53 protein-coding genes (1 of these 53 only partly in view) are annotated in these 57,671 nt (G+C 54.3%); 31 read left to right on the top strand and 22 right to left on the bottom strand.

Going from position 1 to position 57,671, the window contains the following annotated elements; genetic code table 11:
* Positions 1–584: 584 nt before the first annotated feature.
* The 9 genes from hybO to JWF83_RS19065 all read left to right on the top strand — a co-directional run bounded on the left by hybO (position 585) and on the right by JWF83_RS19065 (position 7,871).
* Entirely contained in the window at positions 585–1,718 is a 1,134-nt protein-coding gene (gene hybO / locus JWF83_RS19105) for a hydrogenase 2 small subunit (protein WP_413651992.1), read from the top strand.
* Positions 1,719–1,721: 3 nt separating this feature from the next.
* Positions 1,722–2,753, top strand: coding sequence for a hydrogenase 2 operon protein HybA (hybA, locus tag JWF83_RS19100; protein WP_413651991.1), 1,032 nt, complete (start codon positions 1,722–1,724; stop codon positions 2,751–2,753).
* Complete coding sequence (hybB, locus tag JWF83_RS19095; protein WP_413651990.1) at positions 2,740–3,939, top strand: Ni/Fe-hydrogenase cytochrome b subunit; 1,200 nt, start codon at positions 2,740–2,742, stop codon at positions 3,937–3,939. The genes hybA and hybB overlap by 14 nt, the downstream gene beginning before the upstream one ends.
* Positions 3,917–5,623: a hydrogenase 2 large subunit gene (gene hybC, locus JWF83_RS19090; RefSeq protein ID WP_413651989.1), complete on the top strand. Its 1,707-nt coding sequence runs from the start codon at positions 3,917–3,919 to the stop codon at positions 5,621–5,623. The genes hybB and hybC overlap by 23 nt, the downstream gene beginning before the upstream one ends.
* 16 nt (positions 5,624–5,639) lie before the next feature.
* A complete protein-coding gene (locus tag JWF83_RS19085) occupies positions 5,640–6,191 on the top strand; it encodes a HyaD/HybD family hydrogenase maturation endopeptidase (RefSeq protein WP_413651988.1) in 552 nt (183 codons plus the stop codon).
* The gene (hybE, locus tag JWF83_RS19080; RefSeq protein WP_413651987.1) at positions 6,188–6,718 is read left to right on the top strand and encodes a hydrogenase-2 assembly chaperone; all 531 of its coding nucleotides are present in this window, start codon (positions 6,188–6,190) and stop codon (positions 6,716–6,718) included. The genes JWF83_RS19085 and hybE overlap by 4 nt, the downstream gene beginning before the upstream one ends.
* Position 6,719: 1 nt before the next feature.
* A complete protein-coding gene (gene hypA / locus JWF83_RS19075; RefSeq protein ID WP_413651986.1) occupies positions 6,720–7,061 on the top strand; it encodes a hydrogenase maturation nickel metallochaperone HypA in 342 nt (113 codons plus the stop codon).
* Between the two features lie 31 nt (positions 7,062–7,092).
* Entirely contained in the window at positions 7,093–7,371 is a 279-nt protein-coding gene (gene hybG / locus JWF83_RS19070; protein ID WP_413651985.1) for a hydrogenase maturation factor HybG, read from the top strand.
* A 158-nt stretch (positions 7,372–7,529) separates the two neighbouring features.
* Positions 7,530–7,871: an RcnB family protein gene (locus tag JWF83_RS19065; protein ID WP_413651984.1), complete on the top strand. Its 342-nt coding sequence runs from the start codon at positions 7,530–7,532 to the stop codon at positions 7,869–7,871.
* Between the two features lie 86 nt (positions 7,872–7,957).
* Here the strand turns inward: JWF83_RS19065 and JWF83_RS19060 are convergent, their stop codons facing one another.
* From JWF83_RS19060 to JWF83_RS19050, 3 genes are read right to left on the bottom strand one after another with little or no spacing between them, the layout of a single operon-like run.
* The gene (locus JWF83_RS19060) at positions 7,958–9,043 is read right to left on the bottom strand and encodes a 2-methylaconitate cis-trans isomerase PrpF family protein (protein ID WP_413651983.1); all 1,086 of its coding nucleotides are present in this window, start codon (positions 9,041–9,043) and stop codon (positions 7,958–7,960) included.
* Between the two features lie 11 nt (positions 9,044–9,054).
* The gene (locus JWF83_RS19055) at positions 9,055–9,765 is read right to left on the bottom strand and encodes a 4-carboxy-4-hydroxy-2-oxoadipate aldolase/oxaloacetate decarboxylase (RefSeq protein ID WP_413651982.1); all 711 of its coding nucleotides are present in this window, start codon (positions 9,763–9,765) and stop codon (positions 9,055–9,057) included.
* On the bottom strand, positions 9,762–10,502 hold the full coding sequence (locus JWF83_RS19050; protein ID WP_413651981.1) for a PIG-L deacetylase family protein: 741 nt from the start codon (positions 10,500–10,502) through the stop codon (positions 9,762–9,764). The genes JWF83_RS19055 and JWF83_RS19050 overlap by 4 nt, the downstream gene beginning before the upstream one ends.
* Before the next feature lie 130 nt (positions 10,503–10,632).
* Between JWF83_RS19050 and JWF83_RS19045 the strand changes: the two genes are divergently transcribed.
* From JWF83_RS19045 to JWF83_RS19035, 3 genes are all read left to right on the top strand, one after another.
* Positions 10,633–11,853 (top strand): LysR family transcriptional regulator, encoded by a 1,221-nt coding sequence (locus tag JWF83_RS19045; protein ID WP_413651980.1) that lies wholly within the window; start codon positions 10,633–10,635, stop codon positions 11,851–11,853.
* Between the two features lie 352 nt (positions 11,854–12,205).
* Positions 12,206–13,039 (top strand): fumarylacetoacetate hydrolase family protein, encoded by an 834-nt coding sequence (locus tag JWF83_RS19040; protein ID WP_413651979.1) that lies wholly within the window; start codon positions 12,206–12,208, stop codon positions 13,037–13,039.
* A gap of 63 nt (positions 13,040–13,102) precedes the next feature.
* Positions 13,103–14,413 carry an MFS transporter gene (locus JWF83_RS19035; protein ID WP_413651978.1) on the top strand — a complete coding sequence of 437 codons (1,311 nt, stop codon included), beginning with the start codon at positions 13,103–13,105 and terminating at the stop codon, positions 14,411–14,413.
* 129 nt (positions 14,414–14,542) lie between these two features.
* Here JWF83_RS19035 and JWF83_RS19030 read toward each other — a convergent pair whose 3' ends face one another.
* A complete protein-coding gene (locus JWF83_RS19030) occupies positions 14,543–15,694 on the bottom strand; it encodes a Gfo/Idh/MocA family protein (protein WP_413651977.1) in 1,152 nt (383 codons plus the stop codon).
* A 303-nt stretch (positions 15,695–15,997) separates the two neighbouring features.
* On the opposite strand from JWF83_RS19030, the gene JWF83_RS19025 reads away from it, so the two are divergent.
* Positions 15,998–16,864 carry a BadF/BadG/BcrA/BcrD ATPase family protein gene (locus tag JWF83_RS19025; RefSeq protein WP_413651976.1) on the top strand — a complete coding sequence of 289 codons (867 nt, stop codon included), beginning with the start codon at positions 15,998–16,000 and terminating at the stop codon, positions 16,862–16,864.
* A gap of 66 nt (positions 16,865–16,930) precedes the next feature.
* Entirely contained in the window at positions 16,931–18,097 is a 1,167-nt protein-coding gene (locus tag JWF83_RS19020) for an ROK family protein (protein WP_413651975.1), read from the top strand.
* A 68-nt stretch (positions 18,098–18,165) separates the two neighbouring features.
* Here the strand turns inward: JWF83_RS19020 and JWF83_RS19015 are convergent, their stop codons facing one another.
* On the bottom strand, positions 18,166–19,257 hold the full coding sequence (locus JWF83_RS19015) for an ABC transporter ATP-binding protein (RefSeq protein WP_413651974.1): 1,092 nt from the start codon (positions 19,255–19,257) through the stop codon (positions 18,166–18,168).
* A gap of 11 nt (positions 19,258–19,268) precedes the next feature.
* A complete protein-coding gene (locus JWF83_RS19010; protein ID WP_413651973.1) occupies positions 19,269–19,874 on the bottom strand; it encodes a GNAT family N-acetyltransferase in 606 nt (201 codons plus the stop codon).
* A gap of 561 nt (positions 19,875–20,435) precedes the next feature.
* On the opposite strand from JWF83_RS19010, the gene JWF83_RS19005 reads away from it, so the two are divergent.
* The 5 genes from JWF83_RS19005 to JWF83_RS18985 all read left to right on the top strand — a co-directional run bounded on the left by JWF83_RS19005 (position 20,436) and on the right by JWF83_RS18985 (position 26,624).
* Positions 20,436–21,770, top strand: coding sequence for an extracellular solute-binding protein (locus JWF83_RS19005; RefSeq protein WP_413651972.1), 1,335 nt, complete (start codon positions 20,436–20,438; stop codon positions 21,768–21,770).
* Between the two features lie 25 nt (positions 21,771–21,795).
* Positions 21,796–22,668, top strand: a complete 873-nt coding sequence (locus tag JWF83_RS19000) for a carbohydrate ABC transporter permease (protein ID WP_413651971.1) — start codon at positions 21,796–21,798, stop codon at positions 22,666–22,668.
* Complete coding sequence (locus tag JWF83_RS18995) at positions 22,668–23,483, top strand: carbohydrate ABC transporter permease (protein WP_413651970.1); 816 nt, start codon at positions 22,668–22,670, stop codon at positions 23,481–23,483. The genes JWF83_RS19000 and JWF83_RS18995 overlap by 1 nt, the downstream gene beginning before the upstream one ends.
* A gap of 1 nt (position 23,484) precedes the next feature.
* Positions 23,485–24,825, top strand: a complete 1,341-nt coding sequence (locus JWF83_RS18990; protein WP_413651969.1) for a glycoside hydrolase family 28 protein — start codon at positions 23,485–23,487, stop codon at positions 24,823–24,825.
* A 140-nt stretch (positions 24,826–24,965) separates the two neighbouring features.
* Positions 24,966–26,624: a methyl-accepting chemotaxis protein gene (locus JWF83_RS18985; protein WP_413651968.1), complete on the top strand. Its 1,659-nt coding sequence runs from the start codon at positions 24,966–24,968 to the stop codon at positions 26,622–26,624.
* Positions 26,625–26,688: 64 nt separating this feature from the next.
* Here the strand turns inward: JWF83_RS18985 and mltB are convergent, their stop codons facing one another.
* Positions 26,689–27,780, bottom strand: coding sequence for a lytic murein transglycosylase B (gene mltB / locus JWF83_RS18980; RefSeq protein WP_413651967.1), 1,092 nt, complete (start codon positions 27,778–27,780; stop codon positions 26,689–26,691).
* Between the two features lie 206 nt (positions 27,781–27,986).
* Between mltB and JWF83_RS18975 the strand changes: the two genes are divergently transcribed.
* The gene (locus JWF83_RS18975; protein ID WP_413651966.1) at positions 27,987–28,418 is read left to right on the top strand and encodes an N-acetyltransferase family protein; all 432 of its coding nucleotides are present in this window, start codon (positions 27,987–27,989) and stop codon (positions 28,416–28,418) included.
* A gap of 146 nt (positions 28,419–28,564) precedes the next feature.
* Here JWF83_RS18975 and apbC read toward each other — a convergent pair whose 3' ends face one another.
* Entirely contained in the window at positions 28,565–29,677 is a 1,113-nt protein-coding gene (apbC, locus tag JWF83_RS18970) for an iron-sulfur cluster carrier protein ApbC (protein WP_413651965.1), read from the bottom strand.
* Between the two features lie 215 nt (positions 29,678–29,892).
* Between apbC and metG the strand changes: the two genes are divergently transcribed.
* The 6 genes from metG to sanA all read left to right on the top strand — a co-directional run bounded on the left by metG (position 29,893) and on the right by sanA (position 36,961).
* Positions 29,893–31,923 carry a methionine--tRNA ligase gene (metG, locus tag JWF83_RS18965; protein ID WP_413651964.1) on the top strand — a complete coding sequence of 677 codons (2,031 nt, stop codon included), beginning with the start codon at positions 29,893–29,895 and terminating at the stop codon, positions 31,921–31,923.
* 140 nt (positions 31,924–32,063) lie between these two features.
* The gene (locus tag JWF83_RS18960; protein ID WP_413651963.1) at positions 32,064–32,456 is read left to right on the top strand and encodes a CidA/LrgA family protein; all 393 of its coding nucleotides are present in this window, start codon (positions 32,064–32,066) and stop codon (positions 32,454–32,456) included.
* Positions 32,449–33,141, top strand: a complete 693-nt coding sequence (locus tag JWF83_RS18955) for a CidB/LrgB family autolysis modulator (RefSeq protein WP_413651962.1) — start codon at positions 32,449–32,451, stop codon at positions 33,139–33,141. Before JWF83_RS18960 ends, JWF83_RS18955 begins: the two co-directional genes overlap by 8 nt.
* A gap of 129 nt (positions 33,142–33,270) precedes the next feature.
* Positions 33,271–34,161: a cytidine deaminase gene (gene cdd / locus JWF83_RS18950; protein WP_413651961.1), complete on the top strand. Its 891-nt coding sequence runs from the start codon at positions 33,271–33,273 to the stop codon at positions 34,159–34,161.
* Between the two features lie 243 nt (positions 34,162–34,404).
* Positions 34,405–36,102 (top strand): NAD-dependent malic enzyme, encoded by a 1,698-nt coding sequence (locus tag JWF83_RS18945; RefSeq protein ID WP_413651960.1) that lies wholly within the window; start codon positions 34,405–34,407, stop codon positions 36,100–36,102.
* 136 nt (positions 36,103–36,238) lie between these two features.
* A complete protein-coding gene (gene sanA / locus JWF83_RS18940) occupies positions 36,239–36,961 on the top strand; it encodes an outer membrane permeability protein SanA (protein WP_413651959.1) in 723 nt (240 codons plus the stop codon).
* A 66-nt stretch (positions 36,962–37,027) separates the two neighbouring features.
* On the opposite strand, the gene mglC is transcribed toward sanA, so the two are convergent.
* The 7 genes from mglC to JWF83_RS18905 all read right to left on the bottom strand — a co-directional run bounded on the left by mglC (position 37,028) and on the right by JWF83_RS18905 (position 45,399).
* Complete coding sequence (gene mglC / locus JWF83_RS18935) at positions 37,028–38,038, bottom strand: galactose/methyl galactoside ABC transporter permease MglC (RefSeq protein ID WP_413651958.1); 1,011 nt, start codon at positions 38,036–38,038, stop codon at positions 37,028–37,030.
* A gap of 19 nt (positions 38,039–38,057) precedes the next feature.
* Complete coding sequence (gene mglA / locus JWF83_RS18930) at positions 38,058–39,578, bottom strand: galactose/methyl galactoside ABC transporter ATP-binding protein MglA (protein WP_413651957.1); 1,521 nt, start codon at positions 39,576–39,578, stop codon at positions 38,058–38,060.
* 134 nt (positions 39,579–39,712) lie between these two features.
* Entirely contained in the window at positions 39,713–40,708 is a 996-nt protein-coding gene (gene mglB / locus JWF83_RS18925; RefSeq protein WP_413651956.1) for a galactose/glucose ABC transporter substrate-binding protein MglB, read from the bottom strand.
* Between the two features lie 325 nt (positions 40,709–41,033).
* Complete coding sequence (gene galS / locus JWF83_RS18920) at positions 41,034–42,074, bottom strand: HTH-type transcriptional regulator GalS (protein WP_413651955.1); 1,041 nt, start codon at positions 42,072–42,074, stop codon at positions 41,034–41,036.
* A gap of 159 nt (positions 42,075–42,233) precedes the next feature.
* Positions 42,234–43,394, bottom strand: a complete 1,161-nt coding sequence (gene yeiB / locus JWF83_RS18915; RefSeq protein ID WP_413651954.1) for a DUF418 domain-containing protein YeiB — start codon at positions 43,392–43,394, stop codon at positions 42,234–42,236.
* Positions 43,395–43,469: 75 nt separating this feature from the next.
* Positions 43,470–44,135, bottom strand: a complete 666-nt coding sequence (gene folE, locus JWF83_RS18910) for a GTP cyclohydrolase I FolE (protein WP_413652140.1) — start codon at positions 44,133–44,135, stop codon at positions 43,470–43,472.
* Between the two features lie 136 nt (positions 44,136–44,271).
* Positions 44,272–45,399 (bottom strand): YbfB/YjiJ family MFS transporter, encoded by a 1,128-nt coding sequence (locus tag JWF83_RS18905; protein ID WP_413651953.1) that lies wholly within the window; start codon positions 45,397–45,399, stop codon positions 44,272–44,274.
* A gap of 149 nt (positions 45,400–45,548) precedes the next feature.
* Here JWF83_RS18905 and ptrR point away from each other — a divergent pair, with 149 nt between their 5' ends.
* The 3 genes from ptrR to fghA all read left to right on the top strand — a co-directional run bounded on the left by ptrR (position 45,549) and on the right by fghA (position 48,487).
* Positions 45,549–46,430 carry a putrescine utilization regulator PtrR gene (gene ptrR / locus JWF83_RS18900; protein ID WP_413651952.1) on the top strand — a complete coding sequence of 294 codons (882 nt, stop codon included), beginning with the start codon at positions 45,549–45,551 and terminating at the stop codon, positions 46,428–46,430.
* A gap of 77 nt (positions 46,431–46,507) precedes the next feature.
* Positions 46,508–47,632: an S-(hydroxymethyl)glutathione dehydrogenase/class III alcohol dehydrogenase gene (locus JWF83_RS18895; protein WP_413651951.1), complete on the top strand. Its 1,125-nt coding sequence runs from the start codon at positions 46,508–46,510 to the stop codon at positions 47,630–47,632.
* Positions 47,633–47,644: 12 nt separating this feature from the next.
* On the top strand, positions 47,645–48,487 hold the full coding sequence (gene fghA / locus JWF83_RS18890; protein ID WP_413651950.1) for an S-formylglutathione hydrolase: 843 nt from the start codon (positions 47,645–47,647) through the stop codon (positions 48,485–48,487).
* Between the two features lie 140 nt (positions 48,488–48,627).
* On the opposite strand, the gene JWF83_RS18885 is transcribed toward fghA, so the two are convergent.
* From JWF83_RS18885 to JWF83_RS18865, 5 genes are all read right to left on the bottom strand, one after another.
* Positions 48,628–49,419 carry an ABC transporter ATP-binding protein gene (locus JWF83_RS18885; protein ID WP_413651949.1) on the bottom strand — a complete coding sequence of 264 codons (792 nt, stop codon included), beginning with the start codon at positions 49,417–49,419 and terminating at the stop codon, positions 48,628–48,630.
* Positions 49,419–50,501, bottom strand: coding sequence for a FecCD family ABC transporter permease (locus JWF83_RS18880; RefSeq protein WP_413651948.1), 1,083 nt, complete (start codon positions 50,499–50,501; stop codon positions 49,419–49,421). Before JWF83_RS18880 ends, JWF83_RS18885 begins: the two co-directional genes overlap by 1 nt.
* Before the next feature lie 150 nt (positions 50,502–50,651).
* Entirely contained in the window at positions 50,652–52,118 is a 1,467-nt protein-coding gene (locus tag JWF83_RS18875) for an amino acid permease (protein ID WP_413651947.1), read from the bottom strand.
* A gap of 131 nt (positions 52,119–52,249) precedes the next feature.
* Positions 52,250–53,116, bottom strand: coding sequence for a DNA-binding transcriptional regulator YeiE (gene yieE, locus JWF83_RS18870; protein WP_413651946.1), 867 nt, complete (start codon positions 53,114–53,116; stop codon positions 52,250–52,252).
* A 9-nt stretch (positions 53,117–53,125) separates the two neighbouring features.
* Positions 53,126–53,485: a YkvA family protein gene (locus JWF83_RS18865; protein WP_413651945.1), complete on the bottom strand. Its 360-nt coding sequence runs from the start codon at positions 53,483–53,485 to the stop codon at positions 53,126–53,128.
* A 106-nt stretch (positions 53,486–53,591) separates the two neighbouring features.
* On the opposite strand from JWF83_RS18865, the gene JWF83_RS18860 reads away from it, so the two are divergent.
* Both JWF83_RS18860 and nfo read left to right on the top strand, forming a co-directional pair.
* Positions 53,592–54,650, top strand: a complete 1,059-nt coding sequence (locus JWF83_RS18860) for a YeiH family putative sulfate export transporter (protein WP_413652139.1) — start codon at positions 53,592–53,594, stop codon at positions 54,648–54,650.
* 90 nt (positions 54,651–54,740) lie between these two features.
* Positions 54,741–55,583 carry a deoxyribonuclease IV gene (gene nfo, locus JWF83_RS18855; RefSeq protein WP_413651944.1) on the top strand — a complete coding sequence of 281 codons (843 nt, stop codon included), beginning with the start codon at positions 54,741–54,743 and terminating at the stop codon, positions 55,581–55,583.
* Positions 55,584–55,671: 88 nt separating this feature from the next.
* Here nfo and JWF83_RS18850 read toward each other — a convergent pair whose 3' ends face one another.
* Positions 55,672–56,580, bottom strand: a complete 909-nt coding sequence (locus JWF83_RS18850; protein WP_413651943.1) for an alpha/beta hydrolase — start codon at positions 56,578–56,580, stop codon at positions 55,672–55,674.
* A gap of 75 nt (positions 56,581–56,655) precedes the next feature.
* A protein-coding gene (gene fruA / locus JWF83_RS18845) for a PTS fructose transporter subunit IIBC (protein ID WP_413651942.1) crosses the window boundary here: on the bottom strand, positions 56,656–57,671 show its 3' portion. Its footprint extends 682 nt past the window's final position; the window shows 1,016 of its 1,698 coding nt (coding positions 683–1,698); its start codon lies off the right edge, out of view; it ends in the stop codon at positions 56,656–56,658.

Genomic DNA, 57,671 nt, shown 5'->3' with positions numbered 1-57,671 from the left:
GTCGGTTCGATTACGCGAGGAAGTTGTGCCTAATTTCGTTGTTGCTATCGCGCCAGGTAAATAATTCAAAATATTTCTTCGAACGCCATGCATTGATTCTTATTAATCGTTGTGATAATTAACATTAAAACGCCATCAGGGTTAATTTAAATATTCATAATTATCAATAGATTAAAATTATATTTTTCATATATCAATTATTAACAGACCCTCAACGGCTGGCAAATGCGCGAGAATAAATAGTTATTGAGAGCGACTCTCATTTCAATAGTAAATATTGAGAAAATAAAAAAATATGCATAAATCATCACATTTATTACATCGGTAGTAATAAAACTAAAATAACCAGCCTGTTCCGCCAATATTTGATAAAGATCAAGCTTGTTAAATTAATTTCCTCCCTACTATATCCACTCTTTATTCCTTGTCGTATCAGTCATCGTTCAGGTTGCAGGTGGATTGGCTACGTTAATCTCCTCCAGTCACTTACTGTCGTAAGCGCTCTGAGGGCGTCCGGTAGTCATCCTGCTGCTCTTCACGTTCAATTTGGCAAGACTGACTCCGGATATGGGAGAATAATAAAAATGACTGGGGAAAATACCATCCTTTCCCATCATGGCATTAATCGCCGTGATTTTATGAAGCTATGTGCCGCACTTGCCGCATCAATGGGGCTGGCGAACAGCGCAGCCGCCGAGCTCGCCAGCGCCATCAGTTCGCCACAGCGCCCGCCGGTAGTGTGGATTGGCGCGCAGGAGTGCACCGGCTGTACCGAGTCGTTGTTGCGCGCAACCCACCCGACGATTGAAAACCTGTTGTTGAATACCATTTCGCTTGAGTATCACGAAGTGCTGTCAGCAGCATTTGGCGAACAGGCGGAAGAAAACAAACACCGGGCGATAAGGCAATACCAGGGGAAATATATCCTGGTGGTGGATGGATCTATTCCGCTCAAAGATGGCGGCGTGTACTGCATGATAGCCGGCAAACCGATTGTCGAGCATATTCGTGAAGTGGCGGAACACGCGGCGGTGATTATCGCCATCGGTTCCTGCTCTTCCTGGGGCGGCGTCGCGGCCGCAGGCAGCAACCCGACGGGCGCAGTAAGTCTGCAGGAAGCATTACCGGGAAAAAAAGTGATCAATATTCCCGGCTGTCCGCCGAACCCGCACAACTTTCTGGCCACTGTCGCCCATATTATTGCCTGGCAGCGACCACCAACACTGGATGCGCTGGGACGCCCTACCTTTGCCTATGGCCGTTTGATTCACGAAAACTGCGAACGCCGTCCACATTTCGACGCTGGCCGTTTTGCCAAAGAATTTGGCGATGAAGGCCATCGTCAGGGCTGGTGTCTCTATCATCTGGGATGCAAGGGGCCGGAAACCTATGGCAACTGTCCGACGCTCCAGTTTTGCGACATCGGCGGCGGTATCTGGCCGGTCGGCATCGGGCATCCCTGCTATGGCTGCAACGAGCAGGGCGTGGGCTTCAAAAAAGGTATCTCACAGCTGGCGAATGTGGCAAACCCTACCCCACGCACAGAAAAACCCGCCGTGCATGCCCGCGAGGGCGGCCAGGTTTCCGCCACTGCGGTTGGGTTAATTGGCGGCGTACTGGGCGTGGTCGGCGGCGTCAGCCTGATGGCGGTGCGGGAATTGGGCCGTCAGCAAAAACAGGGACGGCAGGATGCCGACAGCGCATCCCGGGAGGATTAAGCCGTGAACAGACGCCATTTTCTGAAGCTGGCTTCCGCCAGCGCAGTATTAGCGGGAGCACCACGGCCAGGCCATGCGGCGGCGGCCAATAAGCCGCCGATCCCCGGTTCGTTAGGAATGCTGTATGACTCGACGCTGTGCGTCGGCTGCCAGGCGTGCGTTTCCGCCTGTCAGCAGGTCAACAAACTGGCCTATAACCCGCAGAGTAAAATCTATGCCGGGGGCAGTAGTACCTGGTCCAACAACGACAAGTTAAGCCCCTACAGCAACAATATCATCCAGGTCTGGAGCACGGGCAGCGGTCAGAACAAAGATCGGGACAATAACGGTTACGCCTATATCAAAAAGCAGTGCATGCACTGTGTCGATCCTAACTGTGTGTCCGTTTGTCCGGTCGGCGCGTTGAAAAAAGATGCGAAAACCGGCGTGGTGCATTATGACGCCAGTGTCTGCACCGGTTGCCGTTATTGCATGGTGGCCTGCCCCTTCGATGTCCCCAAATACGATTACGAAAACCCGACCGGTAAGATCCATAAATGCGAGTTGTGTAATCAGCAGGGACTGGAACGTCTGGATAAAGGCGGCCTGCCCGGTTGTGTCGAAGTCTGCCCAACCGGCGCAGTGATTTTCGGCACCCGTGAAGCGCTGCTCAGCGAAGCCAGACATCGCCTGACGCTAAAAGCGGGTGATGAATATCGCTATCCACGCCAGACGCTGGCTGCCGGTGACACCAGTCTGCATACGGTGCCCCGCTACGATCGCTACGTTTATGGCGAAAAAGAAGGCGGTGGTACCCAGGTACTGGTACTGGCCAGCGTCCCCTATCAGAACCTCGATCTGCCGCAACTGGATGCGCTTGCCACCGGGGAGCGTTCCGAACATGTCCAGCACACCATCTATAAAGGGATGGTACTGCCGCTGGCGGTATTAGCCGGCCTGTCGGCGCTGGTTCATCGCCATACCCGCGACGAACGTAAAACGGATGAGAAATCTCACCCTGAACCACATCAGGAGAACCCTCGTGACGATACATAAAGCCAGTCCGCTTGGCGGGCGGCTGGCCAGCTGGCCAGTGCTGCTGCTGGCGCCGTTAGTGGTCATCTGTGCGGTATTGATTCTGCGGCGGCTGCTATTTGGCATCGGCGCGGTGGCGGCTTTAAACGGCGGCTATCCATGGGGGCTGTGGATCGCTTTTGACCTGCTGGTCGGCACCGGGTTTGCCTGTGGCGGCTGGGCACTGGCCTGGGCGGTGTATGTTTTCAATCGTGGTGAATACCACCCGCTGGTCAGGCCGGCGCTGCTGGCGAGTCTGTTCGGCTACTCGCTCGGCGGACTGTCGATCACCATTGACGTTGGCCGTTACTGGAATCTGCCGTACTTCTATATCCCCGGTTTTTTTAATACCTCCTCGGTGCTGTTTGAAACCGCAGTTTGTATGACCATTTACATTGGGGTGATGGCGCTGGAATTTTTGCCGGTGCTGTTCGAACGCCTCGGCTGGCAGGTCGCGCTGAAACGGCTTAACAAAGTGATGTTTTTTATTATTTCACTGGGCGCGCTACTGCCAACGATGCACCAGTCCTCAATGGGATCGCTGATGATTGCCGCGGGATACAAAGTGCACCCGCTCTGGCAAAGCTATGAGTTGCTGCCGCTGCTTTCGCTGCTGACGGCTTTCATTATGGGATTTTCGATCGTGACGTTTGAAGGCGCGCTGGTGCAGGCGGGATTAAGGGGACGCGGCGCCGATGAAAGGCCCTTGTTTACCCGGCTGAGCCGCATCACTGAAGTGCTGCTGGTGCTGTTCCTGGCCGTACGCTTCGGCGAAATTCTCTGGCAGCACAAAACCAGCTACCTGTTTAACGGCGATCGCTTTGCGATCATGTTCTGGTGTGAAACCGCCCTGATGGCGTTGCCGCTGTTACTGTTGCGCTTACCTGGCGCCCGCCAGGATGCACGCTATCTGTTTCTTGGCGGGCTTAGCATGCTGTCTGGCGCGGCGCTATGGCGCCTGAGTTATTCGCTGCTGGCATTCAATCCGGGCGGGGGTTACCACTACTTCCCGGCAACCCAGGAAGTGCTGATCTCCATCGGCTTTGTCGCCATTGAAGTCTGTGCATACCTGTTGTTAATACGGCTATTGCCGGTTCTTCCCGCGCTGCAAGGCGTTCATCAGCATTATCAGGCCGAGGTAGAGCATGAGCCAACGCATCACCATTGATCCTATTACTCGCATTGAAGGGCACCTGCGTATTGATTGCGAAATTGAGCACGGGAAAGTGACGAAAGCCTGGTCCTCCGGGACAATGTGGCGTGGAATGGAAGAGATCGTTAAAGGCCAGGATCCGCGCGATGCATGGATGATTGTGCAACGTATCTGTGGGGTATGTACCACCGTGCACGCGATTGCGTCGGTACGGGCGGTAGAGAATGCGCTGGAGCTGAACGTGCCGGTTAATGCACAGTACATTCGCAATCTGATTCTGGCAGCCCACAGCATTCATGACCATATCGTCCACTTTTATCAGTTATCGGCGCTGGACTGGGTGGATATCACCTCCGCCCTGCAGGCCGATCCGAACAAGGCGGAAGCACTGCTGAAAGGGGTGTCGGACTGGCCGCTGAATAGCGCCGCCGAGTTCGCCAGGGTGCAGCAAAAGATCCGGGATCTGGTTGCCAGCGGGCAAATGGGGATCTTTGCTAACGGCTATTGGGGACATCCTGCCATGGCGCTGCCGCCGGAAGTGAACCTGATCGCTGTCGCCCACTATCTGCAGGCGCTGGAGTGTCAGCGTGATGCTAACCGTATCGTAGCCATCCTCGGCGGGAAATCGCCGCACATTCAGAATCTGGCGGTAGGCGGCGTGGCAAATCCGATCAATCTGGACTCGCCAGGCGTACTGAACCTGGAGCGCCTGACGTATCTGAAGTCTTTTATCGATCGGCTGGGGGATTTTATTGAGCAGGTCTATAAAGTGGATTGCGCAGTCATCGCCGCCTGGTATCCGCAATGGCTGAGCCTCGGCAAAGGCGCCGATCACTATTTAAGCGTCCCTGAATTACCTACCGACAACCAGGGCGGCAGTTTTCTGCTGGCAGGCGGCTACCTGGAAAACGGCGATGCCGCTACCTACCGCCCGATCACCAGCCATAGCGATAAGTTTTTGATCAACGGCATCACCGAGAGCGGCAAACACGCCTGGTATCAGGATGATGAGCCGCTGGCGCCGTGGGAAGGTCTGACACGTCCCAACTATACCGGCTGGCAGGAAGACGGTAAGTATTCCTGGGTGAAAGCCCCGACCTTTTACGGCAAAACCGTTGAGGTCGGTCCGCTGGCCTGGATGCTATGTGGCCTGGCCGCCGGGCATAAACAGACGGAGACGCACTATGCGCAGGTGGCCGGGCTGTATAAAACCCTCACCGGCAAGGTGCTGGAGCAGCGAAACCTGCACTCTACTCTGGGACGTGTCATTGGTCGTACGGTGCATTGCTGTGTACTAAAGGATACCCTGGCGCAGCAGTGGCAGGCGCTGGTCACCAACATCGGCAACGGCGACCATCAGACATTTATCAAACCGGATCTGTCGCCGGACACCGAGTTCCGCGGTGTGGGCTTCGGCGAAATGCCGCGCGGCATGTTGTCGCACTGGATTGTGTTCAGAAACGGTAAGATCACTAACTATCAGGCGGTTGTCCCTTCCACCTGGACATCAGCTCCACGCAACTTTGCCGGGCAACCCGGGCCATATGAACGCTCGCTGGTCGGCACCCCGGTCGCCGATGCGCAGAAACCGCTGGAGGTGGTACGCACCATTCACTCCTTCGATCCTTGTATGTCTTGTGCCGTGCATGTGGTTGACACAGTGAACGGCGGCGAAGTGACCAGAGTGAAAGTGTTGTAGCCAATGAGGTACCGTCATGAATATTTTGCTGTTAGGGATTGGCAACCTGTTGCTCAGTGACGAAGCGGTGGGGGTACGCGTTATCGAAACATTGCAGCGGCATTACGTCTTTACGCCGCAGATCGAGATTGTCGACGGTGGCACCGCCGGGATGGAGTTACTTGAAACCATGGCCGATCGCGACCATATCATCGTCGCCGATGCGGTGCTGACCGGCAGCGAACCCGGCACAGTGACGGTACTGCGCAATGAACAGGTGCCGGCATTGTTTACGCGTAAGCTATCCCCGCACCAGTTAGGGCTGGCGGATGTGCTGATGGCGCTGCATTTGACCGATGAATTTCCTCAGCAGCTTACGCTGGTCGGAATTGAACCCCAGTCGCTGGCGCCAGCGATTGCGTTAAGCGCCTGCGTACAGCAGGCGCTGGCGCCGGCAGTGGCGCAAATTATTGCGCTGCTGCGTACCAGCGGAATTGTGGTGCGCGAGAAAACGCCGCAGGAAAATGCCGTCAGTCTGGCGGGCGACTTAGCGGCGCCGCTGGCGTTAAATATGGCGAACTGGCGATGAACGACAGCGTATCGGTGGCCTCATCCGCCCCTGACGCCACCGCAGAAGTGGCCGGGTTTAGCGTCTCGCCCGCTGGCTGGCTGGAGGCGGCATTCAGTCGCGTAGCCCGTAATCAGATGTGTGAATTACCGTTTTATCGCGCCGGCATTCAGGTTCAGGCCTGCGGTTTTACCCTGTTTGAGCAGCAGTGGGTTGGCTGTTTGCTGACGCCATGGACCCTAAGTCTGCTGGTATTGCCTGGCCCGGGACAGATATGGCGACCACAGATGCCGGGAGAGCGACTGGCGCTGCAACTGCCATGCGGTAACGTCACCTTTTTGTCTGGCGAAATCGCTGACGACAGTGGCAACGCACGGCAATACCTCTCCTGCTCGCTTATGTCGCCGCTTGATAGCAGCCTGACACCCGCGCAGGCGGTAACATTAGCGCAGCAAAGCGCACGTATGGCCTTGTCGTTGCCGGTATTAAATACCGATCATCCCACGGATCTCAGCCGTCGCGAACTGTTCCGGCGCAGGAGCGAGTAGCATGCATGAAATTTCTCTCTGCTGCAGCACGCTGGAACTGATTGAGCAATATGCGCAACGGCATGGCGCGCATACAGTCACCGCGGTATGGCTGGAAATAGGCGCCCTCTCCTGTATAGAGGAAAGCGCCTTACGTTTTTGTTTCGCCTCGGTCTGCCGGCAAACTCTGGCGGAGGGATGTCAGCTGCATCTGACCGTGCGGCCAGCAATGGCGTGGTGCTGGGAATGTAGCGCCGTGGTCGGCGTAACGCGCCACGGCGCCGGTTGTCCCCAATGCGGCAGTTATAACCTGCGTATTGATAGCGGCGACAGCCTGCAATTAAAGCAAATAGCTATTGAGTAACGGCGGTACAACCCCGCAAGGAGCTATTCTGATGTGCATAGGCATTCCCGGAAAAGTCGTGTCGGCAGGCGAGGATATTTATCAGCCGGCGATAGTCGATGTCTGTGGCGTACAGCGGGCGGTAAATATTGCGCTGGTGTGTGAAGCCGAACCGGCCGCGCTGATTGGCCGGTGGGTACTGGTACATGTGGGCTTCGCCATGAGTCTGCTTGACGAACAGGAAGCGCAGAATACGCTTTCCGCGCTGCAATCGATGCAGAGCGTGGGGCTGGATCTGGATGAAATGCGCCAGAACCCGGCGGCAGGTTGAAAACGTTTATCAGTCAGCCGGCGCAGAAAATCTTAACTTCCTGTAATTGTTAAACACACATTTGAACTTGCCTGTTGCGAAGAGTGCGGAAATGATAAGCGCCTGGGTAAGGAAATGGGCTCAACCTGAGCATAGCCCCGAATTAAAGTGGAGATTGTATGGGTAAAACCAAAATGATGTTGCTGGCAGCGTTACTGGCAACCGCCAGTTCATCATTCGCGGCGCCGCAAACCACCGTGCCGACGACCAGTGTTCCGTCATCATCATCCTATGAAGTGCAGGAATTCAGTGCGGACTTTGTCAGATACAAAATTGGCGATACCGTGCCGGCACTCTATCGCAGCGCTAAATACAATATCAAGCAGTGGCAACAACGTAATCTGCCAGCACCGGATGTCGGTAGCCACTGGACCTATATGGGGGGTAATTACGCGCTGATTACCGATGCCGAGGGTAAAATTCTTAAAGCCTATGATGGTAATATCTATTACCGTCGCTAAGTCTGCCGCGCGCCTGTGCGAGTAACCACTGCCGGCGCGATTAAGCAGCGATTGTCGGCCAGCACTAAAGTGGCCGACAACGAGACTTAAATTTCAGGCCAGACGGCGGCGGGAATCATGACATGACCGGCGAACAACAGGCGGGCAGTGCGCAATACGCGGCAACCGCGTAATTCACCGGAAAGTGATAACTCGGCGACGAGGTTAAATACCCCGGAAGGATGTTCCAGACTAACCGTAAAGTTGCCCGGCACTGCAGGCGCGGCGTCTGGTGGGGAGATAAGCGTTCCCGGTATCAGATAGGCGCTGGCGATGCTTATCGCGGCGAAGACGCCAATCGAACGATGACAATGCTGCAATGAGAAACTGCGCGTGACCATGCTCTGCGGCTTTTCAGAGACCGCCAGCAGGATGATTTTGGGGACTGAGCGCCGTATGACATCGCCCAGCCCCATCCTTGCGCCGGCCACCAGACGTATGGCTTCAATTCTTTTTAACAACCGGCTATTTTGTTCCAGTTGTTCCAGCGATTCTTTGCCTGTCAGACCGAAATCGGCGGCGCGAAGCAATACCACGGGCATGCCATTATCGATACATGTCGCGGCAACACCGTCGATCTCTTCATATTTTTGCCCTGTCGGGAAGGTACGCCCGGCGCTTATCTGCGGCACATACGGAAAAAACAGTTCAATCGCGCTGGCCGTTCCTGGTACGCCGTCGATATGGTTGTCGCCCTGATAAATCACACCTTCGCGATCGCAGGGTACATTCACGATGGTGATCTGCCCGGTATTTTCCATAAACACCCGGACTGGCGTGAGCGGCGGCGTAATATCAACCAGCCCGCGCTCAAGCGCAAAAGCCCCCACCGCCGCCAGAATATTTCCGCAGTTTTGCCCGTAATCGACAAAAGCCTGCTCAACCCTGACCTGGGCGAAGAGATAATCAATATCGCTATCCGGGCGGGTGGAACGCTGAACAATCGCGACTTTACTGGTTAAAGGATCGGCACCGCCAATACCATCAATTTGACGCGCATCGGGCGATCCCATAACCGATAAAAGAGTGGCGTCGCGTAATTCTGCAGACGCAGGCAAATCCTGACGCAGAAAACATGCAGCTTTCGACGTTCCACCTCTCATTAACAAGCACGGGATTTTTCGCTGCGCCATAGGCTGTTTTATTACTCTACATCTTCGGGATTGTCATAATAGCATAATCCTTTTTGGCGTAATTTTTCACGCATATTATAGATGTCCAGCCCGGTCTCTCCCTGCGCCAGACGTTGCCGTTTTACCTCTTCATTCTTGATACGGGCGCTGGCTTTTTCCAGCACCAATTCAGCCGCACAATGGGGAATGACCACCACGCCATCATCATCGGCAACGATGATATCTCCGGGAGTAACAAGCTGACCGCCACAAATAACCGGAACATTGACCGATCCCAGGGTTTCCTTTACGGTTCCCTGAGCGTTAATCGCCCGCGACCAGACGGTAAATCCCATTTCACGCAGTGTTTGCGTATCGCGTACACCGACATCCGCAATCAGCGTGTTAACGCCATGAGCCATCAGCGAGGTGGCGAGCAGATCGCCGAAAAAACCATCCGTGCACAGGGAAGATGGCGCCACTACCAGCACATCTCCGGGATGGCACTGTTCCACCGCAACATGGAACATCCAGTTATCACCCGGGGTGACCAGAACCGTTACCGCGTTGCCAGCAACAGAGACGGACTGCTGTATCGGTCGAATGCGGGCATCCATCAGCCCCTGGCGGTTAAAGGCTTCGTGGGTTGTGGCAACCCCTGCGGCGGCAAAACGCGCGATAATATCCGGCGCGCTGCGGGGAATATTGCGGATCACTACGCCTTTTTTATTAAGCAGATTCATGCCAGATTCTCCGTCACGCGTGGATAAACACTCTGAAAACCTTCTGCATAGCTGATGGTTTTATTGCTGGTGATACCTATATTACGTTTCGCCTGCACACCACGCTGCAAGGCAACGCGCGTATAGTACTCCCATAAATGCTCTTGCCCCTGCATACACTGAATAGCCTGATATTTTTTCTCCCAGATATCGCTAATATCCAGTAAAACATCTGGTTTCCAGTTGCATTGTTCCGGTTGATGCGGTTCAAAACAATAGACCGGCGGCGCTTCCACGACTTTTTCTCCGGGGCGATATCCTTCAGCCTGAGCAATAATTCGCGCTTCCATCGCCAGATTAAACGCCAGCGGATGATCATAGTTGTAAGGGTCATGCATAGAGTGCGTCAAAATGAAATGTGGCTGGATTCGACGACATACATCGGCAAGCCGGAATAAAACCTCTTTATCGCGCGGTAACGGATAATCACCCAAATCAAAAAATTCAATGCTGGCGCCGAGAATTTCCGCTGCCTTTTGTGCTTCCTGCTGACGGATTTCCTTGACGGTATTTTCCGTCATACTGCCTTTACGCCACAGTTTTGCCGATTCGCCGCGTTCGCCGTAAGAGAGGCAGACAATATGCATGTTGTAATGCTGTTCAACATGTAAGGCAATCGCGCCACCCGCTCGCCATACAAAATCAGCGCTGTGGGCGCTGATAACCAGTCCGCTTTGGCGGTTCATTATCTCAGACATTATTCAATTCCTCCGTTAATCACCCGCTCAGAATTGCATGGATAACGTGGCATTGAGTAATGCCAAAACTTGTCAAAGCTATGATTTTTATTTATGTTCAAAATAATAAATCACCTTCAGGACGTGGAAAATGCGTACGCAGGTTGAAGAAAAAAACCTCAATATCATGCAGATAAAGTTTTTTTGCCAAATTGCCCGGCGCGGCAGCATTTCACGCGCCGCTGATGATCTGTTCAGAACCCAGTCCGCCGTAACAAGGTCAATGCATGATCTGGAGGCTGACCTGGGAGTAACGCTTTATGAGCGGCACTATAACGGAATGGTATTGACGGAATACGGCAAACGTTTATTACCGCGCGCGCAAAACGCCATCGAAGATTTGCAGTCCGTCCCTGCCCTGCTGAGCAAACTGAAAGAACGTACCATGACCGTCCGTGAACCCACCGAGCCGGTATGGCTATTTAATACGCGGCGACTCGAGATCTTTCTGCGGTTATATAAAATGAACCACACGCAGACCGTCGCAGAACAACTGCACATCAGCCAGCCTGCGGTAAGCGCTGCGCTAAAAGTTCTGGAGAAAGGTGCGGGAATCTCATTTTTCCGCCGCACAGCGGAAGGCGTAAAACCCACGGTGGCTGCCGATATTATTTACCCGAATATCAGTCGGGCAATCAATGAGCTTGCCCATATCCGGGATGATATCGCCACATGTAACGGGCTGTTAATCGGTAATGTTCGTATTGGCGCATTACCTTTGAGCCGCTCGCAAATTCTGCCGCAGTCAATTACCGCATTTCAGGCCCGACATCCGGCAATAACGGTTCAGACCAATGAAAGCCCTTACGACTCTCTGCTCGCGGAATTACGTTCAGGAAATATTGATTTCATTGTCGGCGCACTGAGAAACCATCAACCGCATTCTGATATCTGTAGCGAAGTTCTGTTTCAGGAAGAGATCATCATTACATCACGCGCCGGACATCGCTTGCTATCATCCTGTCAGCTGCCGGACGATCTGCAAAATGCGCAATGGATTCTTCCACGTTCGCAGACCCCCGCCAGGCATATGCTGGAAACAGCGTTCGCCGCCATCGGGATTGCCCCGCCACAACCCCAGGTGGAAACCGGAGACGCCGCGATGGTCAGAGGACTGCTGCTGCATTCCGATATGCTGGCAGTGGTATCGTCCACCCAGATGGCCTACGAACTGGAAAATGGCATTCTGGCAGTGATCCCGGTGATAATGCCGAACACGCGTCGCAGCATTGGCATTACCTTGCGCTCATCCGGCCTGTTATCGCCAGCGGCGGAAGCCCTGCTCGAATTCATTCGTCGCAATACCCGCTGACAGCCTGATATAAAAAACCACTTTTTTCATAAAAACCAAAATAATTAGCCATAAAAAGGCCCCATTCGCCTGCAATAATTAATTTTTAGCCACCAGCCCGCGGAAAAGTTTAATTATGCCGTCCAAATCACGTTTTTTTATTTTAATTCGATATTCATAAATAAAAGTCATCCTTTAACATTCGACTATTTCACGCCATAAGCTGACAAAATCATCGACACCGGCGCCATATAAATTAATCAGCCATAACGGATATAAAAAAAACTCATAGCCTCTTATGATTAATTAATGTCTGCCTTAGCGGTGCACATGCTAGCATCCAGCCCTATAAACACAGAGTCTGGAGACGTGCATGAAACTGGCAAATTTCCTGTATAAGGATGAAAAGCATTATGGCATGGTGCAAAATAATCGCATTATTGATCTTTTCCCGCTCATGGGAAACAAATACATCTCATTACAGGACGTGCTGCAGCACAACGCCATAGCTGAAATTGAAGAATTTCAAAATAATAAAGAAACGATATCTTTTGATGAAGTTATTTTTCTACCCGTTATTGATACACCAGGGAAAATTTTATGCGTTGGGATGAATTATCAGGAAAAACGCAGAGAGTTCAACGAAAAAAACCAGGCGCCGACAATTTTCATTCGTTTTTCCGATTCACAGATCGGCCATAACCGTCTTATTAAAAAGCCTTTTATTTCAGCCGAATTTGATTACGAAGGCGAACTTGCCGTTATTATTGGTAAAGAATGCTACAACGTTACAGAACAGGAATCCGCCAGCTATATCGCCGGTTATAGCTGCTACATGGATGGTTCGGTAAGAGACTGGCAGCATAGCTGGTATACGGCGGGTAAAAACTGGCCGGCAACCGGGGCTTTTGGGCCATTTATGGTCACGGCAAATGAAATTCCGGATCCGCAAAACCTTACAATTAAGACCATCCTTAATGGTGATATTGTACAGAATGATAATACGTCGAATATGATTCATAAGATCCCGGAGTTAATTGCTTATATCAGTACCTTTACCCGGCTTAGCGCTGGCGACGTAATTATCACCGGATCCCCTGGAGGAGTAGGCATGAAACGGGTTCCGCAACTGTTTCTCCAAAGCGGCGATCTGGTAGAAGTGGAAATTGAACGTATCGGCCGATTAAGCAACCGGATAAGTGCTTAATCAGGATTCACTATTACTTTTCTTTATCACTATAACACTCTGCACCCTGCTATTACTTTAATAATGAATAGAATAAGGTATCCCATGAAAATTGGCTGGTATTCTGAATTATCTTCTGTCGAAAAAAGATCGTGGTTCGCAAGTCTTGGCGGCTATGTATTAGATGCGTTTGATTCAACGATCTTTTCCCTGTCAATGCCTATATTGTTATCGATTGGTTTTCTGGTGAAATCGGAAGCGGGGGTGTTAAGTTCCGTTTCGTTAATTGGTAGCGCGCTCGGCGGCTGGAGCGCGGGGCTACTGGCCGATCGTTTTGGTCGCATCAAGATCATGAAATTAACCGTTATCTGGCTGACCGTATTCACCATGCTAACCGCATTTTGCAATAGTTACTGGGAGTTTTTTGCGCTGCGTTTTTTCCAGGGGCTGGGCTATGGCGGAGAAATGATCGTCAGTGGGGTATTAATTAGTGAAGTTATTCGCTCGTCTTTACGCGGACGGGTAGCTTCAACGATTCAAAGTGGTTATGCCGTGGGCAATGCGCTATCACTGGCGGTGCTGCCGGTAGTACTGGCATATTACCCGCCGGAAAGCGCATGGCGTATTCTGTTCACCCTTGGCGTGATCCCGGCGATCATTGTCTGGTGGATTAGACAAAAAACGCCGGAGTCCTCCGTCTATCTCGGTGGCAAGAAAGATGCCGGAAAAGCAAAAAGCTCAACCATTAAAATTATTTTTGGCCACAGCTATCGCAGAATTACCATCACGGCGACCATTCTTTCGACAGGTATTTTCGGTGGCGCATATGTCATGATCACCTGGCTGCCAACCTATTTACGGCTGAGCCTTGGATTGCCTGTGACTTCAATGTCAGGGTATTTATTCGTCAATATATTGGGTTCACTGATGGGGCCTTTTATTTGCGGATACATCAGCGATAAGCTGGGACGCTGGAAGACCATCATGCTCTTTCTGCTATTACAGACCGGCGTGGTCAGTGTCTATATGTTTATGTCGGTGAATCTGAACATTACTTTGGTGCTCGGCTATTTTCTCGGTGCGCTCCAGGGCGGGTTAGCCTCGTCGACGATGCCCGCATTTTCTGAACTCTATCCAACCAGTATGCGTGGCGGCGGAGCGGGCTTTTGTGCAAGTTTCGGCCGCGGCTTCGGTTCACTGATGCCTGCCGCGGTTGGCTTTCTGACGGCGTATATCCCGTTGGGGATTGCAATGGGCTCGCTGGCCATCGCCTCATATGCCATAGCGTTTATCGCCTCTCTGACACTACCGGATGTGACCGGCGCGGATCTGAATTCAGTCAGTCAGCAAAGGCCGGTTGCGGAGAAGAACCGACAACAGCTTGAAATAAAGTAACAGCCCGCTCTGCTTTATCTCTGCACGCGTCGTGACCTGCAAGCCGTGCGCCTGTGCGAGTAACCACTGCCGGCGCGATTAAGCAGCGATTGTCGGCCAGCACTAAAGTGGCCGACAATGGCAAAACGCTTAGTGGCGACCCAATGCGGCGTCAAACTTCGCCCAACAATCGGTAAGATCCACCACACTGCCGGTTTTACGTGCCTCATCGATCTTGATAGCGGTCAGTCCGGCTTCAAGCGCGTCCAGTACCGACACTTTTAACGGTGTACCGTGCAAAAGGTGTTGCACCACCCCTTCGGCCATCAGCGCATCTGCGCCGTAATGACCATCGTAGGCGTTACCGGCATACTCCTTATTTACCGTCTGCTCACGAGTACGCGCATCATGCAGGCGGAAATAGTTACGGACAAAATCCCCTTCCGCCTGGCCATCGGTACCTATCACACAAAAGCGGCGGAACTCATCCGGCACATTGAGATTGGCGTGAAAAGCCATGGTGGCGCCACCCGCATACTCAATAATCGCCGTCTGGTAATCGACAATATCAGCATCGCTGTCAAATACCGCCTCGGTGCTCGACCAGCCGCTCGGTTTCTCATGATAAAGCTCAGAGGCGGCAGTAATCTTTCCGGTTGGCGTATGGGCCGGGGTAAAGGATTTACGCCCGCCAAAACTGGCCACCCGGCGCGGGCGCTCACCCAGCAGCCCCTGGTAGAGATCAATATCGTGGCAGCATTTTTCGAGGATATACGGCCCGGCGTAACGCTCATAACGGCGCCAGTCACGCATAAAGAAAGCGCCGTGAAATGGCGGAATATGCTCAGTGGCTTCGATCGAGGTGATTTCGCCTAACTGGCCGCTGGCTTTCGCCGCCAGCAGATCCTGATACAGCGGTGAATAGCGCAGAACCAGGCCGACAATAATTTTATCTTCACCATATTCGCCGATCAGCTGCGCCAGCTCGATACTCTGGGCCTCATTAATCACCACCGGTTTTTCGGTAAACACGGTGTAGCCCGCGGTTAACCCGGCACGAATATGCTGCAAATGCATAAAGTTGGGAGAGCCGACCATCAGTAAATCGAAGCCACCGGCAGCCAGCATCTCATCCAGCGAATCAAATGCTTTACCGGCGTCGATACCGAAGGTAGCGAGATTGGGTAAGCCTGCCGGGGCAGGATCTACGTAACCGACAATAGTGAAGTCCGGGTCTGCTTTATTAAATTCGTGCGCCACATGGGACAGACGAAATCCTAACCCGACGATGCCTACTTTCATGTTCAACCCTGCCTGCTCAAGAAATTTGTCAGAAAAGAGAGAAGTAATGCCCCGGCAGTGTCACGCGGCGCATTTGCATATTTTATCGTCACCAACTTATTACGCCAGAAAAACTAAAGTCAACAGCCAAAACCAGTGATAAAATTTAAAAACAAACAACCAATTGATTTTAATCATTTAATTTTAAAAAATTCTATTATATTTATTTGTTATTGCGATTTAAGTTTTTTTTTACGCGCTTTTCGCTCAGAATCAAAGTGGGATAGGGCTGTTGATTGATTACCGATCATCGGGAGGACGGCTTTGCGATCAGAGTATTTTATCAGCGTCGATGGCGGCGGTACGCAATGCCGGACACGGTTAACCGATAAACAAGGCCAGGTACTGGCAAGCCTGAACGGTGGTGCGGCAAATATCTATAGCGACTTTACTGGCGCCATGATCCGGGCAACCCAGCTTATCAATGACACCCTGCAACAGGCGGGGCTACCGGCGTCCGCCAGACGTCAGACCGTTGCCGTACTCGGGCTGGCAGGGGCAAATGTGCAGAGCGTTCGCCAACAGGCTCAGCAGTGGCCGCAGGATTTTGCCCACTGGCAGGTGCTGTCTGATGTGGAAATTGCCTGTCTGGGCGCCCACCGCGGCCAGCCCGGGGCGGTGCTGATTACCGGTACCGGCAGCCAGGGCGCATTCTGGGACGGATCACAATTCCGCTGCGTTGGCGGCTGGGGATTAACCCTTTCAGATCAAGGCTCCGGCGCGTTGCTGGGCAAACGCGCGCTACGCCTTGCCTTGCAGGCACATGAGGGCTTAGTCCCGTCAAGTCCGTTATTACAGGCGCTGATGGCGCACTTTGACCACTCTCCTGAGCTCCTGCTGCGCTGGGCGACAGACGCCACCCCGGCACACTGGGGGCAGTTTTCGCCACAAATATTCGACTATGCCGGCCAGCAGGATCCTCATGGTACGGCCCTGATCGACATCACCGCGCAGGAAATCAGTTTAATGGTAAATCATCTGACAGAAAACGGGCAGCATTGTGTGGCACTGATGGGGGGACTGGCTGCGGCAGTCCACCGCTGGCTGGCGCCCGCAGTTCAGCGTCAGGTGGTGCCGGCAGCAGGCGATGCCCTGACGGGTGGATTGCAACTGGCCTTCACCTGGGGATAATAGTGAACGCCATTACGGCGGCAGCAGCGTCTGCCAGCCAGTTTTCTCCTTCTGGTTCATACTCTTATGATAACTACGCCTTCTATAACAACGCGAATATTACGGCTTATTGTTGAGCTTTCCCCCATCAGCCAGTCGGATCTGAAAGTCCGCAGTGGGCTGAGTATGTCCACCGTCTCTCAGGCAACCAACCGGTTATTAACTAAAGGGGTTATTCAGGAGCTTGGCCTGCGGCGTGAGTCGATGGGCCGGCCGAAGACTCTGCTGGGGCTTAATCCCGATTACGCGACGGTCATTGGTATTCAGCTTAATGCCGAACGAAATCTGATCGTGATGACCGATCTGGCGGGAAACCTGTTGGGGGAGCAGCAAATGCCCTCCGGCGAGCTGACGCCGCGTCAGTTAAGCGATGCGCTGGCAAGATTTATCAAGTCCCTTGGCGAACGCCATGTGGGCGCGATCGGGCTGGCGCTGTCGGGGCTGGTTGACCCGCAAAGCGGCTACTGTATCCGCTCGACAGTGCTGAACTGGGACAATGTCCCGGTGGTAGAGCAACTGGAGTCACGCTTTAATATCCCGGTATTTATTGAAAATGACGCCAATGCGATGGCGCTGGCGGCGCTGGTGTTTGGCCAGCTGGGTCAGGCGCAGTCAGCGATCATTGCCACTTATGGTAAAGGGATTGGCGCCGGGATTATCCTCGACCGCCAGCTGTATCGTGGCCGTCATGGCACGGCAGGAGAGTTCGGCAACGCCCTGCTGGCGGATGGTTCCGGTCGTATACTGGAAGAGCTGGCCTCATCAAAGTCGATTTTACGCACGCTGCAGGGCGAGAATAACGCCGGGCAACCGCTGGCGAAGAATCTGCTGGCGCTCGATCAGCGCCCTTCTCCGTTCACGCTGGAGACGCTGAGAGAGGCCGGGCATCATCTGGGCATGTCGCTGGCCAACCTGGCGGTCGCCCTTGATCCGGATATTGTCTATCTGGCGATGGAGCCGCAAATGGCCTCGCGTATTTTCCTCGATCAGGTGGCGCAGAGCTTCCAGAATTATCGGCTGAAGCTTTCACCCCAGCTGACCCCGTTGCAGTTCCTTACCGAATCTAACCGTATGTGGGCGCTGGGCGCCGCCGGGCTGGCGGTCGATCGCTTAATCGATCTGTTGTCATTGGAAGCGGATGCGGAGAATGAGCAGAACGGCAAAAAACGCAATGATATCAGCCAGCTGTCGTAGTTCCCGGCACGGATCTGTTTGTAGGGGCGGCATTTATGCCGCCCGCACCGGTGGAATCGATTTTCCGTTTAACGCAGCCGCTCGCCCTGTTCGGCAAACAACAGCACCGTCGCCGGATCGATGCCAAGTATCATCGCATCATGCAGCACCACATTTTCCCCGTGGCGTACTTCGGCTACCAGCATCTCATCACGTCCCACATTCAGATAGACATAGTTGGTATGCCCCAGCTTTTCGAGAAAGGTCACCGGCGCGCTAAAACGATAAGCTTCCGGCGCCTCCTGCGGCTGACAAAAATGCTCCGGACGCACGCCAATCCACAGGGTCGTCCCTTCCGCCAGCGGCGTTTGCAATGGACACACCAGCGAGTTTAGCCCGAGATCCGCCACCCGCAGTTGCACTTCTCCCGGACGGGTTGCCACCACCTGGGCGGGCAAAAAATTGATCTTAGGCGAACCGATAAATCCGGCGACAAACATATTATCCGGATCATGATAAATGGTCAGCGGTTCCCCGACCTGCTCAATCCGTCCCTGACGCAGCACCACGATTCTGTCGGCCAGCGTCATCGCTTCCAGTTGATCGTGGGTAACATAAATCATGGTATTGCCCAGCGATTCATGGAGACGGGCAATTTCGATACGCATTTTCAGACGCAGTTCAGCATCCAGGTTGGAGAGCGGCTCATCAAACAGAAAAATGTTCGGCTCACGGATAATCGCCCGGCCAATCGCCACGCGCTGGCGCTGCCCGCCGGAGAGGGCGCGCGGCATACGGTGCAGATAGTCGGTGAGGTGTAACTTCTCCGCCAGCGCATCGACTTTACGCTTCACTTCCTCTTTCGGCTTTTTCGCCATTTCAAGGGGATAAGCAAGGTTATCGCGCACCGTCATATTGGGGTACAACGCATAAGACTGAAACACCATGGCGATCCCGCGCTCAGAAGCTGGCTGGTTAGTCATATCGGCGCCGGCGATCAGCAACTGCCCGTCACTGATCTCCTCAAGCCCGGCGATCATCCGCAATAACGTCGACTTCCCGCAGCCGGACGGCCCGACAAACACCACAAACTCACCGCTGTTGATAGTCAGATCCACGCCGTGAATCACGGTAAGCTGATCCCAGCTTTTTTTCACACTTCTCAGTTCCAGATTCGACATATCGCCCTCGGTTACAGTGACTGCCCCATGTAAATCGCATTACGGCGGAAAATATGCCGGAACCCCAACTTTTCGTAGAAAGCGCACACCTGTTCATTCTGCAAACTGACCCCCAAATGCACGCCGCTCACGCCGGCGGCACGTAACGCCGTCAGCTGATGTTCAATCAGACGTCGCCCCCAGCCGCCATGCTGGGCGAGCGGCAGCAAATTAATATGCAGGTGGGCCGGCCATGGCCCGGTAAGTTCGGCGCTGGCCCTGCCGGTAGTACGGATCTGTGACAACACTTTCATATCGAGCGCCGCCTGCGGCTGGCGATGGGCGTAACGCTGACGCAATTCCGGCCACCACTCCTGCTCCAGGGTGTTTTCAAAGGCCACCGTATCCGGCGCCGCCACCACATAGCCGACCACCTGCTCCCCCATCGCCAGTACAAAGGCAAAGTCAGGGGCGAAAATGGCATACGGCAGGACATATAACAGCCCCGGATAGTGACAATCGCTGTACAACGCGCTGGCATCTTTACCCGCATCCGCTGTTTCGAGGCAAATACGGCTCAGGGCTTCGCGATCTTCGGGTCGCGCCGGGCGGATTTCGCCATGGAGATCTGACTTCATCGGACACTCGCTCATCATTGAACAGATTTAAGCCAACTTAATTAAATCCCACTTTTTTTTCAAGAAAGAATAATTAGCCGTGATCGCGTAAAGACCAATACAGGCTTTAGCGGTCGCTGCCGGTAAGAATATGCGCTTATGGATAAGATTGCCTGGCTGGCACGAAGCGCCTGAATTGCAGGTAAATAGTCGTCACTGCCCTATCCGTCGGACTAAAAAAGTCACGAAGACATAGGATTTTACTATGATATCTTATTGAGATAATTAAAAATTATTCACAGCAACAGGATCAGCCGCCGCGATAACCATACAGGGGACAGACCACAGCTGGAAAGCAGAAATAGCAGCTTTTTATTCTACGGAGTGCGACTATTTTTGGTATTTTTGTGACCAATGTCGGGTTATTGCGTCGTTTAAAATGCTGTTTGACTTTTTTTTTTATATAAAGTAAGTGTAAAGGATGATGATAAAACGAACATCATAAATGGTTAAGTGCGGGATGTGCTTAAGGCGAATGCGCAGGGAGGCTGGTGTTGTTTGTGTCCAGGAGAGTCCTGTCCTATGTGTTATTCATATAAGATTAAGCGTAATTCCCGCACGACACGTCTTACCGCTCTGGCTCTGTTTACCGCGGCGGTGTATGTCTCTCCGGTAAGCGCAGAGACCACCACGGTTGCCGCATGGGATATTTATAACTATCCGGAACAAAGCGCGGTAATTGATAAAGCCATTAAAGACTTCAGCGCTGAGAATCCCGGCGTGCATATCAAGCGTTCGGTTCACGCCTTTGAAGACACCCGCATCCCGCTGAAGCTGGCGCTCTCATCCGGAGACGATCCGCAGGTGGCGCAGGTCAACCAGGGGGGCGGCGATATGGGCGCGCTGGTAAAAGAGAAATTACTGGTGCCGCTGGATGGCTATGCAAAAACCTATAGCTGGACCACCCGCTTCCCGGATTCGATCCTGAAGCGTAACCGCTGGTCGGAAAAGCAGACTTTTGGCGATGGTCATCTGTACGGCGTCGCCAGCCTCGGGGAAATGGTCGGGCTTTACTATAACAAGGCGGTGCTGGATAAGGCCGGGATCCCCCTGCCCAAAACCATGGCTGACTTTGAAGCCGCGCTGGAAAAGTTAAAGCAGGCCGGTACGCCAGGGCTGATGCTGGGTCTGCTGGATGGTAACGCCGGGCAGCAGATGCTGAGTACCTTATGGGAAGATCAGATCGACAGCGGCGAACGCCAGGCGCTGGATAACCTGATCTATGATGTCGGCGGCACATTTAAAGATGCAAAACTGGAAAAAGCCGCCCAGCTAATGCAGGACTGGAACCACAAAGGCTATTTTTTCCCCGGCTTCCAGGGAATTGGTCATGATGATGCCGCGACGTTATTCCAGAGTGGACAGGCGGCGTTCTTTATTAGCGGCACCTGGTATATGGGGCAATTTAAACCCAACAAAGATATTCATTTCGCCGCGCTGCCCGTCTTCCCTGGCGTAAGCAAACCGCTGATGGTGGGGGGAACCGATTTACCGTTCTCGGTGACGGTCACCGCGAAAACCAAAGCGCAGCAAGATGCCGCCGCCCGCTATATTGACTACATAGTCTCTGACAAAGTGGCCAATGAGTGGTTACAGGCCGGCTTCCTGCCCGCCAGCTCCTCCGCCAGCGCCAGGCTGCCAGCGGATAACCCGCTGCTGACCGATGTCTACAGTGTCTGGACGCGCGTCAATCAGAATGATGCTCTCGGCCATTATCTGGACTGGGCAACGCCAACCATGCTGACCACTCTTAATCAGAATGTGCAGTTGTTAATGGCGGACAAAATTACCGCGCAGCAATTGACGGAAAAAGCGGATGAAGATTACCAGAAATATCTCTCTTCATTAAAACACTAACCCCAGGTGATGTGGAAACTGCGACATGCTGAATCGCTCACGCGCAAGTAATGCACTGTATATTTTACCGGCGCTGCTTATTTATAGTGTCTTCCTGTTGTTTCCGCTGATGGCTTCGCTCGGCATCGCGTTTACCGACTGGGATGGTAGTAGCCGCCCCATGTTTATCGGGTTGCGCAATTTTGTGCAGATCTTCCTTGATGAGCAGTTCTGGACAGCTGTGGGTAACAACCTGATATTAATGCTGTTCTACACGCTATTGCCCGTGAGCTTCGGCCTGGCGCTTTGTAGTTTCCTCAGTGAGTTGCGCAGTGGGAAAGAACTGACCGTGCTGCGCGTACTCTTTTTCCTGCCCTATATTATGCCGATGGCGGTGCTGGGGGTGGTCTGGCGCTGGCTGTACAACCCGGCCTTCGGGCCAATTAACCAGTTTCTGCGCCAGATTGGTCTGCCCCACCTCGCCCTCGCCTGGCTGGGCGACTTTACCTGGGCGTTACCTGCCACCGGCATGGTGGCGGTGTGGTACTTTTTTGGTTTCTGCCTGATCTTATTTATGTCCGGCATCCAGCGGATGGACCCGTCAATTAATGAAGCGGCGGCGCTGGATGGCTCATCGCACTGGCAGAAGTTTCGTCGCATCACCCTGCCGGGGCTGCGGCCGGAAATCAAAATCGCCCTGATCCTGACGGTGATCGCCAGCCTGAAAGCCTTTGACCTGGTGTATGTGATGACCCAGGGCGGCCCGGGAACCTCAACGCTGGTAACCAATATGTATATGTATCAGCAGGGTTTCGACCTGCGACACTTTGGTTATGCCTCGGCGGTGGCGATTGTCAGCCTGCTGATTGTCTTTATGATTAACGGCGCCCTTCATTTTGCCATTCGGGAGCGCAAGTAATGACCAGAACTCCGGTATTTTCCCGTGCTCTGCTGTGGTTTCTGGCGTTACTGACCATCGCCCCGTTTGCGATGACGCTGCTGACCTCATTCAAAACCCAGCTGGAGCTGTTTCAGGGGGTATTTACCCTGCCCTCTTCGTTCAGTTTTCAGAACTATATTTCCGCCTGGCAGGATGGTCATTTCCGCATCTATTTTCTTAATTCGGTGCTGGTGGTGATTCCGGTGGTGGTGATCAGTATTCTGGTCGGCATCCTCTCCGGGTTTGGTTTCGCCTTCCTGCGCATCCCGGGTAAAGTACTGTTTAGCCTGCTGATGGCGCTCGGTATGGTATTGCCTTCAGAAGCCTTTATTATTCCGCTCTACCACGAACTGCGCTGGATGGGGCTAACCAATACCTACCTGGCGCTGATCCTGCCGCAGGTGGCGCTCTCCATCCCGTTTACTACCCTGATGGTCGCCACTGCGCTGCAACAGGTACCGCGGGAGCTGATTGAAGCGGCGGTAATGGACAATACTCCGCGCCGCCGTTTGCTGTGGAAAATCCTCGTGCCGGCCATCTGGCCGACCCTTTCCACCCTCGCGCTGCTGCTGTTTATCTGGACCTGGAACGAATTCCTGATCCCGCTGATCCTCGTTAACCAGGAAGACCTGCGCACCCTGCCGATTGGCATGATGTTTTTCCAGAATAAAAATACCATCAACATTCCGGTACTGATGGCCGGGGCGATGATCGTTATTCTGCCGCTGGTGGTGATGTTCCTGATCTTCCAGCGTAAGTTTATTAGTGGTGTCACTCAGGGAGCGGTGAAATAACATGCAGCTGACCCTCAACACGATTGCCGGCAATAGCGGCGAGCAGCCGGTAACCCGCATCCTGCAAAACGCCATCGATCGTGTCGCGACAGCCGGAGGCGGCACGCTGACTATTCCGCCAGGCCGCTACCTGACGGGCGCACTGCTGCTGCCTTCGAACTTTTGTCTGCATCTGCAGGCTGGCTGCGAACTGCTTGCCAGCCCTCACTATGCTGACTATCTGGCGGGCCAGACGCTCACCGTAGCGGAACAATCGAACCGCGCGCTGCTCTATGCTTATGGTCAGCGCAATATTACGCTGTGCGGCGCCGGCTGCATTAACGGCAATGCTGATGCCTGGTTCTCCCCGCAACGTGACGCTCAGGGCTACCGGATACCGGCGCGCGAGCGCCCGCGCATGGTGGTGCTGGAGGATTGCCAGCAGGTACGGCTGCGCGATCTGCAGCTGATCAATGCCCCAATGTGGACCGTGCATCTGGTCAGTTGCCAGCATGTCTTTATCAGCCAGCTGACGATCGATAATGATTTAACCATGGCCAATACCGATGCGCTGGATATTGATAGTTGTCAGCATGTGCATATCAGCGACAGCTATTTTAGCGCCGCCGACGATGGCATCTGCCTGAAAACCACCCGTAAACCGCAACATCTGCGCCGTCCGGCACGCAATATCACCATTAGCGGATGCGTATTACGCTCATACAGCTCAGCTTTCAAGATCGGTACCGAGACGGTGGATGATATTGAAAATGTGATAATGACCGGCTGCACCATCTTCGACAGCAACCGTGCGATTGGCCTGGTCAGCCGCGACGGCGGCGCGTTACGGCGGCTGCGCTTTAGCGATATCAGCTTTGAATGTCGCCATGTCAATCCCTGCCACTGGGGACGCGCCGATCCGATATTTATCTCCTGTCGTTTTCGCGACCCGGCAGTGATCCCTGGCAGCATCACTCAGGTCAGTTTCACTGGGCTGACGGGGATCGGCGAAGGGGCGATAAACCTGCACAGCGACCTCCCCGGCGGCATCCGCCAGGTGTCGGTCAGCCAGCTACAGTTTAGCCAGCAGCAGAGCGCCAGTGAGCAACAGGGCAGCTACGATGTCCGCCCGCCCTGTAATCCCGAGCGCCCGACCGGCAGCGGGTTGGATAACGCTTTCCTGCTGAATCCCGCCAGCGGCGAACCCTTTGGCGTTGAACGCTATCCGGGAGGGATGCCGGCGCTGTTTGCCCGGGGAGTACAGGATCTGCAACTGGCGGCGTTAACTCTCGATCGCCCTTCGCCACTGCCCGCTGGCTGGCACCCGCAGCCCGTGGTACAGCTGGACTCCACCGCAATTTAGCGCCCTGCCAGCGGCTGCAGACGCAGACGCTGGCGGCGGGTCGATTTTTATTTTCACCCTGTCCCCGGCAATACCTAAAGATTGTTCAATACCTCGTCGATAAAGGGAGATACAGATCTCCCTTCTTAAGAGCCATCGTTATGCTAAAGAACATGAAAGTTGTTTCGGCAATCATCCTTATCCTGGTGATATTCAGCGGACTGCAGCTGCTATCCGGCTCGCTGTTCCTGAAAGCTATCTATGGCGATAAAAATAACTTCGCCGCCAATAGCGTACTGTCTCATCAGCAGAGCCAGCTGGGCGATGCATGGGTGACGCTGGTCAAAACCCGGGTAACCATTAACCGTGTCGCCATCCGCATCCTGAAAAATCAAACGGATCCGGCCTCGCTGGCGGCAATCCAGAAGCTGCTGGTCACCGCCGATGAATCACTGAAAAAAGCGGCTGCGCATTATCAAAACTATAAAGCGTTACCGCTGGTCGACGGGCAGAGTGCTGAACTTGCCAGCGAGGTAGAGAAAAAATATCAGGCGATGTATGACGTCATGAGCATGTCTGGTGAATATCTGAAAGCCAATAACTATGCGGCTTACGGTAACCTTGAAGCCCAGGAGGCTCAGGACAACCTCGGCGCTATCTATGATAAATGGCGTTCACAAAACACCCTGTTGCTTGATGCCGGTATTCAGCAAAATGAAAGCGGCTTTAATGCGATGGTTGGGGTATTAGCCGTTATGGCGGTGCTGGTCATTGTACTGGCGATGGCGGTTTGGATGCTGGTGGGGCGGATATTACTGAAGCCGTTAGCCCAGTTGCAAACCCAGATCCAGAATATTGCCGGCGGCGATCTCTCGGTACAACTTGAGCTGAGCGGACGCAGTGAAATGGCCACCCTGGCGCACAGTCTGAAGGAGATGCAACAGGCGCTGATTGCCACCGTCAGCAACGTGCGCGACAGTTCCGATGCCATCTTCAGCAGCGCCAGTGAGATCTCCACCGGTAACACCGATCTCTCGGCGCGCACCGAAGAACAGGCCGCGTCGCTGGAGGAAACCGCAGCCAGTATGGAACAGTTAACCGCGACGGTGAAACAGAACGCCGACAACGCCCGTCAGGCGGCAAACCTGGCGAAATCCGCCTCGGAAACCGCCGGCAGAGGCGGCAAGGTGGTCAGCGGCGTGGTGAAAACCATGAATGATATCGCCGAAAGTTCGAAGAAAATCGCCGATATCACCAGCGTGATCGATGGTATTGCCTTCCAGACCAATATTCTGGCGCTGAACGCCGCAGTAGAGGCCGCACGCGCCGGTGAACAGGGCCGCGGCTTTGCGGTGGTGGCCGGTGAAGTTCGCAACCTGGCGCAGCGCAGCGCGCAGGCGGCAAAAGAGATTAAAGGACTGATTGATAACTCCGTAGAGCGTGTCAACATCGGTTCAGATCAGGTTGCCAGCGCCGGTGAAACCATGCAGGAGATCGTCAGCGCAGTGGTACGCGTAACGGATATTATGGGCGAAATCTCGTCTGCCTCTGACGAGCAGAGCCGCGGTATCGAACAGATTGGTCTGGCGGTACATGAAATGGATCGCGTAACCCAGCAGAACACCACCCTGGTTCAGGAATCAACGGCGGCTTCGGCCTCGCTGGAGTCCGAGGCTGGCCGACTGTCACAGGCGGTGGCGGTGTTCCGCCTGGCTAAAAATCACCAAGCCGCACCGGCGGCGGTTGCGCCGTCCGCAGCGGTCAAAACCATCAAAAAACAGCCTGCCATAGTCGATAATGGCAACTGGGAAACCTTTTGAGTTCACATTTGCCTGGCATATTGCAGGGGAGTTCGCTCCCCTGCTCGCCCGCTGGTAGTCGACGTTAGCGCGCCATCGCCACTGCCTCACCTAATTGCCAGACCGCCATCGCGTAGTGATTACTGTGGTTGTAACGGGTAATCACATAGAAATTCGGCAAGCCATACCAGTACTGATACGACGTCCCCATATCAAATTTCAACAGGCTGACCTGCTGGTCGTCCTGCAATGGCGTTTGCGGGCTGACTCCCGCGCTCATCAGCGCTGACGGGCTGTAACGCGTTTTAAAGCCGCTTTCCAGCCCCGGCGCCTGGCCATTAGCTGGAATGGCGATGGTGCGATTGCTCTGCCAGCCATGCTGTTTAAAGTAGTTCGCCACGCTGCCGATCGCATCAACCGGATCCCACAGATTGATATGACCATCGCCGTTAAAGTCCACGGCATAATCTTTAAATGATGAAGGCATAAACTGCCCGTAACCCATGGCGCCGGCAAAAGAGCCGCGCAGATCCAGCGGGTCATCCTGCTCATTACGCGCCATCAACAGAAAAGTTTCCAGCTCGGCGCTAAAGTAGTCGGCACGTCGCGGATAGGCAAAGGAGAGCGTCGCCAGCGCATCAATAATACGGGTACGGCCCATCACCCGCCCCCAGCGGGTCTCAACGCCGATAATGCCGACAATAACTTCCGGCGGCACGCCATACACCTGCTGGGCACGCACCAGCGCATCCTGATACTGATTCCAGAACACCACGCCATTCTGCACATTATCCGGCTGGATAAACTTACTGCGATAGCGGATCCATGCGCCATTCGGACCCGATGGCCCCTGCCCAACCGGCGCCTGGCGATCCATCAGCCGCAGCACGCTGTCGAGTCGTTTGGCCTGCGCCAACACATCATGCAACTGTTGCCGATCGAAACCATGCTTATTAACCATATTATCGATAAAACGTTCGGCTGCCGGATTACCGGCAAAATCCCCGCCTAATGGATGTATATTATGCGCTGGATCGAGCAGAAACCCGCCGCCGGGTGCGGGTGCGGAGGCGCCGCTAAAAGGATTGCCGGACTGCGCATCTGCCGGTGGGGTCGGTTTGCTGCTACAGGCAGCCAGTAAAGTAATCAGTGGTAATAGTGTGACGAGAGAACGCATTACAAATCCAGCTTGCCAGGTCGAAAGGAGAAGTAAGTTGTATGGTAAGCATTGCTGCGCAACGAGTAAAAAGAAATCCGGCCATTTTGCCGCTAATTTTTCTTATAGTGCGCGTAACCCGTTGGCGTCGTGCTGGCAGCGCCGCAATTCCCGTCGCTGATGATTGATGTTAGCCTGATAACTGTCTGCATCTCAGGGAGAAAATTGTGCATATCCGTCTGTTTACTGAAGCTGACCGCCCTTTTTTACGTACCCTTTTTTTAGCGGCGCGCAAGGCCAGCTGGCACTGGCTCGACAGCAGCGGCTGGCGGCTGGAAGACTTTGATCGCACCACGCTGGGAGAGACCATTCTGGTCGCTGAAGAAGATGGACACCGTCTCGGTTTTGCCGCCGTACTCAAAAATGACAACTTTCTGCACAGCCTGTTTGTCGATCCCGCAGTACAGCGGCGCGGCGTCGGCAGCGCCCTGCTGCAGGCGGTTGAGCAAAGTTTTACCTCCACCGGGGCGCTTAAATGCCTGAGCGCCAATCGCATTGCGCGGCAGTTTTATCAGCAGCACGGCTGGTCAGAGGTGGCTACCGGAGAGAGTGAACAGGGAGAGTATGTATTGATGCATTATATCGCAGGACAACGCTGACCATCGCCAGCGTTGTTGGCTAATCTCAGGCCACTTTAACCGGGCCGCGGTTAAAGTGGCATGCAGCAAAGGTGGCAACCCGGCGCGCGGGCATCACTTCACTCAACCCACAGCGCCTGGACGTCAAAACGCGCACTCATCGACAATTACAGCGCGCGAAAGGCAATATCACCGGGGATCACTTCCCCCTGCCAGTAAAGCTGAGCCGCTACCGCGCCGGCCAGCTGGCGGTAAAGGCGGGTGAAATCGCTGTCCGGGCGGCGCACTACCGTTGGCTGACCCGCATCCAGATCTTCGCGCAGAACGATATGCAGCGGTAACTGGCTGAGCAGCCGCGTGTGATAGCGCTCCACCAGCTGCTGCGCGCCGCCGCTGCCAAAAATCGCTTCATGGTGGCCGCAGTTGCTGCAGATATGAACACTCATATTCTCCACCACGCCCAGCACTGGTACATCGACCTTCTCAAACATCACGATGCCTTTGCGTGCATCGATCAGGGCGATATCCTGCGGCGTGGTGACCACAACCGCGCCGGTTACCGGCACATTTTGCGCCAGCGTCAGCTGAATATCACCGGTGCCTGGCGGCATATCGAGGATCAGATAGTCCAGTTCCGGCCACAGGGTTTCATTTAGCAACTGCATCAGCGCCTTACTGGCCATCGGTCCGCGCCATACCATGGCATTATCGTCGGTGACTAGATAACCAATCGAGTTGGTCGCCAGACCGTGCGCCATAATCGGCGCCATATGGGTGCCGTCAGGTGAAGTTGGCCGCTGATCTTCGGCGCCGAGCATGTTCGGCACCGATGGCCCGTAGATATCCGCATCCAGGATACCGACCTTCGCCCCTTCAGCGATCAGCGCCAGCGCCAGGTTCACCGCGGTGCTGGATTTACCTACCCCACCCTTGCCGGAACTCACGGCGATAATATTTTTAACGCCGTTCACCCCGGCATGGTTCTTCACCCGCTTCAGGGTGGCAATCTGATGGGTTAAGCGCCAGTCGATGGCGCCGGCGCCGGTGATACGCAGTAAATCCGCACTGCTACGCTCTTTCAGTACGTCAAACCCGCTTTGCCAGGCGAACGGCATCACCAGTTCGATATGCAGGGTATTATCCATCAGCGCCACATGGTGCAATGCTTTAAGTTTGGTCAGAGTGTGCTGCAGCGTTGGGTGTTCAAATGCGGTCAACACGCCCATGACCATAGCACGCAGCCTTTCCGGCGTGTGCTGACCTTGGGATCCTGAATTCATCCCGGCTCCTTGATAGCTTTATTGTTAGGGTCCGCAGACCTGAGCCGCTTAGCCCGGTCTCAAGGGTAAGCATACCAGATGTCGCCGTCATGGCGTGGCGCAGCCGTGGAAATTTCAGCTTTAGCGCCGGGGCGTCAAACCCTTTGTTTACGCAGGGTCGGCCTTTCGGTTAACATCTAAAGCCCTTTTTAAACCAGAAGAAAGCAAGTTCTACTATGACTCAAGTCGCGAAGAAAATTTTGGTAACGTGCGCACTGCCGTACGCCAACGGTTCTATCCATCTCGGCCACATGCTCGAGCATATCCAGGCAGATATTTGGGTCCGTTACCAGCGAATGCGCGGCAATCAGGCTTACTTCATCTGTGCGGATGACGCACACGGCACGCCAATTATGCTGAAAGCTCAGCAGATGGGCATTGCGCCAGAGCAGATGATCGCCGAAATGAGTCAGGAACATCAGACCGATTTTGCTGGCTTCAATATCAGCTATGACAATTACCACTCGACGCACAGCGACGAAAACCGTGAGCTGTCATCGCTGATCTATGGCCGTTTGAAAGAAAATGGCTTTATTAAAAACCGCACCATTTCTCAGCTGTACGATCCGGAGAAAGGCATGTTCCTGCCCGACCGTTTCGTGAAAGGTACCTGCCCGAAATGTAAATCGGCCGATCAATATGGCGATAACTGTGAAGTCTGCGGCGCAACTTACAGCCCGACCGAACTGATTGATCCGAAATCAGTGGTTTCCGGCGCGACGCCGGTGATGCGCGATTCTGAGCACTTCTTCTTTGATCTGCCGGAATTCAGCGCCATGTTGCAGGCGTGGACCCGCTCCGGCGCGTTGCAGGAACAGGTAGCGAATAAAATGCAGGAGTGGTTCGAATCGGGTCTGCAGCAGTGGGATATCTCCCGTGATGCGCCGTATTTCGGCTTTGAAATTCCTGATGCGCCGGGCAAATATTTCTACGTCTGGCTGGATGCGCCAATTGGCTACATGGGGTCATTTAAAAATCTGTGTGACAAACGTGGCGACATCGATTTTGACGCTTTCTGGAATAAAGACTCCGATGCCGACCTGTACCACTTTATCGGCAAAGATATCGTCTATTTCCACAGCCTGTTCTGGCCAGCGATGCTGGAAGGCAGCAACTTCCGTAAACCAACTAACCTGTTTGTGCATGGTTATGTCACGGTTAACGGCGCGAAAATGTCGAAATCACGCGGAACCTTTATCAAGGCCAGCACCTGGCTGCAGCATCTTGATGCCGACAGCCTGCGTTACTACTATGCGGCGAAACTCTCTTCGCGTATTGATGATATCGACCTGAACCTGGAAGATTTCGTGCAGCGCGTCAATGCCGATATCGTCAATAAAGTGGTGAATCTGGCGTCACGTAATGCCGGTTTTATCAACAAGCGTTTTGGCGGAAAACTGGCCAGTGAACTGGCGGATCCGGCGCTGTATCAAACCTTTACCGATGCCGCAGCAAGCATTGGCGAAGCCTGGAACAGCCGTGAATTCAGCCGCGCCATCCGTGAAATTATGGCGCTGGCCGATCTGGCCAACCGTTATGTTGACGAGCAGGCGCCGTGGGTAGTGGCAAAACAGGAAGGGCGCGATGCCGATCTGCAGGCGATCTGCTCCATGGGTATCAACCTGTTCCGCGTACTGATGAGCTGGCTGAAACCGGTGGTGCCATCACTGGCGGAGCGTGTTGAAGCGTTCCTCAATGTGGAACTGAGCTGGGAAGGTATCCATCAGCCGCTGCTGGATCACCAGATCGCCACCTTTAAGGCGCTGTACAGCCGGATCGAAATGGATAAAGTTAACGGCCTGATTGAAGCGTCAAAGGAAGATGCCGCCGCAGCCAAACCGGCGCTGACCGGCCCGCTGGCGGACGATCCGCTGCAGGACACCATCAGTTTCGATGATTTTGCCAAAGTCGATATGCGTATTGCGCTGATCCAGAAAGCGGAATTTGTTGAAGGTTCTGACAAGCTGCTGCGTCTGTCGCTGGATTTAGGCGGTGAGACCCGTCAGGTATTCTCCGGCATTCGTTCCGCTTATCCGGACCCGTCGCTGCTGGAAGGCCGCCTGACGGTGATGGTGGCTAACCTCGCGCCACGCAAAATGCGTTTCGGTATTTCCGAAGGGATGGTGATGGCGGCAGGTCCTGGCGGTAAAGATATCTTCCTGCTAAGCCCGGACAGCGGCGCACAACCCGGTATGCAGGTGAAATAAACCGCACTGCAGGGGCGGCCTTGCTGCTCTGCCGCCTCTGCAGTGGTTTGCACCGCCGGTAATCATGCTTATAAACTGTGATCGGTAGCACACCAGGATATTTCATCGTATGATGAAGGCTTATAAAACAGGAGCCTGTCATGCTCAGCGTACTATCTGTCTGCTGGCGTTATCTTCGTGCCTTCGCCATTATTTATCTGTGCTTATATGCCGGAATCGCTATTTCTGCCCTGCTGCCAATCACCATCCCCGGAAGTATTCTTGGCATGCTAATCCTCTTCGCCCTACTGGCATCGCAAATTCTGCCGGTGAAATGGGTCAAACCCGGCTGTCACTTGCTGATTCGCTATATGGCGTTGCTGTTTGTGCCGATTAGCGTTGGCGTTATCAACTACACCGATATTCTCAGCGCGCAGTTTGGCCCGATTGTGGTCTCATGCGTGGTCAGTACCCTGATCGTACTGCTGGTGGTCGGTTTCACTTCGCAACGCATGCATGAGAAAGCGCTGAGCAGGGAGAGCAACCATGATTGATTTCTGGTGGTCTCTACCGCTGACGCTGGCGGTTTTTTTCGCTGCACGTCGGCTGGCGGCGAAAGTTAAAATCTCACTGCTTAATCCGCTACTGGTCTCGGTGGTGGCGATTATTCCGATTCTGCTGCTGATCAATATGCCGTACGCGCGCTATTTCGCCGGCAGTGCAATACTCAATCAGCTCCTGCAACCGGCGGTAGTGGCGCTGGCGCTGCCGCTATATGAACAGATCCATCAGATCCGCGCGCGCTGGAAATCGATTATTGGCGTCTGCTTTATCGGCAGCCTCACCGCAATGATCTCCGGCACCGCTATTGCCCTGTGGATGGGGGCGACACCGGAAATCGCCGCCACGCTGCTGCCGAAATCGGTTACCACCCCGATTGCGATGGCGATATCCGCTTCGCTGCATGGCATTCCGGCGATCAGCGCCATCTGTGTGCTACTCGCCGGCTTACTCGGGGCGATATTCGGTCATATGCTATTAAATCTGTTGCAGGTACACAGCAAAGCCGCACGTGGGCTGGCGATTGGCAATGCCTCACATGCCCTTGGCACCGCGCGCTGTGTTGAGATCGATTTTCAGGAGGGAGCATTCAGCTCTCTGGCGCTGGTGATTTGCGGTATTATCACTTCGCTACTCGCCCCCTTTATTTTTCCGCTGCTGCTGAGAATGTTTGGTTAAAGCTTGCGAGAGATCGCGCAGATTCACATTAACTTTCATGGATTGCATTGATAGAGAGACTCAGATCACATATAACCGGCTGATTGCACCGTAAAATCGGTGGCCAACGACGCCAATGAGAGGCACTCAATGCATCCACGTTTTCACACCGCCTTTGCAGCCCTGACGCCTGAATTACAGGCCGCCCTTCGCCCGCTGCTGACGGCACACGACTTTAGCGCCAGCTTCAACCCGCAGCAGCTCGCCGCGATTAAACAGCAGACCGCGCTGGATGATGATGCGCTGGCGTTCGCTCTGCTGCCGCTGGCGGCAGCCTGCGCGGTTGCACCGCTTTCCAGTTTTAACGTCGGTGCCGTGGCGCGCGGACAAAGCGGCAGCTGGTATTTCGGCGCCAATATGGAGTTTGTCGCAGCCACCATGCAGCAGACCGTGCATGCCGAACAGAGTGCGGTGACCCATGCCTGGCTGAAAGGTGAAACGGCGCTGGCGGCGATAACGGTGAATTATTCTCCCTGCGGCCACTGTCGCCAGTTTATGAATGAGCTGAACAGCGGCACTGCGCTACGTATCTATTTGCCTGAACGTGAGCCGGCCACGCTGGGTGATTATCTGCCGTATGCCTTTGGCCCGCGTGATTTGGCGATTGAAACACTGCTGCTCGACCCGGTGGATCATGGCTATATTTGCCATGGTGATACGCTGGAACAGCAGGCGATTGCCGCTGCCAGCCACAGCCATGCGCCATACAGCCAGGCCCACAGCGGTGTCGCGCTGGAAACCCGCAGCGGAAACATCTTTGCCGGTCGCTATGCCGAAAATGCCGCGTTTAACCCGAGCCTGCCGCCACTGCAGGCAGCGCTGGTGCTGCTCAATATGCATGGAGATGACTGTAAGCAGATTAAACGCGCGGTGCTGGCAGAAAGTACCGGCGCTAAACTAACGCAACACCAGGCGACTGCTGCCACGCTAAAGGCACTGGGTTGCGATGATTTCCGCTCAATTTCCCTGCAAAGGGCATAGCCTTTCTTCATTTCTTTGACAAAGATCGCAGCTTTTGTTGTAACTTTATTAACAAAAGCTGTACTTCTGTACCAATTCTCTTAGGATCCTGATTCACACAATAATTCACAAGATTAAGGCGTTACTGTCGCAGTCAGATTGAATGCGGCCAGCGCGCAGAAACCGCAGCGTAGATAAGTACCTGAGGATTTCGCCACTGCCCAAGTTCAGGATGGCAAGTAAAGTAGCCTGGAGCAGATTTGCATGGAACTCGAGTACGAGAGTAAAAGACCGCTATATATTCCTTACGCCGGGCCTATTTTGTTAGAGTTTCCGCTGCTGAATAAAGGCAGCGCATTCTCTATCGAAGAACGTAATGACTTCAACCTGAACGGGCTGTTACCTGAAACCGTGGAGAGCATTGAAGAACAGGCAGAACGTGCCTGGCGTCAGTTCCAGAACTTTAAAGACAATAACAATAAACACGTCTACCTGCGCAACATCCAGGATACCAACGAAACACTCTTCTATCGTTTGCTGGACAACCATCTCGAAGAGATGATGCCAGTGATCTACACGCCGACGGTCGGCGCTGCCTGTGAGCACTTCTCTGAAATCTACCGCCGCGCGCGCGGACTGTTTATCTCCTACCCGAACCGCGCCAATATCGAAGATATGCTGCAGAATGCCACCAAACAGAACGTCAAAGTGATTGTGGTTACCGATGGCGAACGTATTCTGGGCCTGGGCGATCAGGGTATCGGCGGTATGGGCATTCCTATTGGTAAGCTGTCGCTGTACACCGCCTGTGGGGGTATCAGCCCGGCCTACACCCTGCCGGTGGTACTGGATGTCGGCACCAACAACCAGCAGCTGCTAAACGATCCGCTCTATATGGGCTGGCGCCATCCACGTATTACCGGCGCCGAGTATGATTCCTTCGTTAACGAGTTTATTCAGGCAGTGAAAAGCCGCTGGCCAGATGTGCTGCTGCAGTTTGAAGACTTTGCGCAAAAGAATGCCATGCCATTGCTGGAACGCTATCGTGATGAAGTGTGCTGCTTTAACGACGATATCCAGGGTACCGCAGCGGTCACGCTGGGGACACTGATTGCCGCCAGCCGCGCCGCCGGCAGCAAATTATGCGATCAGAATGTGGTATTCCTTGGCGCCGGTTCCGCCGGTTGTGGTATCGCCGAGCAGATTATCGCCCAGATGAAATCTGAAGGCCTGAGCGAAGAAGAAGCTCGCGCCCGGGTGTTTATGGTGGATCGTTTTGGCCTGCTGACCGACAAACTGCCAAATCTGCTCAACTTCCAGAGCAAGCTGGTGCAGAAAAGCGAACGTCTGGCCCACTGGGATATCAGCTCGGACTCACTGTCGCTGCTGGAAGTGGTACGTAATGCGAAGCCGGATATTTTGATTGGCGTATCCGGGCAGCCAGGGCTGTTTAGCGAAGAGATTATTCGCGAGATGCATAAACACTGTCCGCGTCCGATTGTCATGCCGCTGTCTAACCCCACCTCGCGGGTGGAAGCGACGCCGCAGGATATTCTGACCTGGACCGACGGCGCCGCACTGGTTGCCACCGGCAGCCCCTTCGCGCCGGTGACCTTGAAAGGGGTAACCTGGCCGATTGCGCAGTGCAACAACTCCTACATCTTCCCGGGCATTGGCCTCGGCGTAATCGCATCAGGCGCCAGCCGGGTGACCGACAGTATGTTAATGGCGGCAAGCCGTACGCTGGCCGAATGCTCGCCGCTGGCAAATGATGGCGTTGGCGCGGTACTGCCGGAAATCAAAGATATTCAGGGGGTTTCCAAGCTGATTGCGATGGCGGTCGGTAAAGCCGCGCAGCTGGCTGGCGTGGCGGTGGTCACCTCAGAAGACGTGCTGTCACGCGCTATCGCCAGAAACTTCTGGCTGCCGCAATATCGTCATTATCGCCGTACCTCGATTTAACTTCTCCGCTGCCGGGCGCAAATGTGCCCGGCACTGCTCAAAAATGCAGCGTCCAACGGCGCTTTGCTTGCTTGATCGCGGTGGGTCAAGTAGCCTTGAGTCATCCTTTACCCAGCCTGACTGAGCGCCCTGAAGCATGGTAAAACGCTTGATTTACGGTCTGATTATCATCATTGCCCTGATGGTAATGGCCGCGCTCGGCCTCGATCGCTGGATCAGCTGGAAAACCGCGCCTTATGTGTATGATGATTTAACCTCACTCCCCCATCGTCAGGTCGGGGTAGTGTTAGGTACCGCCAAGTACTACCGTACCGGGGTAATTAATCAGTACTACCTGTATCGCATGCAGGGTGCGCTTAATGCCTACAACAGCGGCAAGGTAAACTATCTGTTGCTGAGCGGCGACAATGCCCAGCAAAGCTACAACGAACCAATGACCATGCGACGCGACCTGATTGCCGCCGGGGTAGAGCCGGCGGATATCGTGCTCGACTATGCGGGTTTCCGTACGCTGGATTCGATTGTGCGCACGCGTAAGGTATTTGATACCAACGATTTTATTATCATCACCCAGCGTTTCCACTGCGAGCGTGCGCTCTTTATCGCGCTGCATATGGGCATTCAGGCGCAGTGCTATGCGGTACCGTCGCCGAAAAATATGCTTAATATTCGTTTTCGCGAGGTCGGCGCGCGGCTCGGCGCCCTTGCCGATCTCTATCTGATGAAACGTGAACCTCGTTTTCTCGGTCCGTTAGTACCGATTCCGGCATTGCAGGAAGTGCCGGAAAATACGCAAAGCTATCCGGCGGTGACCCCCGAACAGTTACTGGAATTGCAGCAGAAGCAGGAAAAGAAATAGAAATAGGGAGCCATAAATGGCTCCCTGCGGTGTTTCAGCGGCGGGATTTACTCCGCGCCTGCCTGATTATTTCTTGCGAGAATATTTCAGTGAATCCAGCGCTACGGCGAAAATAATGATGCCGCCCTTAATAATATACTGCCAGTAAGGGTTCACGCCGATATAGGTCAGACCATAGTTAATGACCGTAAAGATAATCACACCGGTCACCACGCCGGCAACGGTACCGACGCCACCGGCAAATGACACGCCGCCCACCACGCAGGCAGCAATCGCATCAAGCTCATACATAAAGCCAAGGTTGTTAGTGGCGCTGCCGATACGACCCGCTTCCAGCATCCCGCCGAAGGCATAGAACACGCCCGACAATGCGTAGATCAAAATCAGGTTAAATGGCACGTTAACGCCCGACACTTTCGCCGCTTCCGGGTTACCACCGATAGCAAAAATGTTTTTACCAAAGCGCGTTTTATTCCACAGGATCCATACGAAGACGATAGAGATCATCGCATAGAAGGTGATATAGGAGAGCTTAAAGTCACCAAACCGCAGGAAGCCCTGAGCAAAGGTGGAGAAACCGGCATCAAAACCCGCAATCGGTGACGCCCCGACAAAATCGTAATAGAGCGAGTTCACGCCGTACACGATAATCATGGTACCCAAAGTGGTAATAAATGGCGTAACCTTCAGGTAAGCAATAATAATACCGTTCAGCAGGCCAATAAAGGCACCGATAATACACACTGTCAGAATAACCAGTGGGATTGGTACAGTATCAATATTCGGGAAGACTTTATTGACGTTGTCCATCGCCTGCAACATGGTTGCCGCGACTACCGCCGCCAGACCTACCTGACGCCCGGCTGACAGGTCAGTACCCTGGGTAACAATCAACCCTGCCACGCCCAGTGCAATAATCACTCGCACCGAGGACTGCGTCAGGATATTACTTAAGTTCATTAAACTCAGGAAGGTGGGATCCTGAATAATAATAATTGCCAGCAGAACCAGCAGGACGACGTAAATCCCGCCATCTTTTAACAAGGTGAGCGCACTTTTCTTATTAACAGCTTTCATGGTAACAGCCCTTACATCATTAAAGGTGTAACGACGCTAAACGCAATATTTCGTTCTGCGTGGTGTTTTTCGTTTCGACAATGCCTGCAACCAGGCCATTACTCATTACCAAAATCCTGTCAGTAATACCCAACAGCTCCGGCATTTCGGAAGAGATAATAATAATCCCCTTCTCTTTCTTCGCCAGTTCGGCGATCAGCTGATAAATTTCAAACTTCGCCCCAACGTCAATACCACGCGTCGGTTCATCCAGCATCAGGATTTCTGGCTGCGTTAATAACCAACGACCAATAATCACTTTCTGCTGATTACCGCCGGACAGCGAACCAATCGATGTATGATGGCCCGGGGTTTTCACCCGCATCGCATCAATCACCCACTGCGTATCGCTTTTCATGCGGGTGTTATCCAGCAATCCAACCCGGTTTTTATATTTATGAATATTGGCGATCAGCGAGTTAAAGCCGATATCAAGGTAAGCATAAATGCCGGTTGAGCGGCGCTCTTCGGTGACCAGCGCAAAGCCATGATTGATGGCTTCGTTGGCACTGTCATTATGAATCGCTTTGCCATGCAGTTTAATGGTGCCGGATGATTTCTCGCGAATACCGAATAGCGTCTCGACAATATCGGTACGTTTTGCCCCAACCAGACCGGCAATCCCCAGAATCTCCCCTTTATGCAGATCGAACGAGATATCGCGAATCGAGGGCTGGCTGCGCGAGGTTAAATTACGCACCTCCAGGATCACTTCTCCCGGTACGTTGCTCTTATCCGGGAAACGCTGGCTCAGGGAACGACCGACCATCATCGCGATGATCTTATCCATATCCAGCCCTTCCAGCGGCTGGGTGGCAATCCACTGACCGTCACGTAAAATAGTAATTTCATCACACAGCTGGAAGATCTCCTCCATCTTGTGCGAGATATAGACGATGCCACAACCGCGATCTTTTAATTTGCGGATAATGGTAAACAGATGGTTTACCTCTTTTTCCGTTAATGACGAGGTCGGCTCATCCATAATGACGATTTTGGCATTATAAGAGAACGCCTTGGCAATTTCGATCATCTGCATCTGCGAAACCGAGAGTGTCGCCACTTTGTCACGCGGATCGATATCAATATCTAATTCGTCAAATATCGCTTTGGTATCGCGATACATTTTATTCTGGTCAACAAAGAAGCCTTTGCGCGGATAACGGCCCAGCCACATGTTATCCATCACCGTACGCTGCAGCACCAGGTTTAATTCCTGATGTACCATCGATACGCCGTTTTCCAGTGCCTCTTTGGCGCTGTTAAAATTGATCTCTTCACCCTGAAACAGGATGCTCCCCGAATCTTTACTATAAATGCCAAACAGACATTTTAATAATGTTGATTTCCCTGCGCCATTCTCACCCATTAACGCATGGATCGAGTGAGGCCGTACTTTTAAATTGACGTTGTCTAGTGCTTTCACCCCCGGGAATGACTTACTTACATTGGTCATTTCCAGCAGGAATTCACGCTGCGGTGTCGTATTATCACTGGCCATAATTTACCTGGCTAAAGAGTCAATCGGGCAACTGATGCTGACGGGCGGCATAAATGCCGCCCCTACGTCGGGGGATCTGCAACACTCGAGGGGGAGCGATTAATAGCGCCCACCCGATTCTGTCCCCCTCAGGTTTATTTTACGAACTGAGACAGATTTTCTTTATCTACCGGTACATAAGCAACACGCACCACTTTATTTTCCACTTTATAATCAGTGCCTTCAGCAGCTGGCTTACCGGCAGCGAGGTTTTTCGCCATCAGGAAAGTCGCGCGCGCCTGGTTTTCCGCATCATTCAGCACGGTACCGGCCATGGCGCCTGATTTCACCATTGCCAGTGCTTCTGGCAGGGCGTCAACGCCAAATACCGGGATTGAAGATTTGTTGTGCGCTTTCAGGGCTTCTACCGCGCCCATCGCCATGGCATCGTTATTGGCGATAACCACTTCAATTTTGTTACCGTTCGGGCCGGAGAGCCATGCATCCATTTTATCTTTCGCCATCGCGGTGTCCCACATGGCGGTATCTAAATGCAGCTGCTGGGTTTTCACACCATCTTTGGTCAGGGTGTCGATCACATACTTAGTACGTGCTTCGGCATCAGGATGGCCTGGTTCGCCTTTCAACAGCACAAACTGAATCTGACCATCTTTGTTCAGATCCCACGCCGGAGTGGCTTTCCAGTGTTTCTCAATCAGTTCGCCCTGCTTCACGCCAGACTCTTTCGAGTCAGTACCGACATAGTAGGCTTTATCGTAGCTTGCCAGCGCTTTCGGGTTCGGTTCTTTGTTGAAGAACACGATCGGCACATCATTGGCGCGGGCTTTTTGAATCACCACCGCTGCCGCTGCCGGATCCACCAGGTTAATTGCCAGCGCTTTCACGCCTTTCGCCATCATCACGTCAATCTGATCATTCTGGGTTGACTGACTGTTTTGCGAGTCATTCATTAACAGCTGAACATCCGGAGCTTTCTTCGCTTCTTTCTCAATATCTTTGCGCACGACGGACATAAAGTTGTCATCGTATTTATAGATGGTAACGCCGATACGGGTATCTGCTGCGTGAGCCGTTGCTCCAAACATCATACTGGCAACCAGGGCTGTGAGGGTAAAAGCCTTCTTATTCATAATATCTCCGGGTAATGGCAGGGTAGTTCAATGTCTTACCCCCTCACACCGGGGTGATCAAGGTAAGACAACAGATGATTAACATTCGGCAGGTGCAGTGTGATCAAAAAGTTACACAATACCGATGAATTGCTAATACAAAACCTGACTTCCTTGTTAACTAACGCTTCCTGAAAAGATGTTCTAAACTGTTTCACAGCGGCGATATGGACACGCGAGCAGTGAAGATTATCGCGTTACATTATGTTTCAGCCCCTGCATTGCGCTGTCATCATAGAGAGCGCGTTGTTAATTAACTGTGAATTTACTCACAGATTGGAAACGGTTACATGGGGAAATCTCTTGAATTAGTGACCGGCTCCACATTTTGCCGCACAGCCACGGAATGGCGGCGAACCAAAGTAGGCATAAAACAGTGTTGCGCCGTGTGGTCCTGCTGCCCGGAGGCCCCTTTCAGCGCCAGTTCAGTCGCCAGTTTGGCCATGGAAACAATAGGATAGCGGACGGTTGTCAGTTGCGGATCGGTGTAGCGTGACATCGGGATATCATCAAAGCCGACGATAGAGACCTGCTGAGGTACGCGAATTCCGTTATCTTTCAATGCGGTTAGCGCACCGGCAGCCATACTGTCGTTATAGGCGAACACCGCCGTCAGGTGCTGGTTGCGCCCCAGCAGCTCAACCATCGCTTGCTCGCCGCCCTGCATATCGGGCTCGCCGCTGGCGATCCACCCTTCCGGCGGCGTACAGCCCTGCTCGGCCAGCGCCTGCTGCCAGCCATCGCGGCGCTGCGCCACGTCCTCAATCGGATGACAGGAGCAGAGATAACCAATACGCGTGTGGCCCTGCTGTTGCAGCATGCGGGTGGCCATCAGTGCCCCGCTGACGTTGTCGAGACAGACGCAGCGATGGGCATAGCCCGGCACAATACGGTTAATCAGTACCATGCCGGGGATCTGATCCATAAAGTGCGCCAGTTCGTTATCTGAAAGCGTTTTCGCGTGGACAATTAAGGCGTTACAACGCTGGCGTATCAGCACCTCAATGGCATGACGTTCTTTTTCTTCCTGATGCCATGAGTTGCTGATCAGCACATGCTTGTTCATTTGCTGGGCGACGGTATCCACCGCTTTAACCAGCGCGCCAAAGAAGGGATCGGAGACATCCATCACCACCACGCCGATGGTGTCGCTGATCTGCGTAGCCAGCGCCTGAGCGTTGGCATTAGGACGGTAACCTAATGATTCGACTGCCTGTAGCACGTTCTCACGGGTTTCCGCCGTTACCGCGCTATTATTATTGAGTACGCGCGAAACGGTTGCTACAGAAACGCCAGCGAGGCGTGCAACATCGCGGATAGTAATCATGGACGCCTGGCCTTGAAAATAGTTAATCGCATCGATCTTCCCGACTTCTGAAGTTTTTCTGTCGGCTATTTTGTCAGGCGTAAACGCTGAGCAGCGTGAATCTCGTCACACAGATGAAAACGGTTACATACAATTTTGTAACCTTTGTGATAGCCGTCATTATCCGGCGCGGGAATTCTCCGGCTGGCTGCCGGCAGCAAGGGCGGTGAGCTTGCGCCACAGCCATTCCAGCGGTCCCTGACGGAAATAACGCAGCCACAAAAAGGAGAAAAGAATATTGATCGCCCATACCACCGCCACCACCGCCAGTAACTGCAGACGGTCCAGCCGCATAAACCAGCCAAAGCGGTAAAATAGCGTGGTACAAAGCAGGGTTTGCAACAGGTAGTTACTCAGCGCCATACGCCCCACACAGCTGATGGCATGGGTGAGTTTCAGCTTTGCCAGTTGCGGCCAGTAAGCAAAGCACAGCGCGGCATAGCCCAGCGCCTGTAATGGCCCGGCTAAATCACGCGGCGCCTGCAGTAGAAAGCCGGTCCAGCGAAAATCCCAGCGCAGATACCACTGCAGATAAATACTCGGGATCTGAATCACTAGCGCCAGGCCAATCAGCATCAGCGCCACGCGCCGATAGTGGCGCGCACTGAATTCCCCTCGCAGCCAGCCACTACGCATCAGCGCGCCGCCCATCATCATCGCCCCGGCCAGCTGCCAGCCATACTGCGCCCCCAGCGCCAGCAGGCTGGAAGAGAGATGATCGAGGCGCCCCTGCACGGCTTCCCAGCCGCCGCTGAGTTTCCAGAATGTCTCATATTGCAGATCGGCCACGCCCGGTAGCCAGGAGCGATTCGGTTCGCCGTTGGAGATCAGACTGAAGATCAGCAGTACTCCGACGCCCACCAGATAGAGCAGCGCACCGGTATGAAACAGCGAACGCGTCGACGGAACATCGCGGATCATGCGCCAGGCAATCAGGCCGATAATCGCGTAATCCAGCAAAATATCGCCTTCCCAAAAAAATACCGCATGGATAAAGCCGATAATCGCCAGCCACGTCAGACGCGACTGCAGCCAGCGTTTGCCGCGCGGCAGCAGCATCTGCAGTCCGGCGCCAAACAGCAGGGCAAACAGGGTCAGAAATTTAACCTGGGCAAACAGATCAAGGATCGCCCAGGTCCAGATATCGGATACCGAGGGCATGCCGTGCCAGGCAGGATTAAGATAAGCCGCGGAAGGGAGCGCAAAACCACTGATATTAAGTAACAGGATACCGAGAACGGCGAGACCACGAATAAAATCCAGCGTGATATTGCGTTGCATTAAGGTTTCCTGTTAGTAAGAATTCCCCTCCTCCAGGGCGGAAAGAGGGGCGGAATCAGAGAGCGGCGGCGCCAGTTAGCTATGGCGCACCGCGCGTAAAAACTCCTGACGCGTATTCTGGCTGGATTTAAACAGACCGCCGAGAGAGGTGGTGGTAGTGGCGCTGGTCGCATCGCGAATCCCGCGCGCTTTTACACAGTAATGCACCGCATCAATCGACACCGCCACATTGCTGGTGCCCAGCAGGGTTTGCAGCGCGACTAAAATCTGTTGCGTCAGACGTTCCTGCACTTGCGGACGTGAAGCAAAGAACTGCACGATGCGGTTGATCTTAGACAGACCAATCACCTTTTCTTTCGGAATATAGGCCACGGTCGCCTTGCCGTCGATAATGACAAAATGATGTTCGCAGGTGCTGGTCAGCGTGATATCACGCACCGTTACCATTTCATCGACCTTCATTTTGTTTTCAATCACGGTAATTTTCGGGAAATTGGCATAATCCAGACCGGAAAAAACTTCATCGACATACATTTTGGCGATGCGATGCGGCGTCTCCGCCAGGCTATCGTCTTCCAGATCGAGATTCAGCAACTGCATGATTTCCGTCATATGACCGGTGATCAGACGCTTGCGCGTTTCGTCATCCATTTCACGCGCTGGCGAACGTAATGGGGTTTCCAGTCCACGCGCGAGCAGCGCTTCATGAACCAGGGCGGCTTCCTGACTTAACGTAGCCATATTGATGTTTTTCTCCAGCAGGTGTTTCACCCGTCCGATGCAGCGATTCATCAGACGGACTGTTTTCTGAAGGCGTATTCTGGAACACTCCGCCCGGTTAATCCAGTGAATCAATTTAATCGACGGTGAAACTGTTTCATCTGCCTTTACGCATCACCAGTAATCCGGCTACCACCAGCCCGGCGCCGGCAACATACAGCGCCGGCTCCAGCCGGTGAGTCAGCATAGTGGAGAGTGCCGACAGCATCGGGCCGACCAGCTGACCGATGGCGTAACCGGTAGTCAGTAAACCGGCCAGATAGCGCGTATGCTGCGGCGCCAGTTCGCGACCATATTGCAGCGCCAGTTGCACCACACTAAGAAAACCGCCGCCGATCAGCACTGCGCCAATCACCAGCCCACTGATGCCCGGCAACAGATCGGCGGCAAATACCCCCAGCGCCTGCGCCCACAGCGTCAGCGCCAGACGGAGATTCGCCGATAAGCAGTGGCGGGTGAGAATGCCCAGCCCGATACCGATAACCGCAGCCCCGCCAAAAACAGGCCAGACAAACTGCGCGAAAACACTGTCAGGAAAGCGCGACGCCGCCATTTGCGACAAAAAGGTGGCGGGCAGAATATAGCCAAAACCCGCCAGACTGTAGCTGAGCACCAGCCGCTTTAGCCGCGGCGTCAGCAGCAGCGGCTCTGGCGCGCTCTCCGGGCGGTGCAGCTGGCCGCTACGCGGCAGATTGCGTGCAATCAGCGCGATCAGTATCAGCGCCAGCAGACCATAAGCGCCCCAGGCAAAAGCGGCGCTGACGCCCAGCGCATGCAGCAGTACCGCCAGCATGCCGCTGATAAAGATCCCGGTTCCGGGGCCGGCAAATACCCCCGCCGATAACCCCGGACGTCCGTGATGCAGCAGCTGTTCATTGCTCCACGCCGCCACCAGCACCATGGCCCAGCCGCTGGCCCAGCCAATAATAAAACGCACTATTCCATGCCACCATGGACCATCAACCCATGCGGAGAGCAACGTCAGTAGCACCGCCCCCCAGACCCCGCCTTTCAGGCGCCACTCGACGTGACGGCTGGCGCGCATCGCATCAAATGAACCGCACAGATAACCGAGATAGTTAAATGCCGCCACCAAAGCCGCACTGGTTAAACTGAGCTGATGTTCATTAATCATCAGTGGAACTTGCGGGGTGAAGGCGAAACGGCCAATCCCCATGGCCACCACCAGTGATAAAAATGCGCTCAGCGCCACGCGCAGTGCCATAACCCTCTCCTTTAAATGCTCAGCGCCAGCGCCAGGTTCCCATGGTGTTTTATCGTCGGCGTATCTTAATGGTTGCCAGTATGATGCATGATGGTTAAAATCACAAAAAGTGAATAATCATAAGCAAGTTGCTTACGGGAAATGAATGAATGGATTTAACCCAGCTACGGATGTTTTGTTTAGTGGCAGATAGCGGTTCGGTGGCGCGCGCGGCCGAACTGCTGCATCGCGTACCGTCTAATCTGACCACGCGACTGCGCCAGCTTGAACAGGAATTGGGAACCGATCTGTTTATCCGCGAGAAGCAGCGTCTGCGGCTGTCGCCGATGGGCCATAATTTTCTCTGCTACGCCCGGCGCATTCTGGCGCTAAGCGAAGAAGCACTGAGCATGGCGCGCAGTGGCGAACCGGCGGGCAACTTTGCCCTCGGCTCCATGGAGAGCACTGCCGCCACGCGTCTGCCGGTATTACTGGCCGCCTATCATCAGCGTTTTCCGGCGGTGGCATTGTCGTTAATTACCGGCACCTCCGGTGAAATTATCGAGCGCGTGCGCGCGGGTACGCTGGCGGCGGCGCTGGTCGACGGCCCGGTACCCTATGATGAGCTTAACGGCTGTATCTCATTTCGTGAGCAAATAGTGCTGATTTCCAGCCTCGATCACCCGGAGATCCACAGCGCGACCGACGCCAGCGGCGCTACGCTGTTTGCTTTCCGCCCCAGCTGTTCCTATCGTCTGCGCTTTGAATCCTGGTTTCGTGAAAATGGCGTCCAGCCTGGCAATATTATGGAGATTCAGTCCTATCACGCGATGATGGCCTGCGTCGCCAGCGGTGCGGGTCTGGCGATGATCCCCTGCTCGGTGCTGGCGCAAATGCCGGGTCAGGAGCGGGTGCGGGTGCATCCACTGCCGCCACGCTATCGCGATACCGCCACCTGGCTGATCTGGCGCCGTGATGCTTTCACGCCGAATGTGGAAGCGCTGAAGTACCTGATTATTGAACAGTTCGACGATAAGCCAGAAAGCGCATAAATCTGGTTCATACTTACTCATAACGCAATAAACCAGGTGTTGCCGCCTGGCGCAATCTCAAATATAAGGAAAAGACTGTGGAGATGATCAAAACCCGCGCAGCTGTGGCCTGGGCCGCTGGCGAACCGCTGAAAATTGAAGAAGTAGATTTAATGCCGCCACAGAAAGGCGAAGTGCTGGTGCGGATTGTGGCGACCGGCGTTTGCCATACCGATGCCTATACCCTGTCTGGTAAAGATCCTGAAGGGGTATTCCCGGCGATCCTCGGTCACGAAGGTGGCGGTATTGTCGAAGCGATTGGCGAAGGCGTTACCAGTGTGGCGGTTGGCGACCATGTGATCCCGCTGTATACCCCGGAGTGTGGCGAATGTAAATTCTGTCGTTCCGGTAAAACCAACCTGTGCCAGGCGATCCGCGCCACCCAGGGTAAAGGGTTAATGCCGGATGGCACTACCCGCTTCTTTAAAGACGGCAAGCCGATTTTCCACTATATGGGCACCTCGACGTTCTCTGAATACACCGTGTTACCGGAAATTTCCCTGGCGAAAATCAGCAAAGAAGCGCCACTGGAAGAAGTGTGCCTGCTGGGCTGCGGCGTCACCACCGGTATGGGCGCGGTACTGAACACCGCGAAAGTGAAAGCCGGCGACACCGTGGCGATTTTCGGCCTTGGCGGGATTGGCCTTTCAGCGATCATTGGCGCCACCATGGCAAAAGCCGGGCGTATTATCGCCATTGATATCAATACCAGTAAGTTCGATCTGGCACGCAAGCTCGGCGCCACCGACCTGATCAACCCGAAAGATTACGATAAGCCGATTCAGGAGGTAATTGTTGAACTGACTGATGGTGGTGTGGATTTCTCCTTCGAATGTATCGGTAACGTCAATGTGATGCGTTCTGCGCTGGAGTGCTGCCACAAAGGCTGGGGTGAGTCGGTCATTATTGGTGTGGCCGGCGCCGGTGAAGAGATCTCCACCCGTCCGTTCCAGCTGGTCACCGGTCGCGTCTGGCGCGGCTCCGCCTTTGGTGGCGTGAAAGGACGCTCACAGCTGCCGGGCATCGTTGAGCGTTATATGCAGGGTGAGTTTCAGCTTAACGACTTTATTACCCATACCATGCCGCTGGAGCAGATTAACGACGCATTTGACCTGATGCATGAAGGCAAATCGATTCGTACCGTGGTGCACTTTAATAAGTAATCAGGAGGATTAATGCCATCCACGCTGGAGTTACTGGAAGAACATCGCATGTTTGGCGGCTGGCAGCAGCGCTACCGCCATAACTCATCGACGCTGAACTGCGCGATGACATTCAGCATTTTTCTGCCGGGTCCGAAGAGCGATACCCCGCCGCCGGTGGTCTGGTTTCTTGCCGGGCTAACCTGCACTGATGAGAACTTTACCACCAAAGCCGGTGCGCAGCGTGTGGCCGCCGAGCTGGGTCTGGTGCTGGTCATGCCCGATACCAGCCCGCGCGGTGAAGGCGTACCGAATGATGACGGCTACGATCTTGGTCAGGGTGCCGGTTTTTATCTCAACGCCACCCGCTCGCCATGGGATCGGCATTTCCGCATGTACGATTACATTAACGATGAGCTGTCGGCGCTGATTACCGACAACTTCAACGTCAGCGATCGTCAGGCGATTGCCGGTCACTCGATGGGAGGCCACGGCGCCATTATGCTGGCGTTGCGTAATCCGGGAAAATTCACTTCGGCCTCGGCATTCGCGCCGATTGTCAATCCGTGTCAGGTTCCCTGGGGGCAGAAAGCATTTAGCAACTATCTGGGTGATGACCCGCAGAGCTGGCTGGAGTATGACAGCTGCTGGCTGATGCGTCAGACGCCAGTCAGTGTGCCAGTGCTGATCGATCAGGGGGATAGCGATCAGTTTCTTGCCGATCAACTGCACCCGGAACGTTTAGAGCAGGTGGCGCGGGAAGTTGGCTGGCCATTGACGCTGCGTATTCAGCCCGGCTATGACCATAGCTACTTCTTTATCGCCAGTTTTATCGAAGATCATCTGCGTTTTCACGCTAAGCATCTGTTGGTATAAACGACCGGCGTCCCTTGTCAGAACGGGCGGCATACATGCCGCCATTAGGGTTGGTGCAAATCATCAGAACGGGCGGCATAAATGCCGCCATTAGGGTTCGTGCAAATCATCAGAACGGGCGGCATAAATGCCGCCCCTACTTATAACGCCGGTTCAGGTTCGGTTACCAGACCATCAATTAACACCTGCGGCGTACCCTGCGAGCAACGTTCGATACGCCCCCGGACACCATATACCCGCGCCAGACTCTGCGGCGTAATCACCTCGATCGGCTCACCATCGGCAATTAATTCGCCATTCTGCAGCATTAATACATGTTCGCCATGGCGCAGCGCGATATTAATATCATGCACTACCACCACCGTCACAATATTGCGCTGTTGTGTTTCGCGCCGCACTAAGTCCATCACATGGAACTGGTAATTTAAATCAAGCGCGCTTAATGGCTCGTCCAGCAATAACAACGCCGGGCGGCGAATTAAAGATTGCGCTAATCCCACCAGCTGCTTCTGACCGCCGGAAAGTTGATCAAGATAACTGAGCGCCAGATGCGCAATACCCAGTTGCTCAAGCAGCGCCATCACTTCATTTTCACTGCTGACACTACTGCGGCCGCCGGATGCGCGCTGCGCCACGATAATCGACTCCAGCACGTGCAAATGCACGCCGGCAGGCAGCGACTGGGGCAGATAGACCACTTTATCCGCCCGACGCGCAAACGGCTGAGACATCAGCTCTTCGCCGTTCAGCCACAATTCACCTTTGGCGCGATTCAGCCCGGCAAGGGAACGCAGCAGCGTTGATTTGCCACAGCCGTTTGGCCCGAGCAACACCGTAATTTTGCCACGTGGCAACAGCGGGACATGCAGATTCTCAATAATCTGGCGCTTCGGATAACCGGCGCTAAAACCACGAATCGATAACCCCTGCATCAGACATTCCCCCGGTGGCGCAAAATAATACTCAGGAAGAACGGAACCCCCACCAGCGAGGTGACGATACCCACCGGAATAATAACGCCGGGGATCAGGTTCTTCGACGCAACGGAAGCCATCGACAACACCAGCGCGCCGGTCAGGGCGCTGGCGGGCAGATAGAAGCGATGATCTTCGCCAAATATCATGCGGGCAATATGCGGCGCCACCAGACCGATAAAACCAATCGGCCCGACAAAGGCTACTGCCAGCGCGGAAAGGATACTAATGCGCAACAGCGTCGCCAGCCGTAAACGGCGCACATCAATACCAAAGCTGACGGCGCGATCTTCGCCAAGCCGCAACGCCGTCAGCTTCCACGAACTCATCATTGAGAAGGGCACCAGCAGCAACAACGCCAGCGTCAGCACGCCAAGCTTCTCCCATGAGGCCCGCGCCAGGCTACCCATCGTCCAGAACACTAAGCCCTGTAAGGTATCTTCACTGGCGATAAACTGCATCATCGATACCAGCGCATTAAAGGTAAAGACCAGGGCGATACCAAACAGCACCACGCCGGAAGTCGCCACCCGCGTCCAGCGCGTCACGCCATCCAGCATCAGGGCTGCAAACAGGGCGAAAACAAAGGCGTTTGCCGAGATAAACCACTGATCGGGGATCCCCGGAATGCCAATACCGAGCACAATCGCCAGCGCCGCGCCAAACGCCGCCGCCGACGAGACGCCAAGCGTAAACGGACTTGCCAGCGGGTTATTGAGGATGGTTTGCATCTCCGCCCCGGCCAGCCCCAGCGCCATACCGACCACCACCGCCATTAAGGCGTAAGGTAAACGGATATCCCAGACGATCACCCGCGTGCCGGCATCAACCGTCTCCGGCTGCGTCAGGGCATGCCACAGGGTTTGCAGCGACAGACCGGAAGGTCCAAGGGTAAAATCCAGCACCAGCGACGCAAGGATCGCCAGCAACAGCACGCCCATAATCATCAGGCGGTGCCGCAAAAGTTGTTGATAGCGTCCCATCACGCTCTGAACTGGATTTTTCTTCGCGTACGGCATGGGCTCGTGGGTGACACTCATTATGCTTATCTGCCTTGTTTTATCCGGCGGTCGGTACAAATGGAAAAAGTAACGGTTGTCACCATAACGAAAATGATAATGGTTATCAATGTAATTAACGCCGGTAAAAAAGGCGCGGAAGCCGCGCCTGAGTGACATCCGCACCGCGGGTTAGCCGTTAAATTTTGGGAATTCCATCTCGCTGTATTTAACAAAACGACTGCCGCGGCTCAGCTTGTAGCCAAACCAGATAATCAGGAATAACGGGATGCCGATGTAGGTCGCGGCAACGCCATACCAGTCAATGCGATCGGCGAGGAATGCCTGATAGTTCTGCCCCAGCGTAATAATCAGGCACAGCACAAAAGCAAAGATCGGCCCCAGCGGGAAGAAACCGGAACGATACGGCAGATCAGCAATATCATGCCCCTGTGCCACATAACCACGACGGAAGCGGTAGTGACTGATGGCAATCCCCAGCCAGGCGATAAAACCGGTCATTCCCGAGGTATTCAGCAACCAGAGATAGACCTCCTGGTTACCAAACATTGAGGTAAAGAAGCACATCATCGCCACCACGGTGGTGGCATACAGCGCGTTCCGCGGCACGCCGCCTTTCGACAATTTTGCGAAAATGCGTGGGGCTTTGCCTTCCATCGCCAGGGTGTAGAGCATACGGGTAGAAGCATACATCCCGGAGTTACCGGCGGAGAGCACCGCCGTCAGGATCACCGCATTCATCACGGCCGCCGCCGACAGCAGGCCGGCATGCTGAAACACCAGGGTAAACGGACTGACGCTGATATCTTTCACATCATTACGCAGCAGGCTGGGATCGGTATACGGAATAATCAGGCTAATAATCAGAATCGCAAACACATAGAACAGCAGGATACGCCAGAACACCTGACGCACCGCACGCGGAATGTTTTTTTCCGGTTCTTCCGACTCCCCGGCGGCGATACCAATCAGCTCTGTGCCCTGGAAAGAGAAGCCCACTATCATCGCCACGCCGATCATCGCGGCAAAACCGCCAGCGAACGGCGCATCGCCCACCTGCCAGTTGTGCCAGCCAACGTTTTCGTTGCCATGCAAAATGCCGACGATCATCAGTACGCCAACCGCGATAAAGATGATAACGGTCACCACTTTAATCAGCGAGAACCAGTACTCGGCTTCACCGAAGCCTTTTACCGAGATGTAGTTCAGCAGGAACATCAGGCCAAGGAACAACGCGCTCCAGATCCAGCCGGGAGTATCCGGGAACCAGTAATTCATCACCAGCTGTGAGGCCACCAGATCAACGGCGATGGTCACCGCCCAGTTGTACCAGTAGTTCCAGCCCAGCGCGAAGCCGAAGCCCTCTTCGACATATTTGGAACCGTAGGTGGAAAATGAACCAGAAACCGGCATAAAAGCGGCAAGTTCACCGAGGCTGGTCATCAGGAAGTAGACCATCAGTCCGATCAGCATATAGGAGAGCAGTGCCCCGCCCGGCCCGGCCTGAGAAATCGTCGCGCCCGAAGCGACAAACAGGCCAGTGCCAATGGATCCGCCAATGGCGATCATCGTCAGGTGACGGGCTTTTAGTTCGCGTCTTAACGCAGGTTGTTGTGTTGTTTTTGTATCCTGAACCATGAATAAACGCTGTCCTGGGGTAAAAATGAGGCGCGATTGTAGCAAATCTCCCCCTCAGGTATAGCGATACCGCGAAGTTATAAGTTAGCTTCATAATCCCGCGCCGATCATTAGAAAAAGCATGCAGCCGATCAGACGTGACAATAACTCAGGAAACGTAATAGCGCTTTCGACATATGTTTCTGTCGGTGCTGAATCCGATACAGTGTCCGTGACAGCTTCGGCAGTGGGATTTTCACCTCCACCAGCGATCCGGCCTCCAGTTGATCGGCTATCACCCGGCGTGACAGACAGCTGATGCCCATGCCATGACGTACCGCATGTTTAATCGCTTCCGAATTCCCCAGTTCCATTGCCAGTTCAAACTGTGGCAAATGAGATAACAGCAGATAATCGACGATCTCGCGGGTGCCGGAGCCATGCTCGCGCAGGATCCACTGCATTTTCGCCAGCGCCGCCAGCGTCACCGGCTGCTGCAAAATCGGCGAGTCGGGAGCGGCGAAGACCACCAGCTCATCTTCCAGCCAGGGTTCGCTCAACAGCTCGGTCATATGGCAGGGCCCTTCTATCAGCCCGACATCGACGCGAAAATCGGCGACGGCATTGATCACGTCCTGGCTGTTGCCAACGCTTAATTCCAGCGGCAGGTGCGGAAAGTCACGACGATAACCGGCGAGCATCCCTGGCAGCAGATAGTTGCCGATGGTACTGCTGGCATAAATACGGATGGCGCCATTCTCTTCGCGAAACAGCTGCTCAATCTCTCCGGCCTGCTCCAGCAAACCCACCGCGCGCGGATAGAGCAGACGGCCATGCTCATTCAGCACCAGTCGTTTGCCGACGCGATCGAAAAGCTGTACGCCTAACTGCCCTTCCAGATCCGCCAGCGCGGCACTGACCGCCGACTGCGACAGCGCCAGAATCTGTGAAGCCTGAGTGGTGGACCCGCTCTTCAACACTTCAGTAAATACTTCAATCTGACGCAAAGTGATATGCATCGTGCTTCCTTACGACATCCAGTGAAAAATGGCATACCCCATCAGCAGCAGCCAGAGTACCAGCATAACCAGCAGCGTAGTGGTCAGCCCTTTTCTTTTGTTAGCTGGCGCAGACTGACGCCGCATCGCGTCGCTACGCACCTCTGCAGGTAATAGCTTCAGCAACATCGCCATACCCAGTGGCACCACCAGCGCATCGTCCAGCCAGCCGACCAGCGGAATAACATCAGGGATCAGATCCAACGGGCTGATAACATACAGCGCGATAGCGCCCATCAGACCTTTAATATACAGCGGCGTACGCGGATTGCGGCAGGCATACCACATCATGATCAAATTGCTTTTGAACTGCACAATGCGCCTGAACATTTTCTCTCCGCCTTATTACCTATACCGGTTAATTATAAATATATAATCAATTTCTCTTTTAAGCCAGTTCCCGCCACACTGACCCCATTGAAACCGGAGGTGAATGATGGCTGAACTGATTTTAGCGAAAACGCGTCAGGTTCCGACGCAGCATCTGCCCGGCTTGCTACTGGCGGCGGCGATTGCGGCGGCGGCAATCTGGCTGGGCGATCGGCCGGCGATTGCCTCTTGCGGGCTGGGGGCGCTTACGCTGGCAATCGTCGTGGGTATGCTGGTGGGGAACACTGTCTGGCCGCGTCTGCAGCCGCTATGCGACCCGGGTATTCTGCTGGCGAAGCAGCGGCTGTTACGGCTTGGCATTATCCTGTATGGCTTTCGCCTTACCTTTCAGCAAATTGCCGATGTCGGCCTCAGCGGTGTGCTGATTGACCTGTTGACGCTCTGCTCCACCTTTGCCCTCGCCTGCTGGACTGGACGGCGGCTGTTTGGCCTCGACCGCCAAATCTGCTGGCTGATTGGCGCCGGTAGCAGTATCTGCGGCGCGGCGGCAATCCTGGCCACCGGGCCGGTGATTAAAGCCGACTCCGCAAAAGTGGCGGTGGCGATTGCCACCGTGGTGATTTTTGGCACCCTGGCGATCTTTATCTATCCGCTGCTGTACCCGCTGGTGTTGACATGGTTTCCGGCGGTAACCCCAACCGCATACGGTATTTTTACCGGTTCAACCCTGCATGAAGTAGCGCAGGTGGTGGCCGCCGGACATGCCATCAGCGCGGAAAGCGAAAATGCCGCGGTGATTGCCAAAATGCTGCGGGTGATGATGCTGGCGCCTTTTCTGCTGTTTCTGGGCGCGCTGATGCGCCGTGGCAGCAGCGTTGCCAGCCATCGCGCCGGAGCGATAAGTTTTCCATGGTTTGCCCTGCTATTTATTGTGGTGACGCTGTTTAACTCATTCCATCTGCTCCCGATCGTTGTGGTGCAGAGTATTAACCAGCTGGATACCGTGCTGCTGGCAATGGCGATGGCGGCGCTGGGTTTAACCACTCATATCAGCGCCCTGAAGCGCGCCGGGGTAAAACCGTTATTACTGGCGCTGCTGCTGTTTATCTGGCTGATTATCGGCGGCGGCGCGATCAATCTTGGCGTTCAGCATTTGATGGGCTAAATACCTTCCAGGCGGCAGTTACTGGAGTTTATAAATGTCGTTTCGGTTATCATGGCCCCCTTACCGCCAGACCATTTACAGGAGAACGGCATGAAATATATTGGCGCCCACGTCAGCGCAGCAGGCGGCGTAGACCAGGCGGTCATTCGCGCGCATGAACTGGAAGCCACAGCATTTGCGCTGTTCACCAAAAATCAGCGCCAGTGGCGCGCGGCTCCGCTCAGTGATGAAGTGATTGCCGCCTTTCGCACCGCCTGTGAGCAGTACAACTACAGCTCACAGCAGATCCTGCCGCACGACAGCTATCTGATCAATCTCGGTCATCCGGTGGCTGAGGCGCTGGAGAAATCGCGCGAAGCCTTTCTTGATGAGATGCAACGCTGTGAGCAGCTGGGTCTGTCGCTGCTGAATTTCCATCCCGGTAGCCATCTGCATCAGATTGACGAAGCCGGGTGCCTGCAGCGCATTGCCGAGTCAATTAATATTGTGCTGGATAAAACGCAAGGGGTGACGGCGGTGATTGAGAATACTGCCGGTCAGGGCAGTAATCTCGGCTTTCGCTTTGAGCATCTGGCGGCGATTATTGACGGCGTGGAAGATAAATCGCGCGTCGGCGTCTGTATCGATACCTGTCATGCTTTTGCCGGCGGCTACGATCTGCGTACTGAAGAACAGTGTGAGAAGACATTTGCCGATTTTGAGCGGGTGGTCGGCTTTCGCTATCTGCGTGGTATGCACCTGAATGACGCAAAAAGTGAGTTTAACAGCCGGGTTGACCGCCACCACAGTCTGGGTGAGGGCAATATTGGCAAAACGGTCTTTAGCTGGCTGATGAAAGACAGCCGCTTCGACGGTATCCCGATGATCCTCGAAACCGTGAACCCGGATATCTGGAAAGATGAGATTGCCTGGCTGAAATCACAGCAGAAATAATCAGGATCATCATTCCACGTGCGGCATTTATGCCGCCCGTGCCAATATCTGCGCCAGCCGTGATAATGGCATCTATACCAGCACCGCGTCAGGCGCCGGCATGTAACCAGTGTTGATAATGCGCTGGCCATTCCATGGTGGCGGTCCCTGCTCTGCCCATCGCAAAACCATGCCCTCCGCTGACATAGCGATAGATCTCCACGGCGACCTGTTGCTTGCGGCAGGCTGCCGACATAATCAGGGTATTATCCGGATTGGACACTGAATCGTCCTCGGCCTGCACCAGAAATACCGGCGGGGTATGGGGAGTAACAAAATTCTGTACGGACCAGGCGGCATTGGCGGCGGCTGAAGCATGCGGACCGACCAGCTGCCGGTGCGTCGAAGTATGGGTATAGGGATCCTCCAGCGTGATAACCGGATAAATTAACGCGCCACGATCGGCATCAGCCGGCATGCGGTCCAGTGCATCACGCGGCGGGTAAGACTGAAAATCACTACGCGTCATGGCCATTCCCAACAGGTGGCCTCCCGCCGAAAACCCCAGTACGCTGACGTGCTTCTCCCGCGCTCTTATCAGCCGTAATGCCCGCTGGGCGTCCTGCAGGGATACCAGGTTGCCGTCCGCCCACCCTTCACCCGGTAAACGGTAACTAAGAACATATGCGGTATAACCGCGCGCCGTCAGCCACTCAGCGGCCGGCCATGCCTCGCTGGCCATTTCGATTCGTTGATAGCCGCCGCCAGCGGCAATTAATACCGCATGACCATTGGGTTGCTCGGGAGCCAGCATGGTCAGTAACGGCGTCGCCACATTGCTCAGCGCGCCCCTTGCCGAAACTAAGGGACTACCGGAAGGGCCGCCGCCGCCGGGAGCACTCCCCTGCCACAAAGGAATAGACACCTGCTGGCTACTCGCCGGGCTGGCGCGTCCCAGCCGGCAGCGTAAGCTAATCAGTGTCGCGGCCATAGCGGTCAGAAAATGACGACGATGCATAACAGAGATCCCCAACCAAATAAAAAGGGAGCCATTAAGGCTCCCTCAGGGTGTGTCAGCGATACCAGCTGGCTATCAGGCTTTCGCCAGCACAGCTTCCGTTTCCGGACGTTTCAGAATCGCATAACCCAGACCAGCCAGCAGCGTACCGGCGATAATCGCCATCAGGTAGCCGACCACCGGAGTGATAGCGCCTGGAATCAACAGTACGAACAGACCGCCGTGTGGCGCCATCAGTTTGGCGCCAATCGCCATGGAGATAGCACCGGTCACTGCGCCGCCAATGATACAGCATGGCAGAACACGCATCGGGTCACGGGCCGCAAATGGAATCGCGCCTTCAGAGATAAAGCACAGACCCAGAACCAGCGCTGCCTTGCCGCCTTCCTGCTGACCTTTATTGAACTTATTACGCGCAACCAGTGTTGCCAGACCCATCGCCAGCGGTGGCACCATACCGGCCGCCATAATCGCCGCCATTGGCGCATAGGTTTGCGAACTCAGCAGACCAACACCAAAGGCATAGGCCACTTTGTTAACCGGGCCGCCCATATCGGTACACATCATACCACCGAGGATGGCACCCAGCAGTACCGCATTCGCCGTCCCCATATTCGCCAGCCAGCCGGTCAGGCCAGACATGATTTTCGCCACTGGCGTACCCACTACATAAATCATCAGCAAGCCGGTGATCAGGCTGGCAAACAGCGGGATAATCAGAATCGGTTTCAGCGCTTCCATACTTTGCGGTAGTTTCACCTTGCCGCTAATCAGTTTGGCTGCGTAACCGGCAATAAAGCCAGCGATAATACCGCCAAGGAAACCGGCATTAATGCTGGTTGCCAGCATACCGCCAATCAGACCTGGGGTCAGACCCGGACGGTCAGCAATCGAGAACGCGATATAACCGGCGAGGATCGGCACCATTAATGCGAAGGCGCTACCACCACCGATTTGCATCAGCGCAGCGGCCAGCGTACCGGGTTCTTTAAATGCGGTAATACCAAAGGCAAAGGAGAGCGCGATACACAAACCACCGGCCACTACCATCGGCAGCATATAAGAAACACCGGTCAGCAGATGACGATAAG

The organism is Pantoea sp. B65, assembly GCF_047308185.1.
Lineage (GTDB): Bacteria > Pseudomonadota > Gammaproteobacteria > Enterobacterales > Enterobacteriaceae > Erwinia.
Note: the sequence above shows the minus strand (reverse complement) of the source record. Positions and strands in the feature narration are given on the sequence as shown.

Coding starts and splice junctions, on each gene's coding strand:
- hybO (WP_413651992.1), top strand. CDS start 585: ATGACTGGGGAAAATACCATCCTTTCCCATCATGGCATTAATCGCCGT.
- hybC (WP_413651989.1), top strand. CDS start 3,917: ATGAGCCAACGCATCACCATTGATCCTATTACTCGCATTGAAGGGCAC.
- JWF83_RS19085 (WP_413651988.1), top strand. CDS start 5,640: ATGAATATTTTGCTGTTAGGGATTGGCAACCTGTTGCTCAGTGACGAA.
- hybE (WP_413651987.1), top strand. CDS start 6,188: ATGAACGACAGCGTATCGGTGGCCTCATCCGCCCCTGACGCCACCGCA.
- hypA (WP_413651986.1), top strand. CDS start 6,720: ATGCATGAAATTTCTCTCTGCTGCAGCACGCTGGAACTGATTGAGCAA.
- hybG (WP_413651985.1), top strand. CDS start 7,093: ATGTGCATAGGCATTCCCGGAAAAGTCGTGTCGGCAGGCGAGGATATT.
- JWF83_RS19065 (WP_413651984.1), top strand. CDS start 7,530: ATGGGTAAAACCAAAATGATGTTGCTGGCAGCGTTACTGGCAACCGCC.
- JWF83_RS19060 (WP_413651983.1), bottom strand. CDS start 9,043: ATGGCGCAGCGAAAAATCCCGTGCTTGTTAATGAGAGGTGGAACGTCG.
- JWF83_RS19055 (WP_413651982.1), bottom strand. CDS start 9,765: ATGAATCTGCTTAATAAAAAAGGCGTAGTGATCCGCAATATTCCCCGC.
- JWF83_RS19050 (WP_413651981.1), bottom strand. CDS start 10,502: ATGTCTGAGATAATGAACCGCCAAAGCGGACTGGTTATCAGCGCCCAC.
- JWF83_RS19045 (WP_413651980.1), top strand. CDS start 10,633: ATGCGTACGCAGGTTGAAGAAAAAAACCTCAATATCATGCAGATAAAG.
- JWF83_RS19040 (WP_413651979.1), top strand. CDS start 12,206: ATGAAACTGGCAAATTTCCTGTATAAGGATGAAAAGCATTATGGCATG.
- JWF83_RS19035 (WP_413651978.1), top strand. CDS start 13,103: ATGAATAGAATAAGGTATCCCATGAAAATTGGCTGGTATTCTGAATTA.
- JWF83_RS19030 (WP_413651977.1), bottom strand. CDS start 15,694: ATGAAAGTAGGCATCGTCGGGTTAGGATTTCGTCTGTCCCATGTGGCG.
- JWF83_RS19020 (WP_413651975.1), top strand. CDS start 16,931: ATGATAACTACGCCTTCTATAACAACGCGAATATTACGGCTTATTGTT.
- JWF83_RS19015 (WP_413651974.1), bottom strand. CDS start 19,257: ATGTCGAATCTGGAACTGAGAAGTGTGAAAAAAAGCTGGGATCAGCTT.
- JWF83_RS19010 (WP_413651973.1), bottom strand. CDS start 19,874: ATGAAGTCAGATCTCCATGGCGAAATCCGCCCGGCGCGACCCGAAGAT.
- JWF83_RS19005 (WP_413651972.1), top strand. CDS start 20,436: ATGTGTTATTCATATAAGATTAAGCGTAATTCCCGCACGACACGTCTT.
- JWF83_RS19000 (WP_413651971.1), top strand. CDS start 21,796: ATGCTGAATCGCTCACGCGCAAGTAATGCACTGTATATTTTACCGGCG.
- JWF83_RS18995 (WP_413651970.1), top strand. CDS start 22,668: ATGACCAGAACTCCGGTATTTTCCCGTGCTCTGCTGTGGTTTCTGGCG.
- JWF83_RS18990 (WP_413651969.1), top strand. CDS start 23,485: ATGCAGCTGACCCTCAACACGATTGCCGGCAATAGCGGCGAGCAGCCG.
- JWF83_RS18985 (WP_413651968.1), top strand. CDS start 24,966: ATGCTAAAGAACATGAAAGTTGTTTCGGCAATCATCCTTATCCTGGTG.
- mltB (WP_413651967.1), bottom strand. CDS start 27,780: ATGCGTTCTCTCGTCACACTATTACCACTGATTACTTTACTGGCTGCC.
- apbC (WP_413651965.1), bottom strand. CDS start 29,677: ATGAATTCAGGATCCCAAGGTCAGCACACGCCGGAAAGGCTGCGTGCT.
- metG (WP_413651964.1), top strand. CDS start 29,893: ATGACTCAAGTCGCGAAGAAAATTTTGGTAACGTGCGCACTGCCGTAC.
- JWF83_RS18960 (WP_413651963.1), top strand. CDS start 32,064: ATGCTCAGCGTACTATCTGTCTGCTGGCGTTATCTTCGTGCCTTCGCC.
- JWF83_RS18955 (WP_413651962.1), top strand. CDS start 32,449: ATGATTGATTTCTGGTGGTCTCTACCGCTGACGCTGGCGGTTTTTTTC.
- cdd (WP_413651961.1), top strand. CDS start 33,271: ATGCATCCACGTTTTCACACCGCCTTTGCAGCCCTGACGCCTGAATTA.
- JWF83_RS18945 (WP_413651960.1), top strand. CDS start 34,405: ATGGAACTCGAGTACGAGAGTAAAAGACCGCTATATATTCCTTACGCC.
- sanA (WP_413651959.1), top strand. CDS start 36,239: ATGGTAAAACGCTTGATTTACGGTCTGATTATCATCATTGCCCTGATG.
- mglC (WP_413651958.1), bottom strand. CDS start 38,038: ATGAAAGCTGTTAATAAGAAAAGTGCGCTCACCTTGTTAAAAGATGGC.
- mglA (WP_413651957.1), bottom strand. CDS start 39,578: ATGGCCAGTGATAATACGACACCGCAGCGTGAATTCCTGCTGGAAATG.
- mglB (WP_413651956.1), bottom strand. CDS start 40,708: ATGAATAAGAAGGCTTTTACCCTCACAGCCCTGGTTGCCAGTATGATG.
- galS (WP_413651955.1), bottom strand. CDS start 42,074: ATGATTACTATCCGCGATGTTGCACGCCTCGCTGGCGTTTCTGTAGCA.
- yeiB (WP_413651954.1), bottom strand. CDS start 43,394: ATGCAACGCAATATCACGCTGGATTTTATTCGTGGTCTCGCCGTTCTC.
- folE (WP_413652140.1), bottom strand. CDS start 44,135: ATGGCTACGTTAAGTCAGGAAGCCGCCCTGGTTCATGAAGCGCTGCTC.
- JWF83_RS18905 (WP_413651953.1), bottom strand. CDS start 45,399: ATGGCACTGCGCGTGGCGCTGAGCGCATTTTTATCACTGGTGGTGGCC.
- ptrR (WP_413651952.1), top strand. CDS start 45,549: ATGGATTTAACCCAGCTACGGATGTTTTGTTTAGTGGCAGATAGCGGT.
- fghA (WP_413651950.1), top strand. CDS start 47,645: ATGCCATCCACGCTGGAGTTACTGGAAGAACATCGCATGTTTGGCGGC.
- JWF83_RS18885 (WP_413651949.1), bottom strand. CDS start 49,419: ATGCAGGGGTTATCGATTCGTGGTTTTAGCGCCGGTTATCCGAAGCGC.
- JWF83_RS18880 (WP_413651948.1), bottom strand. CDS start 50,501: ATGAGTGTCACCCACGAGCCCATGCCGTACGCGAAGAAAAATCCAGTT.
- JWF83_RS18875 (WP_413651947.1), bottom strand. CDS start 52,118: ATGGTTCAGGATACAAAAACAACACAACAACCTGCGTTAAGACGCGAA.
- yieE (WP_413651946.1), bottom strand. CDS start 53,116: ATGCATATCACTTTGCGTCAGATTGAAGTATTTACTGAAGTGTTGAAG.
- JWF83_RS18865 (WP_413651945.1), bottom strand. CDS start 53,485: ATGTTCAGGCGCATTGTGCAGTTCAAAAGCAATTTGATCATGATGTGG.
- JWF83_RS18860 (WP_413652139.1), top strand. CDS start 53,592: ATGGCTGAACTGATTTTAGCGAAAACGCGTCAGGTTCCGACGCAGCAT.
- nfo (WP_413651944.1), top strand. CDS start 54,741: ATGAAATATATTGGCGCCCACGTCAGCGCAGCAGGCGGCGTAGACCAG.
- JWF83_RS18850 (WP_413651943.1), bottom strand. CDS start 56,580: ATGCATCGTCGTCATTTTCTGACCGCTATGGCCGCGACACTGATTAGC.